General features: G+C 37.0%; 45 protein-coding genes and 5 pseudogenes (2 of these 50 running past the window's edge). 2 read left to right on the top strand and 48 right to left on the bottom strand.

All coding sequences use genetic code 11. From position 1 onward, the window contains the following. From NGI26_RS01625 to miaA, 15 genes and pseudogenes are all read right to left on the bottom strand, one after another. Positions 1-2,852, bottom strand: a pseudogene (locus tag NGI26_RS01625) (Ig-like domain-containing protein); its annotated part reaches 3,019 nt to the left of the window's first position; the annotation flags it as partial. A 242-nt stretch (positions 2,853-3,094) separates the two neighbouring features. Further along, a pseudogene (locus tag NGI26_RS09290) lies at positions 3,095-3,242 on the bottom strand (YSIRK-type signal peptide-containing protein); the annotation flags it as partial. Positions 3,243-3,688: 446 nt separating this feature from the next. Next, positions 3,689-5,437, bottom strand: a complete 1,749-nt coding sequence (locus NGI26_RS01620; protein WP_251935348.1) for a glycoside hydrolase family 13 protein — start codon at positions 5,435-5,437, stop codon at positions 3,689-3,691. A 274-nt stretch (positions 5,438-5,711) separates the two neighbouring features. Beyond that, positions 5,712-6,299 carry an SMI1/KNR4 family protein gene (locus tag NGI26_RS01615; RefSeq protein WP_251935344.1) on the bottom strand — a complete coding sequence of 196 codons (588 nt, stop codon included), beginning with the start codon at positions 6,297-6,299 and terminating at the stop codon, positions 5,712-5,714. A 44-nt stretch (positions 6,300-6,343) separates the two neighbouring features. Then, positions 6,344-7,105 (bottom strand): annotated as a pseudogene (locus NGI26_RS01610) (ankyrin repeat domain-containing protein); the annotation flags it as partial. A gap of 260 nt (positions 7,106-7,365) precedes the next feature. Beyond that, a complete protein-coding gene (locus NGI26_RS01605) occupies positions 7,366-8,151 on the bottom strand; it encodes an ABC transporter permease (protein ID WP_003013947.1) in 786 nt (261 codons plus the stop codon). A 1-nt stretch (position 8,152) separates the two neighbouring features. Continuing rightward, complete coding sequence (locus NGI26_RS01600; protein ID WP_003013825.1) at positions 8,153-8,947, bottom strand: ABC transporter permease; 795 nt, start codon at positions 8,945-8,947, stop codon at positions 8,153-8,155. Further along, positions 8,944-9,930, bottom strand: a complete 987-nt coding sequence (locus NGI26_RS01595) for an ABC transporter ATP-binding protein (RefSeq protein ID WP_003010129.1) — start codon at positions 9,928-9,930, stop codon at positions 8,944-8,946. The genes NGI26_RS01600 and NGI26_RS01595 overlap by 4 nt, the downstream gene beginning before the upstream one ends. Next, positions 9,923-10,126 (bottom strand): hypothetical protein, encoded by a 204-nt coding sequence (locus NGI26_RS01590; RefSeq protein ID WP_003010127.1) that lies wholly within the window; start codon positions 10,124-10,126, stop codon positions 9,923-9,925. The genes NGI26_RS01595 and NGI26_RS01590 overlap by 8 nt, the downstream gene beginning before the upstream one ends. A 503-nt stretch (positions 10,127-10,629) precedes the next feature. Further along, positions 10,630-10,932: pseudogene (locus tag NGI26_RS01585) on the bottom strand (ankyrin repeat domain-containing protein); the annotation flags it as partial. A 190-nt stretch (positions 10,933-11,122) separates the two neighbouring features. Next, positions 11,123-11,878 carry an SDR family NAD(P)-dependent oxidoreductase gene (locus NGI26_RS01580; RefSeq protein ID WP_251935193.1) on the bottom strand — a complete coding sequence of 252 codons (756 nt, stop codon included), beginning with the start codon at positions 11,876-11,878 and terminating at the stop codon, positions 11,123-11,125. Between the two features lie 20 nt (positions 11,879-11,898). After that, positions 11,899-12,828: a ribonuclease Z gene (rnz, locus tag NGI26_RS01575; protein WP_251935190.1), complete on the bottom strand. Its 930-nt coding sequence runs from the start codon at positions 12,826-12,828 to the stop codon at positions 11,899-11,901. Between the two features lie 14 nt (positions 12,829-12,842). Next, positions 12,843-13,466, bottom strand: a complete 624-nt coding sequence (locus NGI26_RS01570) for a cystathionine beta-lyase (RefSeq protein WP_251935187.1) — start codon at positions 13,464-13,466, stop codon at positions 12,843-12,845. Beyond that, entirely contained in the window at positions 13,459-14,697 is a 1,239-nt protein-coding gene (hflX, locus tag NGI26_RS01565) for a GTPase HflX (protein WP_251935184.1), read from the bottom strand. The genes NGI26_RS01570 and hflX overlap by 8 nt, the downstream gene beginning before the upstream one ends. Further along, positions 14,690-15,574, bottom strand: a complete 885-nt coding sequence (gene miaA / locus NGI26_RS01560) for a tRNA (adenosine(37)-N6)-dimethylallyltransferase MiaA (RefSeq protein ID WP_251935181.1) — start codon at positions 15,572-15,574, stop codon at positions 14,690-14,692. Before miaA ends, hflX begins: the two co-directional genes overlap by 8 nt. Positions 15,575-15,696: 122 nt before the next feature. Between miaA and NGI26_RS01555 the strand changes: the two genes are divergently transcribed. After that, positions 15,697-15,867, top strand: a complete 171-nt coding sequence (locus NGI26_RS01555) for a DUF3042 family protein (RefSeq protein ID WP_251935178.1) — start codon at positions 15,697-15,699, stop codon at positions 15,865-15,867. A 43-nt stretch (positions 15,868-15,910) separates the two neighbouring features. On the opposite strand, the gene NGI26_RS01550 is transcribed toward NGI26_RS01555, so the two are convergent. The 33 genes and pseudogenes from NGI26_RS01550 to NGI26_RS01390 form a co-directional block, all read right to left on the bottom strand. After that, entirely contained in the window at positions 15,911-16,750 is an 840-nt protein-coding gene (locus NGI26_RS01550) for a thymidylate synthase (protein ID WP_251935175.1), read from the bottom strand. A 98-nt stretch (positions 16,751-16,848) separates the two neighbouring features. Continuing rightward, positions 16,849-17,808 carry an ROK family glucokinase gene (locus tag NGI26_RS01545; protein WP_251935173.1) on the bottom strand — a complete coding sequence of 320 codons (960 nt, stop codon included), beginning with the start codon at positions 17,806-17,808 and terminating at the stop codon, positions 16,849-16,851. Positions 17,809-17,911: 103 nt separating this feature from the next. After that, positions 17,912-18,772, bottom strand: coding sequence for an excalibur calcium-binding domain-containing protein (locus NGI26_RS01540; RefSeq protein WP_251935170.1), 861 nt, complete (start codon positions 18,770-18,772; stop codon positions 17,912-17,914). Positions 18,773-18,821: 49 nt separating this feature from the next. Next, positions 18,822-19,439 (bottom strand): alpha/beta fold hydrolase, encoded by a 618-nt coding sequence (locus NGI26_RS01535; RefSeq protein ID WP_251935168.1) that lies wholly within the window; start codon positions 19,437-19,439, stop codon positions 18,822-18,824. Continuing rightward, positions 19,440-21,161: an aminodeoxychorismate synthase component I gene (gene pabB / locus NGI26_RS01530; RefSeq protein WP_251935165.1), complete on the bottom strand. Its 1,722-nt coding sequence runs from the start codon at positions 21,159-21,161 to the stop codon at positions 19,440-19,442. It lies immediately after the preceding gene. Positions 21,162-21,233: 72 nt separating this feature from the next. Beyond that, positions 21,234-22,349, bottom strand: coding sequence for a peptide-methionine (R)-S-oxide reductase MsrB (msrB, locus tag NGI26_RS01525; protein WP_251935162.1), 1,116 nt, complete (start codon positions 22,347-22,349; stop codon positions 21,234-21,236). 9 nt (positions 22,350-22,358) lie between these two features. Beyond that, positions 22,359-22,919: a TlpA family protein disulfide reductase gene (locus NGI26_RS01520; protein ID WP_251935159.1), complete on the bottom strand. Its 561-nt coding sequence runs from the start codon at positions 22,917-22,919 to the stop codon at positions 22,359-22,361. Between the two features lie 159 nt (positions 22,920-23,078). Next, positions 23,079-28,892 (bottom strand): ZmpA/ZmpB/ZmpC family metallo-endopeptidase, encoded by a 5,814-nt coding sequence (locus NGI26_RS01515; RefSeq protein ID WP_251935156.1) that lies wholly within the window; start codon positions 28,890-28,892, stop codon positions 23,079-23,081. A 1-nt stretch (position 28,893) separates the two neighbouring features. Continuing rightward, entirely contained in the window at positions 28,894-29,457 is a 564-nt protein-coding gene (locus NGI26_RS01510) for a TIGR01440 family protein (RefSeq protein WP_251935153.1), read from the bottom strand. Positions 29,458-29,684: 227 nt separating this feature from the next. Then, positions 29,685-30,422: an adaptor protein MecA gene (gene mecA / locus NGI26_RS01505; RefSeq protein WP_251935150.1), complete on the bottom strand. Its 738-nt coding sequence runs from the start codon at positions 30,420-30,422 to the stop codon at positions 29,685-29,687. Positions 30,423-30,688: 266 nt separating this feature from the next. After that, entirely contained in the window at positions 30,689-33,241 is a 2,553-nt protein-coding gene (locus NGI26_RS01500) for an MBL fold metallo-hydrolase (RefSeq protein ID WP_251935147.1), read from the bottom strand. Positions 33,242-33,341: 100 nt separating this feature from the next. Beyond that, positions 33,342-34,148 (bottom strand): LicD family protein, encoded by an 807-nt coding sequence (locus NGI26_RS01495; protein WP_251935144.1) that lies wholly within the window; start codon positions 34,146-34,148, stop codon positions 33,342-33,344. A 14-nt stretch (positions 34,149-34,162) separates the two neighbouring features. Next, positions 34,163-35,644 carry an oligosaccharide flippase family protein gene (locus tag NGI26_RS01490; RefSeq protein WP_251935141.1) on the bottom strand — a complete coding sequence of 494 codons (1,482 nt, stop codon included), beginning with the start codon at positions 35,642-35,644 and terminating at the stop codon, positions 34,163-34,165. 633 nt (positions 35,645-36,277) lie between these two features. Beyond that, positions 36,278-37,312 carry a teichoic acid biosynthesis protein TarQ gene (gene tarQ, locus NGI26_RS01485; RefSeq protein ID WP_251935139.1) on the bottom strand — a complete coding sequence of 345 codons (1,035 nt, stop codon included), beginning with the start codon at positions 37,310-37,312 and terminating at the stop codon, positions 36,278-36,280. Then, positions 37,312-38,766: an O-antigen polysaccharide polymerase Wzy family protein gene (locus NGI26_RS01480; RefSeq protein ID WP_251935341.1), complete on the bottom strand. Its 1,455-nt coding sequence runs from the start codon at positions 38,764-38,766 to the stop codon at positions 37,312-37,314. Before NGI26_RS01480 ends, tarQ begins: the two co-directional genes overlap by 1 nt. Positions 38,767-38,798: 32 nt before the next feature. Beyond that, a complete protein-coding gene (locus NGI26_RS01475) occupies positions 38,799-39,818 on the bottom strand; it encodes a sulfotransferase family protein (protein ID WP_251935135.1) in 1,020 nt (339 codons plus the stop codon). 12 nt (positions 39,819-39,830) lie between these two features. Beyond that, entirely contained in the window at positions 39,831-40,934 is a 1,104-nt protein-coding gene (locus tag NGI26_RS01470; RefSeq protein ID WP_251935132.1) for a glycosyltransferase, read from the bottom strand. Between the two features lie 7 nt (positions 40,935-40,941). Then, complete coding sequence (locus tag NGI26_RS01465) at positions 40,942-41,907, bottom strand: glycosyltransferase (RefSeq protein ID WP_251935129.1); 966 nt, start codon at positions 41,905-41,907, stop codon at positions 40,942-40,944. Next, entirely contained in the window at positions 41,907-43,118 is a 1,212-nt protein-coding gene (locus tag NGI26_RS01460; RefSeq protein WP_251935125.1) for a CDP-glycerol glycerophosphotransferase family protein, read from the bottom strand. The genes NGI26_RS01465 and NGI26_RS01460 overlap by 1 nt, the downstream gene beginning before the upstream one ends. 69 nt (positions 43,119-43,187) lie before the next feature. Continuing rightward, a pseudogene (locus tag NGI26_RS01455) lies at positions 43,188-43,325 on the bottom strand (LicD family protein); the annotation flags it as partial. A 142-nt stretch (positions 43,326-43,467) separates the two neighbouring features. Further along, complete coding sequence (locus NGI26_RS01450) at positions 43,468-44,805, bottom strand: LCP family protein (protein ID WP_251935123.1); 1,338 nt, start codon at positions 44,803-44,805, stop codon at positions 43,468-43,470. Beyond that, complete coding sequence (pheA, locus tag NGI26_RS01445; RefSeq protein WP_251935119.1) at positions 44,798-45,655, bottom strand: prephenate dehydratase; 858 nt, start codon at positions 45,653-45,655, stop codon at positions 44,798-44,800. The genes NGI26_RS01450 and pheA overlap by 8 nt, the downstream gene beginning before the upstream one ends. Then, positions 45,652-46,128: a shikimate kinase gene (locus tag NGI26_RS01440; RefSeq protein WP_251935116.1), complete on the bottom strand. Its 477-nt coding sequence runs from the start codon at positions 46,126-46,128 to the stop codon at positions 45,652-45,654. Before NGI26_RS01440 ends, pheA begins: the two co-directional genes overlap by 4 nt. Continuing rightward, a complete protein-coding gene (gene aroA, locus NGI26_RS01435) occupies positions 46,121-47,404 on the bottom strand; it encodes a 3-phosphoshikimate 1-carboxyvinyltransferase (RefSeq protein ID WP_251935114.1) in 1,284 nt (427 codons plus the stop codon). Before aroA ends, NGI26_RS01440 begins: the two co-directional genes overlap by 8 nt. An 89-nt stretch (positions 47,405-47,493) precedes the next feature. After that, the gene (locus tag NGI26_RS01430) at positions 47,494-47,832 is read right to left on the bottom strand and encodes a YlbF/YmcA family competence regulator (protein ID WP_251935112.1); all 339 of its coding nucleotides are present in this window, start codon (positions 47,830-47,832) and stop codon (positions 47,494-47,496) included. Positions 47,833-47,843: 11 nt separating this feature from the next. Beyond that, positions 47,844-48,947 carry a prephenate dehydrogenase gene (locus tag NGI26_RS01425; protein WP_251935108.1) on the bottom strand — a complete coding sequence of 368 codons (1,104 nt, stop codon included), beginning with the start codon at positions 48,945-48,947 and terminating at the stop codon, positions 47,844-47,846. 9 nt (positions 48,948-48,956) lie between these two features. Further along, on the bottom strand, positions 48,957-50,123 hold the full coding sequence (gene aroC / locus NGI26_RS01420; RefSeq protein ID WP_251935106.1) for a chorismate synthase: 1,167 nt from the start codon (positions 50,121-50,123) through the stop codon (positions 48,957-48,959). A 9-nt stretch (positions 50,124-50,132) separates the two neighbouring features. After that, the gene (gene aroB / locus NGI26_RS01415) at positions 50,133-51,200 is read right to left on the bottom strand and encodes a 3-dehydroquinate synthase (RefSeq protein ID WP_251935103.1); all 1,068 of its coding nucleotides are present in this window, start codon (positions 51,198-51,200) and stop codon (positions 50,133-50,135) included. A 16-nt stretch (positions 51,201-51,216) separates the two neighbouring features. Then, complete coding sequence (locus NGI26_RS01410; RefSeq protein ID WP_251935100.1) at positions 51,217-52,071, bottom strand: shikimate dehydrogenase; 855 nt, start codon at positions 52,069-52,071, stop codon at positions 51,217-51,219. After that, a complete protein-coding gene (aroD, locus tag NGI26_RS01405; RefSeq protein ID WP_251935096.1) occupies positions 52,061-52,738 on the bottom strand; it encodes a type I 3-dehydroquinate dehydratase in 678 nt (225 codons plus the stop codon). Before aroD ends, NGI26_RS01410 begins: the two co-directional genes overlap by 11 nt. Then, positions 52,735-53,898, bottom strand: a complete 1,164-nt coding sequence (locus NGI26_RS01400; protein ID WP_251935093.1) for a class I SAM-dependent rRNA methyltransferase — start codon at positions 53,896-53,898, stop codon at positions 52,735-52,737. Before NGI26_RS01400 ends, aroD begins: the two co-directional genes overlap by 4 nt. Before the next feature lie 199 nt (positions 53,899-54,097). Next, positions 54,098-55,732 carry a hypothetical protein gene (locus NGI26_RS01395; protein ID WP_251935091.1) on the bottom strand — a complete coding sequence of 545 codons (1,635 nt, stop codon included), beginning with the start codon at positions 55,730-55,732 and terminating at the stop codon, positions 54,098-54,100. Beyond that, positions 55,713-56,462: an ABC transporter ATP-binding protein gene (locus tag NGI26_RS01390; protein ID WP_251935088.1), complete on the bottom strand. Its 750-nt coding sequence runs from the start codon at positions 56,460-56,462 to the stop codon at positions 55,713-55,715. Before NGI26_RS01390 ends, NGI26_RS01395 begins: the two co-directional genes overlap by 20 nt. Before the next feature lie 173 nt (positions 56,463-56,635). On the opposite strand from NGI26_RS01390, the gene NGI26_RS01385 reads away from it, so the two are divergent. Next, a protein-coding gene (locus NGI26_RS01385) for an alpha-amylase (protein WP_251935086.1) crosses the window boundary here: on the top strand, positions 56,636-57,671 show its 5' portion. Its footprint extends 416 nt past the window's final position; only the first 1,036 of its 1,452 coding nucleotides appear in the window; its start codon is at positions 56,636-56,638; the stop codon falls past the right edge of the window.

Raw genomic sequence — 57,671 nt, 5'->3', positions numbered from 1 at the left:
AATACATAGGTAACAGATGGGTCAACCGTACTTAGATCTGTAGTTGGTGCAATTCTCTTAACTACCGGTAATTCTGTTTCGAGGGCCAAGACTTCAACACGCGCTTCTACATCACGACCGTCTGCCACACCTTTAACAGTAAAGATCCCTGATTGGTTGACATTAACTGCTGACCATTCTACTGGAAGTTTTGCACGGCTACCATCACTATAAATAAATGCTACTTTTGAAGGCATTTTCGCTTCTTGACCAATAACTGTACGTACTTTAGGCACTTCTGTTCCTAAAACTGTTTTTTCTGCTTGGTCTTTTTTACCTGTGAAGATCGTTGTTTGACCAGATTTCAAGAAATCAGAGTGGGCAGTCAAGGTGAATTTACCGGCTTGCTCCGTTGATTTGACAATCACAACACCCTTACCATTAAAGGCTTTGCGAATCCATGAACCATCTGCTTGTTCTTTGTAACGTTCACGGCTAGCTTGTTCCCCGTTGTCCACACCGACAATCTGACCTTGTCCATGTAACTGGAAGCGAACAAGGTTATTGGCAGTTGGAACTACGTTACCTTTGCTATCAACAATTTCGTAGTAGATATAAGTGAGGTCTTTTCCGTCAGCTGCAATAGCATTTTCTTCTTTGACCAAACGAACCCCTGCAGGTTCTCCAGCAGTCACAATCTTATCACGAGCAATGATATTACCAGCTTCGTCACGAGCTACTGCTTCTAAAGTACCAGCTTCAAAAGCAACCTTCCATTCAAGGTAAAGTTCATTAGGTTTAGCACCCTCTTGGTAAGTCCGTCCATCACTTGTTTGTTTTTTAGTAAATGTCTTCTTGCCTAGAGTATTACCATTCAAGAATAGTTCTACACTTGCAGCATTAGAATAGGCGCGGACTGGAATATTACCATCTGCATCCGCTACATTCTCTTTTAGAGTAGGATTTGCCCAGTTCCAATGAGGAAGCAAGTGAACCATTGGTTTCTTCTCAGCAGAAACCCATTGGCTTTGGTACAAGTAGTAGTCATGTTTTGGAATACCAGCTGTATCTACGATACCAAAGTAAGAGCTTTTAACCGGTGTGTGGTTTTGGTTGTGCCATGGAGTAGGTTCACCAATATAGTCCGTACCTGTCCAGATGAACTGACCTGCATAACCTGCATTGTCACGGTCAAAAGTCCAAGATGCTGTAGCTGTTTTACCCCAACCAACACGGTCATTTCCGTAGTCTGATTGCTCGTAATTACGGTAGGCCTGATTGCTGTGGACCAATTCACGTTCTGGACGGAAATAACTTCCACGTGTACGAGTAGCTGAGGAAGTTTCAGAACCGTAAATCAACCAATTTGGATGCTTCGCACGAAGTTTCTTGTAGTTATCTTCTGAGTAGTTAAAACCAACGGCATCAAGTTCATTGGCAATCTTTTCATGGTCACCACTACCATCACCAAAACGGAACTTATCTGCTCCCATAGTGACATAGCGTGTCTTATCAACAGCCTTGATAACTTGAACCAAGCGTTTAACTGTTGCTAGAGAACGAGGTTTTCCGTCTGCTTCACCGATTTCATTACCGATAGACCACATAACAATAGCAGGGTTGTTCTTTCCTCGTTCAACCATGGTACGAAGGTCAAAATCAGACCATTTTTCACCTTTCTTAGCGTCTGGGTGAGTAGCATCTTTGTCAAAGAAGCGACCGTAGTCATACTGTTTCTTACCACCATACCAAGTATCAAAGGCTTCTTCTTGGACCAACAAACCAAGCTCAGCAGCAATCTGTAAAGTCTGCTCACTAGCTGGGTTGTGGGTTGTACGAATAGAGTTCACACCCATATCCTTCATCTGTTTAAGACGACGGTATTCTGCTTTATAGTTTTCTTCAGCTCCTAGAGCTCCATGGTCATGGTGAAGAGAAACCCCGTGGAATTTAATGCGTTCACCATTCAAAGAGAAGCCTTCATTTGGTGTCCAGTTGTAATAACGGTAACCAAACAAATCTTTCTTAGCATCGACCAACTGGCCATCACGATAGACACGAGTCACCAATTCATAAAGGGCCGGTTTATCATTGAGGACTGTCCAAAGTTTTGGTTTGTCAACTTGCAAAATAGCATTTAAACTTGTTGATTCATGTGCTTTCAAGGTACGGCTCGCTGTACGAACCAATCCAGTAACAGCCTGACCACCTCGTTCAATGATTTGATACTCAGCAAGAATTTCATGATCTTTATCGTCAGTATTGACAATCTTACTTGTTACATGAGTATCTACCTTGCCCTTCTGTTGTTTTTCAAGGTCTGGCGTTAAGATCGTTATTCCATTTTTCTCAGCATGGACCTTATCTGTGACTTGAAGGGTAACATCACGGTAAATTCCGCTTCCTGAGTACCAACGGCTACTTGGTTGTTTGTTGATTGCATGTACTGCTACGACATTTTCGCGACCGTCTTTATGGAGATAGTCAGTGATGTCATATGAGAATTGGTTGTAACCATTTGGATAGTGACCAACTAGCTGGCCATTTACATAAACCTGAGAATCCATGTAAACACCATCAAAGGTGATGCGAACATTTTTATTAAGGTCTTCCTCGTCTAGCTTAAAGGTCTTACGATACCATGCGTCACCACCATTTAGTTGGCCACCTTCGTTTTGGGCAGGTGAGTCATGGTCAAAGTCATTGTAAATACTCCAGTCATGAGGAAGGTCTAATTTCTTCCAACTAGAAACATCGGTATCTGGCTTGACTGCATCTTTAGCATTGGCATTGAGCTTGAAATGCCAGTTTTGGTTGAATTCTACTTTTCTATCCTCAATCAACTGTTTAACCTCATCATTAGTTGCAGGTTTAAGCTCAGGTTTTTCAGTCTGAGCAGATTGGTCTTGAGTAAGAGCTGGGGCCTGCTTTTCTGAAGCTGAAATCTCTTTTTTATCGGAAGTAGATGGAATTTCTTCTTTTTTCTCTACTTCATGCTCAGTTCCAACTACTTCACTAGTAACAGGTTCTGTTGGTACAGCTTGTTCTGAAACTTTTGCTTCCGTAACTTGGTCTTTAGGTGTTTCTTTCTCCACATTTTCTGTAGCTACAGCGACTGGTGTCTCATCGGCAGAAACAGAATTTACAGTAGCTAGATTTGCTCCTAATAAAACAGAGCATGTCCCGATAAGTACCGAGCATGTCCCTACCGTAAATTTACGGATGCTATAGATACTTTTGCGATTCCAATAGTCTTTTCCCATAGGATTCTCCTTATTAAGTAACCGCTTCCATTTTTGTTGAAAGCGCTATACTTGTTTTGTAATGATTACTTCTATTTTATAAAATAATATAGGAAACTTCAATACTATGACTGTAAAACTCATACTTTTGATTCTTTTTTCTATAATTTGTAGAAAATTATAAAAAGCTGAATGTACATTTAATGAAAATTACAAAAGAGGCTGGGACAAAAGTCCTAGCCTCTCAATTGTCTTTGGATTGTCGAGCAAGACGCAGTGGTTGAGTGGGCTCTACTACGCTGATTTCATCAGCTTTTACAGCCCTACTCAACTGTGCGGAGGTGGGACGACGAAATTGAATTCTAACGAATTACCGATTTCTGTCCCACTCTCTCTGGCTTTTTTATGCATCTAAAATCAAATAATGACTTCTTTTTAGAACTTGATACTTGTTCAAGTTGATGGCTTTATTTCGAAACAGTAACCACAAATCCATCTGGCAAGATGACTTGCTGTCCATCTTCTTGCTCGCAGTGACTGGCTAAATCAACAGAATCTCTATCTAAAGTATATTTCTCAGAAGACTGATTAAAGATGGCTTGAACTTCTTTTCCTTCATAGCTCCATTTCAATGCTAGAACATGAGGTTTCACTTCTTGCAAGCTATATGAACCATGCTGAATCATACTTGCCGCTTCCTTACGGACTTGAATCAACTGTTTCATAAAATTTAGCATGTCATTATCCTCAGACACACGGTCCCAAGGCATGACACGACGGCAGTCAGGATCTGGTCCACCTATTAGAGCCAGCTCTGTTCCGTAATAGATACAAGGAGTCCCTTTTTGAAGGTAGAGGAAAGTTAAAGCAGCCTTGACATGCTGGATATTTCCTTTGGCAGTTGTAAGGATACGCTCTGTATCATGAGAATCTAACAGGTTAAACATTACCTCTGAGATTTGTTGCTTGTAGTACATAGACTGGCGATTGATTTCTGAAATAAACCGCTCCGTCTTTTTATGCTGACGCAAGAAATAATCCTTGATACTTTCAGAGAGTGGATAGTTCATAACTGCATGGAACTCGTCCCCTTGTAGCCAAGGCTGAGAAGTATGCCAGATTTCACCTAAAATATACAAATCAGGCTTTTTAGCTAGAACCGCCTTTCTAAAATCTTTCCAGAACTGATGGTCAATTTCATTGGCAACGTCTAAGCGCCATGCATCAATATCAAAATTCTCAATCCAGTAAGTCGCAACACTGAGAAGATAGTCCCTTACCTCCGGATTAGCTGTATTCAACTTGGGCATATAGCTAGCAAAGGCAAAGGTATGATAAGGGAGCTCTCTTGGGCTCTTAAGTTTATCCTCAGTAACTGGGAATTCTTGAATATGGAACCAATCTTTATAAGGGGACTTTTCTCCGTTCTTTAGAACATCCTGCCATTGGGCAGACTGGTAGCCAATATGATTGAAAACAGCATCTAGCATAATCTTGATGCCACGTTTGTGGGCTTCCTCGACTAAACTACGAAAGACTTCCTTATCTCCAAAATGACGGTCAATTTCAAAATAATCCGTTGTATCATACTTGTGATTGGTCGTAGCTTCAAAAATCGGGCATAGATAAAGGCCAGTGATTCCCAAATCTTTCAGATAGTCCAAATGGTCGATAATTCCCTGTAAATCTCCACCGAAAAAGTCATCTCTCTTAGGTGCAATGGTGGCATCCCACTCTCGAGCTCCATCTGGAGTCAAATGAGGATTTCCATTAGCAAAGCGTTCTGGGAAAATCTGATACCAAACGGTATTTGAGACCCAACTAGGAACCTGACACCCATCGATTTCGTGAACATAAGGAAGCTTAAAGCCATTTCCTTCAGCATCCAAGTTTTCTTGCGTATGTTCTACACAACCCTTATCTCCATAAAAGATTCCCTGACCTTCTTTATCAAGGAGTTCAAAGAGATACTGAATGCGTGCAAAATCAACAGAGACCGTGACCTGCCAATAATCAAATAGGGCATCTGAGGTTACTTTGGTCATTTCTTTCTTAGCTTCATACTTATCCTCAATGAAAATAAAAGGATCTCCATAATGCAAAATAACCATCTGGACATCATTTTTCTTGGTTCTGATTCGGATATGCAGCTGACCTTCTTTGTAAAGATAAGCATACTCTGATTCTGGTCTATGATAAATGGCTGTCAATTCCATCATTTGTCTCCTAAAATCAATAAAACGCAAACGTTTTCATGAATAATAGAACTAGTATACTATTTTAAGACTTAAATTGCAATAGTTGGTCAAATTTGACAAGAGAACAGCTCAACATAGATACTGTAGAATAGCACCTATCAATAAAAAGTTCCCAAACTCAGTCTTACAGTCTAATCAATCTGATAAAGTGTAAGTTCTTTTAATCCTCTGTCGTACAGGAAGGTTAAACAAATGTTATCTGTTTTATTTTGAACTTGGTACATTTGTCCATTCATACGATCTCATCCATTATCCCTTCAATCAGATCCCTAAGGCTCTCTGCTACATAAATCACTTGGTCAGGATCATGGATGTAGCAAATAATCTGTCCTTCCTGACCCTTCTTGTCTGGATCAAAATCCAGCATGAGATAACAAGAGTCACAATACTGGGCAAAAGGAAGCCATTTTTTATTAAAAAGATAGGGCTTAATTCTACCATCACGCATATTTTCCAGGTCTTGACTAGAAAAATAGTCGGGAAATTCTGTTAACAGAGCATCTCTATTTTGAAAGTACGTTTTACAAGTCTCAATTTCCTGCAGACTCATGAGAGAAAAAGTCAGATCTCTCTGGTCAATCACACAAGGTAAAATAGAGAGGTATTCACTCCCATTTTTATAGCTATAAAGTTCTTTGAAGTCACTAGGTAGACGAATACCAAGTCTTTCCTCAAAGCCTTGAAGCTCTTCCTCGGAAGCACCTGAAATATTCTGATAATCATCTAGGTATTCCTCTTCCACAGGATCATCCAAATCCCAGTCTTCAAAATACTCACAAATATAAGTTTCTATTTTTTTAACTTTGTCAATTAGTTGCATCATTTCACCATGATTTCTTTATTTTAATTAGCTTAAAATTACCATTACCGCTTATAACTTGTTTTTTCTAGGGAAATGGGCTCAGGATTTTGCTTAATCCAAGCAATAGCTAGCTGACACAGGCGGTCTAGGCGAGGCTCGTCATCAACATCTTTCCCATGAACTTGAGCAATAAGCTCTTTAGTCTCTGCTAATTCTTGATCTGAAAGAGGGATTCCTAGAGACATGTATTGAGGGAGAGCCTGAAGCATTTTTCTATAGTCCCTGTCCCAGTTGACCCCACCATTGCGATCCAGTTCATCTCGAACTTGACCTGGTATACGGATAACTTCTCCCTGAACAGTTTTGGCTGCTCCACTTGAAGGAATCAAGAAGGACCATAGTTGCTCATACTGTTCCTCCCAGCTACCTTCTTTTACGAGAATCGGAGAAACTCCATCGTGGGTTATTCGTTTGGCTACCGGCTTGACATCAAACAAAGCATAAAGTTTTTCTAGACCCTGATCTGCCGCTTCTAGATAGTCGGGATTGATCCCTTCTCTATGAAATTCAAAATCCTTACCAATATTTTCAACCTTTTCTTTCATAGCAGATGTTTTCTTAGCACCTGCATCCAGCAGCATAGAGGCAATTTCAGCTGTTTGGGCAATATAGATTCCTCGACAGACAGTGAGTACAGAGTCTAGTGGGGTCTGTCCCCTATCATTTTTAGGGTTAACATTTGCTCCCTTTTCTATGAGAAGTGCAACGGTCTTAGGATGAAAAAACTCTGCTGCCATATGCAAGGGTGTATTGCCATAAGTATTGGTTTGACACAGTTGGATTTCAGGTACTTTCAGTTTAGCTTTATATCAACCATCATCAAAATCCAACTATTTTCTTATTTTAAAAAATATGAATAAGTTTGATTGAATGAGGGAATTTCTTTAAATTTTTTCTTAGCACCTATAAGTTAATAATACTATTCTTTAAATTATAGTTTATAATTATCTGATGTTTCAATGACCACAAAACAAAGTACAGCGAATCACTTCCTTTAGTCAAACATATAACTGAACAACATTGTTTATCTTCCTGCACTTTCATATTTTTTCAATCCTTTTCTAAAAATTGTACGACTGATAATAATCAAAAAAACTGTAAAAACTATTTGATAGAAAAATAGGTTCAATGTATCTTTCCCTAAAAATATTAATACTGCAGGATTGGCAATTAATAAATTGGGAACAAATAACATAGTGATCAATCTGTTAATACCTGTAAAAATATTATATGGATACTTAGAAATTCCAATATAATTCAAAAATACATCTACTTTTGAAAATTTAGTTGGGAACCAAAATGAACTAATCGTTATTAGAAACCAAATTGAATAATATATAATACAACCACACATTAAAGAAAGGATATAAAATAATATTTTTAATGAATTTAAATGTACATTTAAATTTCCATAACTTATAAAAATGATCGCAAGACCAAAAAAAGTATTCACGAATTGAACTAAATTAAATGATCTAAAAATATAGAACAACTGAGTATCAAACGGCCTCAATAAAATTTGATCCAAGTTACCACTCAAAATATCTGATTCTAAAATTCCCATACTTCTAATTAACAATCCCATCATAACTCCATCTACAATAGTGTAGGAACCTACCAAAAATAAAATTTGATAATAGTCCCAACCATTAAAAGAGTCTATGTTTAAGAAAATCAATCTAAAAAATACAATAGGTAAACCAATCCACAGTATCGACGAAAATAGACCACAAAAGAAGTCAAAATGAAAATTCATATCAGATTTAAAACCAAAATGAAGTAGCCTAAAAATTACTTTTATTCTAAACATTTTATCCTCCCACATTTGAGAAGTGCTCCACTCCTTTTCTCAATATGAATCTTGATATAATATAAAAAATGATGCACCAAATCAATTGAATACAAATAATTCTCAAATAGTCTATTAATTTATATGTATCATTACTAAACATCTGAAGCGGTTCATATACTAAGTATTTAAAAGGTAATACATCTAAAAACAGACGAAAATTATTTGAAAAAAAACTTAAAGGCAATAATATTCCTGATAAAAACTGAATTACTATTTCTTTAACAGTAAGGACAAAAAATATATTTTCTAACCAAAAAGAAAGCATACCTACACAACATGATATTAAAAACCATAGAACCATAGATAGAATAATTGCAATACTTCCTAAAATAAGAATTTCAATGGTTAATAACTCATTCTTGTAATAAACACTGGAGAATAAAATGACAGGAATGATGATAAATAATAAATGAGCAAGCCTATCTCCAAGCATTTTACAAAAATAATACTTATAAAAAGTAACAGGTTTTATTAATATGCTAAAAAAATTTCCTGAATGAACATCGTCATTGATTTCCCAATCAACTGGATAAAAAACAAAATATGAAAAAATTATAGTCCCCAAATAGTATTGAACCATTGAGGTAAAATCATATCCTGCTATATTTATCTGGTTACTCTGATATATATACGTCCATAAAAATACTGATATCATAATTTGTATACTTGCCTGTAACATTAACAATAGTACACTTGATTTATAGTTCAAAATAGATCGAAATGATATCAGAATAATAGACATTTCTTTTTTCAATTGTGCTCCTTTTTTGTAAAATAGTTTTGTAAAATAATTTCTTCTAAAGAAAGATTTGATATTTCAAAATCTTCTATATCTACAAGCTTATTGATTGATTCTAATGTCTCAAAGACAAAATCTCTAGGTATTTTTAGTATACATTCCGATTTTGTTTGAGAAATGACTACTACTCCTTTAACAGAGCATAACTCTGGTACCAAATCTAATGTCATTTTTATCTTTAAATATTTAAAATCAGAAAATTTAGATAAAATAACATCCATTGACTCCTGCAAAATAATTTTTCCTTTGTCAATGACGATTAATTCGTCACAAACAGACGAAATATCATCCATATCATGACTCGTTAAAATAATAGTAGTATGACATTCTTCATTCATTTTCTTTAAAAATGTTCTGATATCTTTTTTAGACTGTATATCTAACCCTATAGTAGGCTCGTCTAAAAATAATATTTCCGGACTTGTTAAAGATGCCGCGATAAACTCCATTTTCATTTTTTGTCCAAGAGAGAGGGTCCGGACCTGCTGGTAAAGCTGATCTTTTACATTCAACAAATTGCTTAATTCCTGAATTCGTTCTTGTAAAATCGCCGGTTCTACCTCATATAAAGTACCAATCAATTGAAAATAATCCATAGCCGAAACATCTTGAAATAACTGTAATTTATTTCCTACTACTATTGAAATTTTTTTTCTAAAATTTATACTTCTTTTAAATGGAATTTCTCCATTCACTTCTAATTTTCCGGAACTAGGATAAAGAGTCCCAGTCAACATTTTAATCGTTGTGGATTTACCAGCTCCATTACTCCCAATAAAGCCAACTATACTCCCTCTCTTAATCGTAAAACTAATATCTTGAACAGCTCGAATCGTTATTTGATTACGTTTCAAAAATCTCTTGATAAATGGGAGTCTTGAATCAAAATTATAAAAATTTTTAGATAAATTCTGAGCATTAATAACTATTTCACTCATATATCTCTCCTTTCGATAAAATATATTTACTTGTACTTTTTCCATACTTTACCAAAATGCTAAAGATTGAGCTAAAATCTTCGGGATGGGTAAAATAATATTTGTCTTTAAAAAGTTTCTCAAAACCTTCAAGGCGATTATTGAAATCATTAAATTTTGTATTGTCTAGCTGGTTGAATGTCTCTTTAATATCCATAAACTTTCTCCGTGATTCTTTATTTCACTTTATAAATAGAAGAGTGTCTATATATTTATAGATCCTCAAGAACTTGCATTTTATCAAGTATAAGTAGAATAGTATGTAAGGGTTTACATGTTCATATTATATGATTATTTAAGGAATCCGTCAATTTTCCACATTATTATATGACAAAATGTATTTTTTAAAAATGCAAAAATCTATGAGCAAGATGTTTGACTTCCTTTTTTAAAGTATATATACTTATATTGACCTTAGAAAAGAAAAAATGTTTGAACAGATATTCAATAATAATTACTTTTTTTAAAATTAAAATTCGAACTTTAAATTTTTATCTTTTTTATATTATTGAGTAACCTAAATTGCCCAATTTGTAAAATTTAGCTAGACAAAAAAAGACATCCAAGAGAAATTTCTTAAATGTCTGTAAACGTTGATATAAGCGTGTTGATTAACGTTTTGATAATTGTGATGCTTTACGAGCTTTCTTAAGACCTGGTTTTTTCAACATCTGCACCCAATTCAAGCAAGAGATTTACAGTATCTCTTCCCATGGTTGCCTGACGGTACAAAGGAGTCGCTCCATAATAATCAGGGATATTGATATCCAAGCCCTGTTCGACAAGCCAGATAACCAATTCATCCGGGACTCCTCCCATATGCAGAGGTGTACATAAGCTAAATCTTCCATCATGAGCGGTTAATTCACACTTATCATATACGGCCTTTAATTGGTCAATATTGCCATCAGTTAGTAGTTCATTAAAGTCCTTGGGCAAGGTAACTCTTTTCTTTTTTGCCATTTTTTCTCCTGTATCCATCATTCTATCTTTTTGTACATAGATTGTACTCTAAGAATCTTTCTTGATCTCTTTTATTTGTATTATACCCTAAAAGCTATGAATAGGCACGAACAAGTTTGATTTTTAACTTTAAAACACTCTTCTTTCAAGAAATTAAATAAAAAAACTATTCCTTAAAGGAATAGCTTTTTTACTTATAATTAAAAGTTTCTCCTGCCAACTTATCTGCTAACTTAGGAAAGAGGGTATAAAATTTATGAGCTAAATTTAGCAAGGCTGGGAGATTGAACTCGCGTTTGTTTTTTCCTATGATCTTAACAATCTTTTGCGCGACAGCATCTGGCTCCAATAGAAAACGGTCGACCGATTTGAGGTAGGTCCCATCTGGGTCTGCCTGGTCAAAAAATCCTGTACGGATAGGTCCTGGATTTACAGTTGTCACATAGACTCCATAGGGCATGAGTTCAAGACGCAAAGCGTTTGAAAAACCGATAGCCGCAAACTTGGTCGCTGAGTATAGACTAGACTTAGCAGTAGCGATTAAACCTGCCATGCTGACGATATTGATGATGTGACCTTTTCGAGTCTCCTTCATACGAGTTCCAACCAAACGAGATAGGTTCATCAAAGCAAAGGTATTAACCTCAAACATCTGATGAATATCTTGATCAGAAATCTTGTCAAAATCTTCAAAGATCCCGTAGCCAGCGTTGTTAATCAAGACATCAATCTTGCCATAACTCTGATAAAGTTCAGCTACTAGCTCTTCTATAGCTTGACCATCGGTAATATCAATTTCAATCAATTCTGCCTGAGGATGATTTCCGTATAGTTGAGCTAATTTTTCTCTATCTCTACCAAGTAAGATGAGTTGATCATCGGGCAAGAGTTTGATCATTTCTTGGGCTAGACCACCGCTAGCACCTGTAATGAGAATGGTTCGCATGATTCTCCTTTCTCTAGAAACTAGATTTCCACTTCTTCAAGGTCTTTAACCACATGGACATTTTCAAAAATCGTTGCTGCATCTTTCTTAAGCTGGCTGATATCTTTTGAAAGGAAACGGGCGCTGATATGGTTAAGCAAGAGTCGTTTGGCTCCCGCTTCTGTTGCTACTTGTGCAGCCTGCATATTGGTTGAGTGACCGTGATTGCGGGCAATCTTCTCATCCCCTTTGCCATAAGTAGACTCATGGACCAGGACATCGGCATTGATAGCCAGACGCACACTAGCATCCGTTTTTCTAGTATCACCCAAGATAGTGATAATCTTACCTGGACGTGGTGCTGAAATATAGTCTGCAGCTTTGATCTCGGTGCCGTCCTCTAATACGACATCCTGACCGTTTTTAATTTTTCCAAAAAGCGGGCCAAATGGGACGCCAGCAGCCTTAAGTTTTTCAGCATCCAAAGTTCCATCTAAATCCTTTTGCATGACACGGTAACCAACACAGAAAATGGTGTGGTCTAACTCCTCTGCATACACAGTGAATTTATCATTTTCAAGGATTTTCCCTAGAGAATCCTGGTCAAATTCATGGAAATGAATCTTATAGGGCAGGCGTGAACCTGACACTCGTAGACTGGTCAAAACAAAAGATTTGATGCCTTGTGGGCCATAAATTTCCAAATCTGTCTGCTCTTCATTGGCTTGAAAGGCACGACTAGAGAGGAATCCAGGCAATCCGAAGATATGATCTCCGTGCAAATGGGTGATAAAGATTTTGCTGACTTTTCGTGGTCGAATTGTGGTTTCCAGAATGCGGTTTTGCGTTCCTTCTCCACAGTCAAAGAGCCAAACTTCGTTAGTCTCGTCCAAGAGTTTCAGAGCGAGACTGGAAACGTTGCGGGCTTTAGAGGGCTGGCCAGCCCCCGTTCCTAAAAATTGAATATCCATTCGATACTTTCTAATTAATCAATATATAACATAGCGGTGCGATTTTCCGAGCGATAATAAAGCTTGCCAGAAAAAGCTCTAGCTTCTTGTAGTAAATCCTCTTGGCTATATCCCTTAAGTCGCTGTCTTCCATCTGCTAAATTTTCCAGATCTGTTAAAGCTGTTAGACTTTTTACGCTAACAACTTCCTCGTCCCCGACAGACTTCAAGTAAATCTTTCCAGACTCTTCAAAGACCAACTGATGAGGAAAAATTTGTGCAATCTCAAAGAGTAATTCATCCGAGATTACCTCTTCATTTTCAGAGAAAATCCGACCAAGCCCTTCTTTCTCGTAGCAAAATCCAAAAGATTTACCAGATAGATTGAGGCGAATAAAGGGCTTGGTTTCTAGAGTAAAACTTGGCTCAGCATTGTAGAGATTCAGTTCCTGACTCAGTTCAGCAAAGTAATCAGTCGCAGCTTCAGGACTCTTTTTCTGGTAGAGTTCAGCAAAGTAGGCATTCACTACGCTGGGTGGAGGTGTAATGAGAGCTAGTTGCTCCTCTTCAGACCTACCAGCTAAAAGTTGGTCCAGATAAACCTTGTCTAGACTCGTATATCCACCAAACTTGAGAGCTAATGTTTTGATATCAGTCATAAAATTCCTCTAATCTCCATTTATTTTTCTCAGCAATGTAGCCTGTGATGACTTCACCATCATCTTGGTAGTCCCGGTCTTCTAGAATCGCAACACTTTCTAAATCATGAATCTTGTAAGACTTAGAAAAAGGCACGCGCAGGGTAAATGACTCAAAAATTTCCTTAATCTTATCCAGCAGTAAAGCCTGCAACTGTTCGCGACTATCCTTAGATTTAGCAGAAATCAATGCATAAGGCGTTTGAGTAGGCATAAAGTCCTTCACCAAATCCGCTTTATTATAAAGGGTCAAGCGAGGAATATCCTCCATGTCCAAGTCTTTCATGATGGAGAGAACCGTTTTTTCATGTTCCTCATGGTAAGGATTGCTAGCATCGATGACATGGACCAAGAGATCTACATGCTTGCTTTCTTCTAGAGTAGACTTGAAACTGGACACCAACTCTGTCGGCAAGTCTTGAATAAATCCAACGGTATCGGTTAAAGTTACTTGTAGATTGCCCCCCAGATGGATGCTTTTAGTTGTCGCATCCAGAGTCGCAAAAAGCTCATCTGCTTCGTACTGGGTCTTGCTGGTCAAAGTGTTCATAATGGTTGATTTTCCAGCATTGGTATAACCAATCAAGCCAATCTTAAAGGTACTTGACTCCAAACGTTTTTCCCGAACTGTCGCCCGATTTTTCTCAACCACCTTGAGTTGACGCTCGATGTCTGTAATCTGGTTGCGAACACTCCGACGATTCAGCTCCAGCTGGCTTTCTCCCGAACCACGGGAACCAATTCCCCCTGCCTGACGACTGAGCATAATCCCTTGACCAACCAAACGAGGCAAGAGGTACTTAAGTTGGGCCAGATGAACTTGGAGCTTCCCTTCGTGGCTTCGAGCTCTCATGGCAAAGATATCCAAAATCAACTGCATACGGTCAATAACTTTAACACCTAACACCTCCTCTAAATTGACATTTTGTCGAGGAGTCAGACGGTTATTGACAATGACCGTCGTGATTTCTTCTGCGTCCACCATTTGAGCTATTTCTTCCAACTTACCAGAACCGACAAAGGTCTTGGAATCGTATTTTTCGCGTTTTTGTCTGTAACTATCAACAACGACTGCCCCTGCTGTATTAGCTAAACTAGCCAGCTCTTCCATGGAGAGGTCAAAATTATCCATGCCCTGGAGTTCAACTCCAATCAGCAGGACTCGCTCCTCTTTTTTCTCCGTTTCAATCATTTAAAAACTCCTCAATCTGGTTTAAAATACGCTCTTTCACACCAGATTCTCCTATCTGATAAAAGGTCACCTGCATGCGATTGCGGAACCAGGTCAACTGACGCTTGGCAAATCTACGAGTCGCCTGCTTGAGACTATCCCTCGCCTCCTCCAAACTTTGCTCTCCACGAAAATAAGGAAAGAGTTCCTTATAACCTATCCCTTTAACAGCTTGAACATCTGGATAATGGTCAAACAACCACTTGGCTTCGTCTAGAAGTCCAGCTTCGAACATCAGGTCCACTCGGTGATTAATACGTTCATAGAGTTGACTACGCTCATCATCCAAGCAAATAATCAATGGTTCATATAAACTTTTTTGATTTTCCAAGTCCTGACCAAAATGGGCAATTTCCAAGGCACGCATAGCACGACGACGATTAAATTGGGGAATTTCAAGACCTGCTTGATTCACCAGATGGGCTAACTCCTCATCTGAAAAATTCTCTAAGCTAGCACGATAGGCTAAAATCTCCTCATGAGGTGTTTCCCCACCTAAATGATAGCCCTCTAGTAGACTTTGGATGTAAAGCCCTGTCCCACCAGCGATAATAGCAAGCTTACCACGACTTTGAATATCCTCAATGGCTGCCTTGGCTTCTGAAACAAAATCAAAAGCCGAGTAGGACTCGGTTACATCTCTAACGTCGATTAAATGATGAGGGACAGTTGCCTGCTCCTTTGGACTAGCCTTGGCCGTTCCAATATCTAGCCCTCGGTAAACTTGTTGGCTATCTCCACTAACTACTTCGCCATTAAATTGCTTGGCAACTTCAATAGCTAGGGCAGTCTTTCCAACTGTAGTTGGACCAACAATCACAATTATTTTGCTTTTCATCGTTTTTCCTTGAAAAATTCCCATTTTTTCGTTACTATTATTATATCACAAAAAGCACAGTCAGAAAAATGCTATCTTTCTAGCTAATTCTGCCTGATATATAAATAAAAGGAGGAAGACTAATGGCTAAAGGTTTTGCTAAAGGTCTCGTAACAGGTGTTGCAGGAACTGTTGCTGCTGTTGCAGGTGCAGTATACACATTCAAAAAACAAGTGATTGAACCAGAAGAACAAAAAGCAGCTTTCATCGAAGAAAATCGTAAAAAAGCAGCTCGCCGTCGCGTATCACGCTAATCAATAAAAAAGAAGTTGGATTTTCCAACTTCTTTTTGTGTTATTAAATAGCCAAATCAAACTTCAGCTGCGGCTTAACCGGATCATAGTCAACCAACTCAAAATCCTCTGCTTTAATATCAAAGAAGTTTGTCTTGTCTGGTACATTCAAGACCAAACGCGGTTGGCAATTTGAAGGTTCACGACGGAGCAATTCCTGAGCTTGTTCAAATTGATTATCATAGATGTGAAGGTTATTGATAAAGTAGAAGAATTTCCCAACTTTCCAACCAAAGTGTTTGGCAATCATCATTTGAAGAGCCACATACTGCATAGCATTGATGTGATGGGCTACCAGCATATCGTTAGAACGTTGGGTCAAGGTCGCATCCAGATAGATGTCCCCATCAACTCGACGTACATCAAACATGGTCTGGAAGGCACATGGAAGAAGACCATCTGTTTCCTCAAATGCCTGATAATCCCAGAGAGAGATGATATTACGACGGTTCCAAGGATTGGCTTCTAACTGCTTAAGGATTTTGTTGATAATATCATGCTTCTTAACCACAGCTCCATAGCGCTCTCCGATTGTCCCGGTATCTCCCACTTCCCAGTCATTCCAGTAGTGGACATTGTACTTGTCATTAAGAACTTCTAGACTATTAGACTGATCTTGATAAATCCAAAGAACTTCCTTGATAGCTGATTTTATAGCAATTGGACGTAGGGTTGTGATGGGAAATTCACCCTTTGACAAATCATACTCTGCAAAAGCCCCAGTCACATAATTAGAGTTGGCAACTGTTCCATCCTTATACTTGGGACGAGCTTGTTCTGAAAAGACACCATCATTAAGGATTCGCTCGATATTCTCTTTAAAAATCTTATCTGCTTTTGTCATATACTCTCACCTCAACGTTTATTCTTAACTAGTATAGCATAAAAAAAGAAAGGAGGAAAATCACTAGCTTTAAGTTAGTGTTTTTCTCCTTTTTACTTTTATTGTAAGACAAGTGATGCTGCTCCGATAACTCCAGCGTCATTTCCTAGAGTCGCAAGAGCTAGCTTAGTTGTTGTGCGAACTTGTGGGAAGGTATTTTCGTCATAGACCTTTTGTACGCCTTGGAGAAGGAATTCTCCCGCTGCTGATACCCCTCCTCCGATAACAATCGTTGAAGGGTTGAGGATTGATCCGATGTTAGCACACGCAATACCCAAGTAACGTGAGAAGTTACGGTAAACGATCAAGGCAAGGTCGTCTCCTTCTTTTGCCAAATCAAAGACAGTTTTAGCAGTTACTTCTTCGCCATCATCAATCAAGCGTTTCAAGGCCGCATCGCCTTCGTATTCATCTGCATAACGACGAGTCAAGTTGACAATCCCTGTTGCAGAAGCAACTGTCTCAAGACAGCCTTTTTTACCACAGGTACATGCGATTGGTTGGTCAAAGTCAACAGTGATATGGCCAAGCTCACCTGCTGCACCAGCAACACCGTGAAGTAATTTACCTTCTGCGACAATACCGCCACCAACACCTGTACCAAGTGTCATAAAGACAACATCTGGTTGGTTATCACCAGCACCCATCCAGCGCTCACCAAGAGCAGCTACGTTGGCATCATTATCGATGAAGAATGGAATACCCAATGCTTTTTCCATTTTCTCTTTGATCGGTTGAAGAGTTTTCCAGTTGAGGTTATAGGCTCCGATAACAGTTCCATTTTCACGGTCAACCACACCAGGTGAACCCATGCCAATCCCTTGGAAATCCGCCGCAGACAATCCAAGCAATTCAAAACGATGTTGAATAGATGCAATCATATCGTCTACGATATGGCTTCCCTCATCCAAAATGTTAGTCTTGATAGACCATTTTTCTTGGATTTCTCCTTCTTGAGTTAAAATTGCGAACTTGACAGATGTTCCACCAAGGTCAATCCCAATAATCTTTTGACTCATTTTTTTCTCCTTATCTTTAATTGAAAATGCTTACAGTACTAGTATACCAAAATCCGCCTATCTATGCAAAGGTTTGCATTAACTTTCCAGATTTTTTTCTATTCTATGGTTTCCACAAACCAGAAGCATCTACATAATAGCGTCCACCATCCACTCGCTCATTTTTTGCCATTTTGCCGTCTGATTTGAGATAGTAGTTTCCTTGCCAAGCATTACGAGCATAAGAACCATCTGATTTTAAGTAGTACCAAGATTGGTAAGAAGAATCATAAACCCACTCACTCTTAGCCATCTTACCATTTGACTTGAGGTAGTATGCACCTTGCCAAGTATTACGCGCATAAGAACCATCTGATTTGAGATAATACCAGGCTTTGTAGTAAGAATCATAAATCCATTCACCCTGAGCCATCTTACCATCTGATTTGAGATAGTAACTTCCTTGCCAAGTATCGCGTGCATAAGAACCATCTGATTTGAGATAATACCAAGCTTGGTAATAGTTATCATATACCCACTCATTCTCAGCCATTCTTCCATCTGATTTGAGGTAGTATGCACCTTGCCAAGTATTCGTTACTGGTTTCCCATTTTCAGAAAAATAGTACCAAGATCCATTCTGACGAACCCACCCACTTACAGCTGGTACACTAGGAGTAGGTTCTGCACTATTTGGTGCTACGCTGTCAGGTGATACACTGTTGTTATCTTGAGATGCCCCCGTCTTTTTCTCTTTTAGCACTCCCTTTGGTGCATTCTTAGATTCACAGGCTATCCCATCATGATCCCTATCTAGAGCAGCAGAATAACCTGGTTCTCCCTTATGAATATCTGCATAACCATTCTCCCAAGCTTCCTTACAGCTTGAAAAATGGATACTTTCATCTGCCACAACTGGATGTAAAAACAAAGCTAGAGCAGGTAAAGAAGCTAGGCCTAGTTTTAATAAATGACGTTTGTTCATGATCTTCTCCTAAAATTATAATATCAACTTCCATATTATTTTATCAAACTTATTTCTGCAATTCAAGAAAACTTCTAGTTATTTCTGCAAACTCTTTTGGTTTTGCCCTATTCAAAATATGAGGGCCGTCAGGGATAATCTGGAACTGGGAATTTGGCATCAGTTTTTGAATAGCTTTCATTGAACTGAGATTAGGCTTATCCTGACTACCACAAATTAACAAGCTTGGATATGGACAATTTCGTGCAATCTCTCTTAAATCAAGTGTTTTTAATTCCTCAGAAACTCCAACCATAAGAGCCTTATCTGCTCCCTGTTTCTCAAATATCCTTTTGGGAAGCAATTTAAATATCAGCAACTGAATATAAAAAGGAATGTTACCCGCTAGTTTCAGTGGACAGCCTGACAAAACCAAGGCCTTAAGATTTGATATATCAGAACTTGAAAGCTCCAGTGCAAGGGCAGCACCTAAGGACAAACCGATTAGGACAAAAGGTTCCGTTTCCACTGTTAAGCGCTGATAAATGCGCTCCTTAGCTTCTTGGTAGGTAGTAACTCCGGAGGGAAATAACTCTAGGGCTTCAGAAGGATAATCTGCAAGAAAATTCTGAACTTCTTTCCAACTATCTGCTGACTGACCTAGGCCATGTAAAAATATTAATTTCATTTAGTCCTCCCTTACTGACAACTCATACAAGCCCCTAACTACATTGCAGCCATAGATGACTTCTGCCTGTTTCAAATCTTCTATAGTCAAGATTTTTTCTTCTACCTGCTTGCTCTCAAGCAAGTGTTGACGATAAATCCCAGGTAAAATGCCAAGAGTGCTAGGTGGGGTATAGAGTTTGCCATCCATTTTTAAGACCAGATTCCCAATAGAGGTTTCAAGCAAGTTCCCATCAGCAGTGTGATAGATGATTTCCTGATTTCCCACTGTCAAATGTGGGCGGTGTGTCGTCTTAAAGTAGGTAAAGGCCTGCTCCAAATCCGCTTCTTGCAGACAAAGTTGGGCATGACAGAAGCTAGAGCTAAGTGGAGTTAATACTTGTCGTTCGATTTCAATCTCTCCAAATTTGCTGAGACTGATTCGCATCCGGTAATCCTGACTTAGGTCACAAGCTTGGCATTCCTTCTCTATCTTTTGTCTCAGAACTTCTTGGTCAAATGAAAAGGCAAAATAACGACTAGCTTTTTGTAATCTTTCTAGATGTTGATTCTCAAAGAGCAATTTTTTCTGGCTGATTTTCCCAGTCGTAATCAATTGAAAACGAGGCTGTTTTCGGTAAAGAACCGCTGCTTTTTGCTGGACTTCACGGTATTCTGCTTCCCAAGTACTATCCCAAGTGATGCCTCCACCGACTCCATAGATGGCTTGTCCTCGATGCAGTTGAATGGTTCGAATAGCCACATTGAAAATCCGTCGTCCATTTGGAAGTAAGAGGCCAACAGTTCCACAGTAAACTCCTCTAGCTTGTGGTTCCAGGTCCTTGATAATTTCCATGGTCGCTATCTTGGGAGCTCCTGTGATGGAGCCACATGGAAAGAGTGAACGGAAGATTTCTACTAGATCAACATCCGGTCGTAACTGACTCTTGATGGTCGAAGTCATCTGCCAAACTGTAGAATACTGCTCTACTTGGCACAAACGCTCCACATGCTCACTACCCACCTCAGACAGACGATTCATGTCATTGCGCAAAAGGTCCACTATCATCATGTTTTCTGAACGATTTTTGGGATCCTGCTCCAACCAGGTTGCCTCTTGCAAATCTTCAGCATCAGTCAAACCCCGTTTAGTTGTTCCCTTCATAGGTCGAGTCGTCAACTCACGACCATTTTGCTCAAAAAAGAGTTCTGGGCTCATGGAAATCACTGCCATGTCGTCATGTTCAACATAGGCATTGTATCCCGCCTCCTGCTCCACCACCATGCGATTGTAGATAGCAAAAGGATTGGCAGACAACTCCTGCTTGAGTTGGACCGTATAATTGACCTGATAAGTATCTCCTTGTCGTAAATGATGGTGAATCTGATCAATCGCCCTTTCATAGTCCTCAGCAGATGTTACTTCCTGCCAGTTTGATGGCAAATCTACCTCCTCATAAGTCAGAGGAATGCTAGAGGTTTCAACACTTTCATGAACGGTGAAGTAAAGCAAATACTCACCTAACAAGGGACCCTCGTGAACCACTAACTTCTCCTCAAAAGCAGGTGCTGCTTCATAACTAACATAACCAACTACATAATAGCCTTGCTCTTGGTAGTTTTCAACTTGTGCTAACAAGTCTGCCACTTCTGCTAAATCACTGGTTTTTAACTCTTTAATAGGCTGGGTAAATACATATCTCTCGCCCAAAGCCCTAAAATCAATCACTGTTTTTCTATGCATATCCTAAGTATACCATAAAAGCCAGACCCCAAACAGAAGATTTGGCCTTTTAACTTACATGGTTGAGACAACTTACTCAACATAATCTAACAAATAACCGTAACCCTTTTCTTCCATTTGGTCTTTGGGAATAAAGCGGATAGAAAGACTATTGATACAGTAGCGTAAGCCCCCCTTGTCCTGTGGACCGTCCGTAAAGACATGGCCAAGGTGAGAATTTCCAACTCGGCTTCTCACTTCCATACGTGTCATATTGTAAGACTTATCTTCTTTGTAGGTGGCAACATCTGGACTGATTGGCTGGGTAAAACTAGGCCAGCCACAACCAGACTCAAACTTATCCTTTGATGAAAAGAGGGGTTCGCCAGTTGCCACATCCACATAGATACCAGATTCAAATTTATCCCAGTAGCGATTTGAAAAAGCTCGTTCCGTTTGATTTTTCTGAGTAACTGCATACTCCTCAGCTGACAAGGTCTTTTTCAATTCTTCATCACTTGGTTTTGGATATTTGCTGGCATCAATGACGGGATAGGCCGCCTGATTGACATTGATATGGCAGTAGCCATTTGGATTTTTCTTGAGATAGTCTTGGTGGTAATCTTCAGCCACCACAAAATTCTTCAAGGACTCCTTTTCAACTGCTAGAGGTTGATCGTATTTCTTAGCCACCTCATCAAAGACTTGGTTGATTACCTCCAAATCCTTGTCATCTGTGTAATAAATACCTGTACGGTACTGGGTCCCCACATCATTTCCTTGTTTATTTTTGCTGGTTGGATTGATAATGCGGAAATAATGGAGCAGGATTTCTTTTAAAGAAATTTGATTGGCATCATAAGTCACATGAACAGTTTCAGCATGCCCCGTTTGGCCAATCAATTCATACTGGGTTGTTTCTCCTCTACCATTCGCATAACCAGAAACAGCATCTGTCACACCCGCTACTCGAGAAAAATATTCTTCAACTCCCCAGAAACAGCCTCCCGCTAGATAGATTTCATGTAGGTCAGCATCTTTATCTGGCTCTGTTTTTTTCTTAGCACCTTGACCTTGGCTAACAGCTGCTTTCTCAATTTGAGAGGTATCGGAGTAGCTAGCGCTTCTTTTTTCCAAAAGAAATAAAATTCCGATGATGATGCAAATGAACACTCCAATTAAGAGTATTGTTTTTAATTTATCATTCATAATAAGCCTCTAATTCATAGTCTTTAAATTCTCTAAAGTAGTTTCCTTGTCCATAAAGCCTGGTTGAGTCTTCACCAATTTGCCTTCTTTATCAATAAATGCCTGAGTCGGATAAGAACGAACTCCGTAACTCGCTAAAAGTTGTCCCGAAGGGTCTAGCAATACTGGTAAAGCTTTATAGTCCAAACCCTGATACCATTTTTTAAAGGCTTCTTCTGACTGCTCCCCTTTTTGACCCGGAGAAACAACTGTCAAAACGACAAAGTCATCGCCAGCTTCTTTTGCCAGTTCATCCGTATCAGGGAGGCTGGCTAGACAAATAGAGCACCAAGATGCCCAAAATTTGAGATAGACCTTTTTGCCTTTATAATCTGATAGGCGATACGTTTTACCATCAACTCCCGTGAGCTCAAAGTCTGGAACTTCTTCTCCTTTTTTTGCAGTTTGAGAGCTAACTTGCGCTTGTTTGTCTCCACTCTGCTTATCAGTTTGGTTTGTTGCCTGATTTTTACAAGCCGATAGACAAACCAGACTAGCGCAGACCAATACAGATGCTTGCCATTTTTTCATTTTCATCACCTTTCTCACTCACCATATGAATATAGATATTTACTTTGTAGTTCTATTATATACCTAGCATCCTAAAAATACTTGAAATCTGCTTGGAAAATTAGGCATCTTTTCTTGCACAAAAAACTCCCACCTGCTTAGCGGGTGAGAGTCAATTGATTATTTAAAGATAGAAGTTTTAAAGCTATCTGTTTGTTGAAGAAGTTTCTTGAAGAGTTTTTCTTTAAGTAATACGGTGTTATCAAATTTGACAGAACCATTACTTAGAGTGGTCTTATCTTTATCAACTGCTTCAGCAAATGCTCGTTTCAAGTCTTCATAACTATTGTATGTTTTACCATCAATTTCAATAGACTGAATTCCTTTTTTAGCGTTATTCACTACTTCTTCGAAATAAGCTTTCTTCCAATCTTCGAGATTGTTAAATTTTCCTTCAGAAATCTTGTTAATGATGAAGTCATCACCTAGAGTATCTTTACCAGCTTTTTTAGATTCAGCTTTTAGCATGTTAGAAGCATAGTTTAGGAAGCCTTTTTCGTAGCCATAGTAACCCCAGATTCTAAAAGTATTATGTTTGAATGACATAGCTCCAGGAGCACCTTCACTAGTATTTCCACCATAGATACCCGTCATCATCGGTACAGTAACGTAGGCTGAACCAAAGTCGGATGGATTATAGACTCCATTTCCAGGTCCACGATTGGTCATGAAGTTGTTGGTAATGAGGTCATTTACTGTATGCAAAGGAATAGTCTTTTCATCATCACTTAAAGGTCGAACCTTATCGAATTGATTCTTGGTGTTGTTTCCTCGGTACTGTCTGTCTACTTTCTTGAACCAAGCATTGTTTAAATCTTGATTTGCTTTATTGAGGACAGCTTCTCCTTCAAGATAATCTAGAAGCATGAGAGTGTCATTATAGCCCTTCATGTAACGATCAATTTCGTCACGTGATTTAAGGTTATTTGGATTAGTGTTATACCATTGATTTCCATCATTTGGACGTTCATAAGCCATGTTGAGACCTAGGGCTTTGTACTCACCATTTGGATTTGATACTGACGGAGTTTGTAACATTCCTTGAGCAAATGCTTCAAGATCTGTTCCTTCACGGTGTCTTGAGCCACCCAAGTAGACCATACGGTCATTTACGTGAGTCGTTTCGTGAGTGAAAGCAGAAACCCCAAAGTCACTAATCATATCTGTAACCATGAAGAAGACAGAGTCATCTTTATATGGATTTGGATAAACTCGAGCCACTGCTCCCATACGCCAGTCAGTCGCATGGTAACGGCCTGTAGGTCCGTACAATTCACGGATAGGTGCCACATCTTTACCACCATCTGTATGGCCATAACGGTCCGTGCTAATACCTTTATAGTTTTGATTATCCAAAACTGGTGTCGGTACCATGTTATTGCTCTTCAAGAGTCTGTTACGAACTTTATCGATTGATAGACGTGACCAGAAGTCTAGATAATTTTGTTGACCTTTTGCAACCTTATCAATTTCAGCTTTGAAGGCATTACGTTCTGCTTCAGTATACTTACCATATTTCTCAAATGAACTATAAGCCATTGTATTGTATGTTGAAATCAAGAACATATGGGCATCTTTTAAGTTCAAGAGTGGCAAGATCATCTTACCGTGCATATCGTTGTTTAAGCCTTCATAGGCTCTGTGTTTCTTATCAGCAAACTCAGGAGTTGTTGTTTTTGGTTCCACGATATAAACATTGTCTTTGGTTGCTTTGATAAACCAATCGTTTAGATCTTTGTCTTCTGTGAATAGACGCATATTATAGTCTAAGAAACTGTTTAACTCACCTATACCGATAACTCCACCGATAGCTTCGCGATAAGCTTCTAAAGTTCTATCACCTTTAATGTTATTTTCTTTAGAATCAATCTGAATCAAAAAGTCTAACACACTTACATTTTTACCGTAGAAGTCTGGTTTGAACAACATGAGTTGCTTGATATTGACATCATCAAACTTCACTCCGTAATAACGGTTCAGGTAAGAAAGACCAAGGAGAACTGCTGCCTTGTTATCATCAATTTTCTTGATCAAAGCACGTTTAGCAGCCTCATCTGTGTTTAATTGATGATCCTCATTTTCAACCAACTGTTTCACAAATTTAGTAAGATTATCCTTAACTTCTTTAAAGGTTTCTTCAAGATAAAGGTTCTTAATAGCATTAACTTTGTTTGGACCAGTTCTACCAAGGTGCGTGTAGATTGGGTCAGATTGTAATTCCACAGGACTCAATTTTTCAACAATAGCATTGATGAGATCACTACGGTCCTTATCAACCATGTTCGGAGTGTAAACAACTTCACCAAGTTCTGCAATACCGTACTCTTTCACTTGTTTCACTTTTGAATCTTTAGGTGAAATGGTAAAGATATCTTTTGTCTTATCTGCATAGTGGATCATAATATGATCAGCATTAGCCAATTCCGTCACAAAGGTATTGCCTTTCATGGCAGTTACAGACAATACTTCTTTAGTCAAGAGGGGACTTCCAGCAGCTAATTTATTACCTTGGTCTACAATCCACTCTTTATTATAGAAAGGTTGAAGTTTTGCAATATTACGGTAAGCTAGCTCACGAGTCGCATCATAACTATCAATTGCTTTGTACTGATCGTCTTTGTTTAGACTGTTATTAAGCTTGTCTTCAATAGGTTTGCTGCTGGTAAATTTATCAGCAGTGATTCCCATTGCTTCAATTTTCTTCTCTGCTTCTGCCAGTGAGATACTTGGAATTTTACGGGAATTGTTAAAGGATTTCTTACCTTCACTCACGCCATCAACACTATAATTACGTTTGGTTCTTGAATATGTGAAGTAGTCGTCAGCATCAATATCCGAGTGACCAAACACCATTTCACCTGTTTTGACTTTCATCATAGTGATGTTGTCTTCAATAGTACCTAAGGCCCAGTTGGTACCCAGCAATCCACCAGATTGAACAGCTTCTTTCAGTTCTATAGAACCTTTAGCAACTGAATTTCTAAGGACCCCTTCTTTACCAACCGTATAGTTATTAGCACCATTTTGCGATGAATAGACTAGACCTGCAGCTTTTGCTTTATTACCAGTGATCTCAGCATCAACGTATGCTTTCTCAACAACACCCTTCCAGTTTTCACCAAGAATACCAGCTAAATAGCCTCCTCTATTGCCAGCAGCGTGAAGTTTACCGATAAAGGCGACATTACTTACTTTTCCACTACCATCAATTTTATTGATAATACCAGCTACATCATTGTTACCGACAACACTTCCAGTTACTTTGACGTTTTCAATAGTTGCATTGTTTTTGATAACATTGGCGATTGGAGCTACTCGATCAACTCCAGGCATATCAATATTGACATTTTCCAGTAAGAGATCCTTAACAGAACCACCTTCAATGTTTCCAAATAATGGTCTAGTGATATTATGAATAGCAAATTTATTACCATCAGTGCTTCCCAATGAACCTTTAAAGGCATTGGTTACATAAGATTTGCCAGTCGGTGGTACATTATTAGCATTCATATTGCTACCAAGCTTAAAGGTACCCGTAGGATTCGCTTGCATAGCTTTTACAAGTTCATTAAAGTCGTAGTACACATCACCTTCATGAGCTTTTGGCTTAGGCAAATAGTGTACATACTCTTCAGTGAAACGATTTTCTGCAGTACGTTGAATCAAATCTGGTGCTTTTGCAGTTACCTTGTAAAGTTTATTTCCATCTACAGTAACTTCTTCGATTTTATCAACAGCTAGTTTCGTAACCTTGTTATCGTAAGTCGTAACTTTTAAGTAGTAAGGCTTAACATTCGATGGTTTCTCGGACAAGAGACTACTATCGGTCTCATTACCTTGGTCATCAACACCGATTAAGCTTGTTTCCTTAATATTTTTGACTTCAACTTTTTTAAGGTCGATTCTCAGTGGTTCTTCTTTAAGAATTTCTTCTTCGTCACCATTACCACGATCATACACCATAGTTGTCGCAAGTGTATAGTCCTTGTAATAATCTAGGTCAGCTAAAGCTGTCGCCAGATTAGACTCTGAAATAGCAAATGTCTTAATAACTTGATCGCCTTTTTTCAACACTGCTTGAATAGACTTGATAGTCACTCCATCTGGTTTTTTAAGGCTATAAGTTGCATTTGCACTTCGATTCAATTCTTCTGTATCAACTTTAGTTAATGTTAGAGTAGGTTTTTCTAATTCCTTAGTACCTTTTTTGATAATGTGGTCTTGTGCCTGTTCAACAATTTCTTCTGAAACAGTAGGTGCATCTGCAGTTTTCACACCCTTGATAGTTTTGTAGACTTTGGTAATTTTCTTCTTACCATTCTTGCCTACCTGAGCAACTGTTTCAGTTCCCTTGAGTAGACTAGAATCTTGTTCCGTTATCGTTTTAAAAGGAACTTCTTCAACAGAAACTTCTTCGGTTTGGCCTTCAATTAGTTTGGTTCCACGACTGATTTTTTCAGCTAGAGGAGCTTTAACAACTTCCGTACTAGTGCTGATAGCTTCGCCAACTTTCTCCCCATCTACAGTTTTGTAGACACGATGTATGAGTTGACTACCAGCTTCACCCTTTTGAACAACACTTTCTTCGTCTGTATAACGATTAGAATCCGATAGGTATTCTGTAGGATATGGAATTGTAATAGTTTCTGTTTCCGTCACAGTTGACTCTGTCACAGTGTATTCTGGCAAGCTCGGTTGAATGAGAGGTTCACCTTCGTGTCCTTCTTCCTGAGTCCCTTTAGCTGTTACTTCATCTGTATAGGCTGGAAGTTCCGGTTGGATTGGAGATTCGCCTACATGACCTTCTTCTTGGGTACCCTTGGCGGTTACTTCATCTGTATAGGTTGGAAGTTCCGGTTGGATTGGAGATTCGCCTACATGTCCTTCTTCTTGAGTACCTTTGGTGGTTACTTCTCCTGTATAGGCTGGTAATTCCGGTTGGATTGGAGATTCGCCTACATGTCCTTCTTCTTGGGTACCCTTGGCACTTACTTCTCCTGTATAGGCTGGTAATTCTGGTTGGATTGGAGATTCGCCTACATGTCCTTCCTCTTGGGTCCCCTTGGCTGTACTATTCTCTGGTTGGGTTGGAAGCTCTGGTTTGACAGGGGGTTCAGGCATAGGGGCTTCTTCTTGGGTCTTCTCAGTTGTTACTTCACTTGTATTAGCCGGAGGTTCTGATTGAACTAGAGATTTGCTTCCATGGGTTTCTCCCTGTGTTGCTGTAGTTGTAGTTTCTTCACTGTAGGTTGGAAGCTCTTGTTGAACAAGTGATCCGCCTTCACGAGCTTCTTCTGTCACTTTATCTGTAATCAAGTTGTTATCTTGATTATTTTCAGGCATTGAAACCTTCAAATCAGCTTCTTTGAAGTAACCAATATAGTCATATCCATCAATTTGAATAACTCCGTTGGCTAAATCTTCTTGACTACAAGCAGAGATTGTTTGGTTATAAGATAAAAGAATTTGATTTTCAAAAGCTTGAATAGTCTGAGGAATGAAGTAGCTACCTCCAAGTGCACCAATAAAAAGAATACCTGCTATCTTATTAGGTCGCTTCTTAGAGAACACTAGTACAGCTAATGAAGCTGTTGCAAAACCAAGACCAACAAGACCTAGCTCTTTACTTCCAGTATTTGGTAAATGTTGTGTATGAACTTCTTTTTTTCTATAGACAAGATAAACAACATCATCTTGTTTTAAATCAGAAGGAAGTTCCTTATGAATAAGGCCTTTTTCAGCTTCTGTCAGTTCTTGCTCTGCTAAATAACGATAGTGTACCTGATTTGGCTCACAAACTTCATTAGCTGCTACTTGATCAAGCAAGAGGTTGTTAGCACCGAAAAGTACGGCTCCGATGACAGCAGAACCGACTCCAACAGAGAACTTTCTAATAGAATATTTTATAACTTTTTCAATTTGTTTCTTTTCCATTTTACAATTTCCTAATAGAATCTTCTGGATATTGAGCACGCGCTCCTCCAATAAGCTTGGGACGACTAGCAAGTGCAGTTACATGAGCTTGACCAATCTCTTTCAAAATTGGTCGAATAGGCACCTGAACATGTTTAACATGCATACCTATAGAAGTGTCACCAATATCTAGACCTGCATCTGCTTTTATAAATTCGACTTCAACCGGATCTTTCATATACCGAAAGGCCGCTAATTGACCAGAACCTCCAGCGTGTAATGTAGGTAGTACGCTGACTATTTCCAAATGGTATTTGATGGCAACTTCTCTCTCTACTACAAGGGCTCGATTTACATGTTCACATCCTTGAACAGCAAGATAGATTCCTTTAGATGATAGGATGTCTAAAATCTTTTCGACAATTAGTTCCCCAATTTCTTGACTAGATTTTTTTCCAATATGTCCTCCTATCACTTCACTAGAAGAAAGTCCTAAAACGAAGATAGATCCTTCATGAAGACACGCTTTAGCTAGTACATCCTCAAGGATTTCCTCTACATCTCTTTGTATCCTTACTTGGTCCATAGTTCACCTCACTTACATCATTCTATCATACCGTTTTTTCAGCATTATAGCAAGATATGTGATGCAAATAAGATAACTTTCTAAAGCCTATAATGTATGCGTATTTTGACGACAATTTTTATCTCATTTCACCTTAATTCTTAAAGACTTTTCAGCTCTAATTATATCTAAAATATATGAGCAAATTAAAAAGCAGAGAACGGTAATTCTCTGCTCCTTTATTCTTATTATATCTTTTGTAGTCCTTGCACGGCATCGTGATTGATGATGACTTGACCGTATTCTTGGAGAACTGAACGGCTGATATCACTATCATCTGCAAATTCACGCATGCGAGCCAATAACCAAGCTGGATAAAGACTTGGATGACCCTCTACATCAACCAAGACTGTTAGATAGTATTGGTCATTCATTTTGTAAAGCTCTGAAGTCTCCATTTGGTAATCAACTGTTTTCGCAAAAGAAACCAAACTAGTTAAGTCGTCAAAGCGTAAGATGTAGTAGATATAAGGTTCTTTTTTTCCTTCTTCTAGCTCAGCAATTTCATCAATCGCTGCTTCTTCCTCTTTTTCAACCTGCTCTAGAGATTGGATCGCTTCAATATCTTCTTTGGTTTTCTCTGCCATGGTTTTTTCCAATGTTTTCAAAAACTCATCTGGAGACATTTTTGCCAACTCATCCATATCTGGAAGGTCTGCCAAATCCTCAAAATCCAAATTTTGGTCAATCTTAGACTTGGTTACAAAGACATCAACCTTATCAGGCTTCGGTGTCACTCGGAAGCTAAGCATTCCAGTATCCAAGAAACTGTCTGGCATCTCTAACTCATCCAGAATGGCATAGAAAAACTCTTCTGTTTTTTCCTGTGGAACGAGAAAGTCTGCGATTTCCATTCCACGATCCATCAAATCTTCTAAAGACATGGTGATTTTTAAAGTCGTATCACTGATTTGTTTCATTTTCATAGTTCGTAACCTCATACTTTCAGTTCTATCTATTATACAAGATTTAAATGATTTTATCAAAAGAATGGCGTTGGAATGTTCATTGATATCTAGTATAGAACACTAAATTATGATTTAGAACTCTTTATTATCAAAGACAAAACACTTCACTATGCACTTGATCTAGTTCGTGCAAAAATCAAACGAAATTAACAAAACACCTATAAAGCTTAGGCTTTATAGGTGTTTTTATTATAGAAAAAATTAATTAAAAATCAGTTAGAAACTTAATTATTTTCTGGGCTCGTTTGTGTTTGAGGTTCAGTAGATTGATTTTTTTCCTCAGATGTAGCAGATGAGCTTTCTGTTTGTTGAGTTCTCTCAACTTCTGTTGTTTCGAAAATGTGCCCCTGACTATTTGCCACAGTTTGTTCCTGAGTTGTTTCCTCGGTTGTAACAGTCGTCCAAATTCCATCTGCATTGAGCTTGTACCCGTCAGGACTTGTTCCATTTCTTAGGAGAGAACCATTTGTTTGGAAATAGTACCAGTTACCATTCAGTTGTTTCCAGCCAGTTTCCATGGCACCACTTGCATTGAGGTAATAGCGTGCCCCATTTATCTCTTGAAGGCCTGTTAGCATGATACCCTCTTTGTCTAGATAGTACCAAGTGTTCTTATCTTTGAACCAGCCTGTCTTCATAGCTCCACTGCTTACGAAGTAATAATAATGGTTATCGAGCCATTTCCATCCGGTCTGCATAGCTCCGCTTGCATTGAGATAATAACGGGAACCATTAATTTCTTGAAGGCCTGTTAGCATAACACCTTCTTTATCTAGATAGTACCAAGTATCCTTATCTTTGAACCAACCTGTCTTCATAGCTCCACTGCTTGCGAAGTAATAATAATGGTTATCGAGCCATTTCCATCCGGTCTGCATTGCACCACTTGCATTCAGATAATAGCGCGAACCATTTATTTCTTGGAAACCTGTTAGCATGATGCCTTCTTTATCTAGATAATACCAAGTGTCCTTATCCTTTAACCAGCCTGTCTTCATAGCTCCACTACTTGCAAAGTAATAATAATGGTTATCGAGCCATTTCCATCCGGTCTGCATAGCGCCACTTCCATTCAGATAATAGCGCGAACCATTTATCTCTTGGAAGCCTGTTAACATGCTACCTTCTTTATCTAGATAATACCAAATATCCCTATCTTTGACCCAGCCAGTTTTCATAACCCCAGAACTAGTAAAATAGTTCCAATGGCCATCAATAAAGACCCAACCGGTTTTCATGATTCCATAATTATCAAAGTAGTAGGTTTTTCCATCAATTTTTTTCAGACCAACTGAAGGAATACCATCTCCATCATAATAATACCAACTTGAACCTAGCTTTTGCCAACTAGATGCTGTCCCTAGATTCTGTAGGCTACCATTACTTGCAAAGAACATTTTCTTGCCATTAAAGACTTGTAAGCCAGTCAACATTCTTCCATCTTTGTCAAAGAGATATTTTTGCCCACCAATTTCAGCTAGTTCATTATAAAGTCTTGCTCCCGTTGAACTGATATAGTACCAAGAACCACCTTGCTTGAACCAACCCTCATACTGCATCTTACCATTGCTATTGAGGTAATACCAGTTGCCTTCAACTTTATCTTTAACATCGACTAAATGAAGCCATTTGCTTGCCTGCATTTGACCCTTTCCATTAAAGAAATAATAATCCCCATCGTCTAATCTATGCCAACCAATAGCCATCTGATTATCAGATAAACGATATTTCCAGTAGCCATCTTCCTTATACCACTTTTCAGTAACTGTCGGAATATTTGGGAAGGAATCAGAAACATTAGTAAAGCCAGTATTACTGATATTGAATACTGTCGCATCCTGAGTTTGACTAGACGCATGAACTACTTGAATATTCTTCTTTTTCAGATAGTCTCTTGTTGAAGCCAGATTTGCATCAGATGATGATGTATGTACTACCGTACTTGGTGCTAGTGAATCTAGAAATGGAAGAGTATTTGAAATTTTAGCATCATAGTGATGATTCCATTTCATCATATCTACCTTGCCAATCACAGGACCTAGCTTATCCTCTGCCCCTTCAGCATTATCTAAGTCACCACCAAGATAAATTCTTTTTCCTGCTACAGTTACTACTGCAACCAATGAATTAGAATTATCATCATAGACTTTTTTCAATTTGCCATCTGGACCATACTCATTTTTATAGTTGTAGAGCTGAATATCCATATCACCCAATTTGAAACGACTATCTTCTTCCTTTATATCTTGAACAATAGTTACTCCTTTTTCACGGGCTGTCTTAAGTGCATTATCATAATTGAAAAGGTTATCCCACAAGCGCCATTTACTGGTTATCCTTTCATCAGTATATTTTTTTAAATATAGTTTTCCGACTGGATAACGTTTAAGAACTTCATCAGCAGCACCAATATGATCACTATGAACATGAGTTCCTAAGATAAAATCAAGTTTTTTTACACCTAGGTATTTCATATGTCGGAAAAGTCTATCTTCTAAGACATACCCATTGTTTGTACTAATACCAAAACGAGCTGGATATCGTGGATTACTACCATCTGGAAAATCGTAGTCTTCTCCCATATCAATTAGAGCGTAATGTCCGTTACTTTCTAAAATAATGGCGTCACTCCCCGTTGCCCCTTTTGTATTGATGAAATGTATACGGTTTCCAGAAGCAGTTGAGATTATATTTGCTTGTACAAATTGTAATTGACTTATTGCAATAGCGAAAAGTACAAAGATTAATAGGATTAATTTTTTTTGTTTCAAATTCATCTACGAATCACACTTTCTTTCTAGTGATTTTATTTTCGATATGAGCTAGTAGCTCTATACAAGCAATGTAAATTCGAGCTCTCGTTTTTAATTAAATTTATTACTTATTTTCAATTAAGTATACATCAAATTCATGCCCAAAACTTCTCTCTTCTTCAGGTGGTAATTGCATATAATTACCATAATATTGTTTTAAAATGAAATCATAATTTTTGGGTGCGGGTAATCTAAGGTGTTCAAAATCTACAAATATTATTTCCTCAAAAATTTTTCTTTCAAATATCTCTTTCTCACCTAACTTTGAAGAAAGGAAAGCTATATATTTCCCATTTGGATTATAGTATTTTTTCGTAAGCTTTTCCATAAAAATAGCAAAAATTCTCGGTGATATTGGTAATAATACGAACCAAATAATTTGTCTTATAATATCCTTAATATAATTGTCCTTATATATAATATTCTTTCTTTTGCTTGATGCTAGTAATTTTAAACTATCCAATCTATAAAATAATTTCATAATTCTTTTGTCATTAAATGTATCCATAGGGAATATATCAATGAACACACCCGTAGGATAAGTTGTGTATACTCTTGTATTATTTATAACAGTGGATGGATCTATTATTTTTATAAAGTTATTATAATATTCTTTTTGTGTCTCTAATGAAAGTAGTTTATACTTTGAACTCTCTTTTTCAAATAACTTTATGAATTTGTTATAATTTTCACGCGTCATACTAATATCAATATCGTCATCCCAGGGTATAAAACCTTTATGCCGAATAGCCCCTATAAGAGTTCCGTAATTAAGAAAATATTCTATATCATTTTTTTTACAAAAAGCATCAATATATGATAAAATCTCCAATTCAATATTTTTAGCTTCTTCTACCGTTATTTTTTTCATTTTCTTCTCCCAAATTAACAAATTTTATTTTTGATTTTTTTAAAATGCTCAAAAACTTCTTGTAAGATAGCATCATTAGTTATATATAATAAAAACGTATAGCTTATTATTGATAGAATAATAATAATAACTACATTCACAATCAATTTCGAAGTTATTATCATTTCTGTAGGATTAATAATATTAACTATATAGTAAATTGGTATAAAGGTGAGACTAAACATAAAATAACGCATAGTGTAATGGAATATGTTTTTTAATGATATTAATTGTTTTTTTATAATAAATCTTGAATAGATTATTAATAAAATAACTTCAGAAACCATTGTAGTTATCAAGTACAATTCTGGTTTTGAAATATTGTTCATAAACAATAGACTATCTAGTAGGATGTTTATAATACCAGAAAATAAAGTGAAAATAGTTAGTTGTTTTTCGTAGCCATGAGCAAATATAATTTGAGTTCCTAAAATAATATCTAAAGATAAGAAAATTGTCCTGAAAGCAAATAGCGAAGTTAACATCCCTCCTTCAACATATTTTTCACTTCCGTATATTAGTATTGTTTCAGTTCCTATTACTGTTAATCCAAGGCTTATAGGTATAATGAAAAACATAAACATACGACTACCTCTATTTACTAAATTGTAATAAGAAGTTTTATCACCTTTTCCTAAATAATAATTCAGTCTCGGCACACTTACACTTACAACTCCCGTAATTAAACCAGCTATAACGCCAACTATTCTCTGAGCCATTGTATAATATGTAACAAATAATTCTTCACCAATTTTAACTAGGAATAATCTATCAAGGAAAGTGAAAAGCATATTTGCACTTGAAAAAATAAGCATAGCAGTAAGCGGTAGAAATAGTGGTTTAAAATCTTTGATATCTATTCTAACTAATTTTATATCTCTTTTTATCCAAAAATAACTAATCAAATAATTTATAAAAGTCGATAAACTCATGATTAGCGTATAAGGTATAATATCCTTTTCTTCTTTTACAAATATAAACATAGAAACTAGCATAATAGTTCGAATCAAAGCTGTCTTATAAAAAAGAAAATCATAATTTTCCAACGCCTCGTTCACCCACTCTATGGAAAACATTTGTGCTATTAATTGAATTCCCATTACTAAGTAAACCTTTTTAAGTACTGGGTTATTCTCAAAAAATAGAGGATAGGCAAATACATATACTACGATACATAAGCTTGTACAGACTACACAGAGAAAAAATAATTGGGAGAAGACTTTATTGACCTCGTTTTTATTATCTTTTACGTTACTTATACCTCGTAGACCATATGAATATACTCCGTATGTAGCAAAAGGTAAGAAAAATGAAAGTATGGTATCAACAGAGTTAAAGTAACCGTAATATGTTTTATCTAATACACGAGCCACATATGTACCTGTTAAAAGAGGGAATATAATATTTAGTATTCTAATCCCTAGATATGCTAAAGCATTAAGTTTAATACTTTTCATGAAAAAACAAATCCTCTCTATGAATTTCTAATTACCATTATAGCACATACAGATATAAAAAATCTTAAAAGAAGAGTTTCGTAGTTTTTTTATAAATACATACAATTGTACTATCTAATTACTTAGTAAAAGTTATCTATGGAAAGGAGACGATTAACTGTTCTAAATTTCTAGGATGTATTAACCATTATTTTAATAGTGAGGTGAGAATTATGACTACCTTAAATATATAACCTATCTACAGCGAATTTGATTTTTAATCTTAATCATTAACTCTACTACGGATTGAAAACTTTCTTGAGTGATGACTTTAAACTTAGGTAATCTATACGTTAGCATTGTAATACTAACAACTAACTTTTATCAGCAATCTAGTGAAATTGAAAATTTGCAAGTATCTGTCAATTAAAGCACTCTCAAAGTTTTTTTATAAATGAAAACAAATAACAAGATAAAATTGTAGTGCCAATATCCGATGTGCTCGTTGCACACAAAAAAGCCATCAAATGATGACTTTTCATGTAGTAGACTTCTTCTATCCACTTCAGATTTAACTTTTATTCAATCAACAACAGTTTGTAAGGATGGCTAAATTTTAAAAAATAGTATACCACTCTCTATCTTTTACACATACTATAATTTATATGTGATAACACCTAACAATTTTTTATTTAAATTTTTTATAACCTGTAAATTCTCTTCAAAGTTTTTATATTTAGTTATGCCATATTCTTCAATAAATAAAATATTATCAGATTCTAGTATTGACTTAATATCACTCATATTTCCTATTAGAATATTTTCTGGTAAAACTTTGGCATATTTTTTAGAAAATTTATCAATAACTTTTTTATTTGTTGCCAATAATAGTAAATTCTTATTTCCATTTTTATAATCTAAAATGTCTTTAAAATTCTCTTGATCATCTATTTTTACAATAAAATCTACACCATATTTTTCATAATCGCCCGCCCTATTGATAGTTGGATTGAAAATATAAACTGCTATATTAGCAAATAATACTAAAATCAAAGCACCTATTCCTAGTATAATCAAACGAATAAACAAAGTAGCTTTACTAACTCCAGATTCTCTGTCACTATTTTTAAGCTCTTTTGAATAAACTGTCTCTAATTTTTCAACTGTGACACCAGAGTATACATGTTTATATTTATCTATTAACAAATCTAATTTCTGTTCGATATTATCATTTGCTAATTTACTCTGTGTCAATATTTTTACCGTGATTCCAGCATTGTTTAATAAGGAACTCACTTCTACTTTTTTGTCCCAAAAATCAAAATTTGAATTTTTAAGAGTAATCTCACTTGTCCCTAACTCTGAAGCGATTCTTTTCATATCTTCTTCAGGTAGATCATTGAATAAATAAGCACCATTTAAATTAGATTTAATTAAATGACCATAGAAATCACTGTATCCTCCAATTGTATTATTAGATACTGTGTTCTCCTCTAACGGCGCAGTTATCTTATATGAAAGATAACTAGAATAATTACTAGTATCCTTTACAACAGACTTTGTTGTAAGCACTTTATAAGAGTATGGAACTGCTAAACATAGAAATAGAACGACTAATGAAACTAGATTTAATACTCTTTTTTTATAAATATTTGCAAATAAATCTGCAATCGAATAATTATCAAACATTATACATCTCCTTTATTGTTAATTACGTGTTTTACTTTTCTATTTATTAAACCTGCTACAAAAAATATAACAATAACTATCCCCCAATATTGCAATGTAACTAAATTAAAGAAACTCTCCGTAAAGCTCCCTCTTGGCATAAAGAACAAATTATTTAAAATTAATAATGTAATACTAAACAACAGTATCCCTGGTTTATATGAAGTTTTCATCATGAATATAAAACATATTCCCATTATAATGCTCAGCAAAAATATTCCAATCATACCATAATCAGTATATATCTCCATTATATAGCTTCCGCCTATTCCATGTCCTGCTAAATAATCCTGTCTCAAAACAATATATGAGATATTATGAGCATATCTATCACTTTCAAGAGCTAACTCGATGCTATTATTAGCACTAACAAATGGAGTCCCACCAAATAAAATTCCTAAATTTCCCCTAGTGATATACTCAATTATGGGACTAAAGGTATAATTTCTAAATTCTCGTATCGGCAAATTACTTCCGTATAAGTAGCCTCTCGCTAAAACACCAAAACTAGTCCCTTGTTTATAGATAAAATCTATCAAAAGTTCAGAAAAACTCATATTACCAATTCCTGCCCCATCACGGGCATAATTCAAAAACCCCATAACTAGCATCATGATTGGTGTACCTATATAGAGTATAGCTTTTTCTTTAATACCTATCCATACTCCTTTTTCTGTCTGATTTCTCATAAAATAATAAATAAATGAAAATATCAAACTAAGTACAAATGGATTTCTTGTTCCTATTAAAAGGTTTATTACATTACCCGTAACAAACAGGCCTAATACTATTGTAGAATGACGTTTACTTGGTTTAGTAGCTAAGTAAATACACATAGCATAAACTACAAACGTCGATAATGTATATGTAAAATAAGGCAGTTCACTTTTGAACTCTGCATAATATTCATAATATGATACATTTATTCTATACAATAACCTTTCTATTAACCTAATTAAATAGAACGGATATGAAATTAAAAATACTGTTAGAGATACCTTTCTTATACTATGTATGAATAATCTAGATTTTTGGGTTTCATATCTCTCTTTTTTATTATTTTCTTTTTTAGAAACTAATAAACCTCCTATAGTTAGCCCAATAATAGAAACAATAACCGCTATAAATGAAAATCTATAGGCATCTTCCTGATAGGTATTTATTAGTCCATATTTGAAATAATCTATTGTTGGTCTAGAGACTAAAAAAAGAAATATCGTAATGTAAAAAATAAGGTGGATTACATAATACTTTATATTGTTAAAACAATATAAAACACTACTTATAATAAGCATAACTAAAGTTATCAGTAACGTAATAATCGAGTTATTATATATATATACAATACCTAAAAAAATAGTTATAACATAGCTAAATAGCGTAATTAAATAATACACTCTTTTCCAATCTAATATCAAATACTCACCTCATCCCTTTACACGAAAATTTAAAAAACATCCCCAGTAGAAACAATACGTTTCTTAAAATTATATAGATACTCTGATAATTCTAACTCTATCACTTCTACTTCCTCCCTGTATTTATCGTCTCTATTGTAAACTTGTAAATTATTCACAGAAATAGCTGGGTTGAAATACTCAAACTTTGCTTTATGATGGATAGAATCTATACCGATGAAATTTTCTATATCTTGTTTTGTTTCCTCATAATTCAAAACTAAATCCTCAAAATTTAATCGTAATGCTAAAGTATTTGTTTTTTTCTCATTTTCTCTCATCATTTTGTAATAATTACAAAATTCCTTAACATCGGTTGGATATGGCACCTCTTGATTTCTGGGCTTCCAAAAGTATTTATTCATTATAAATACATCACGAGGATCTCTAGAAATTATTATTGGAAATAACTCTTCAATTTTATAATTATCAATTATATTAAGATTATGAGGCAATAAGAGCTGATCTAGGACTATATACTCTTCTTTATCCGAAATTTCTTTTATTACATTCAAAATAAATTTTCTACTTTTTTCATAAAAATCACGTGATGATAACATACTAATTTCTAATTGTACTTGTTTTGGCTTTGTTGTCTTTTTAAAGATAATTCTCTTTATAACCCTTATAATCCAGGCCATTTTTGTAGGTTTTTGATGATAATACCAAATCCCCTGATATTTACTCGTTATTATAGAATCCAAATAACTATCTACTATATTCATGAAATTTATAGAAATTTTATTTTTATAGTTAGCAATTCCCCAACCTTCGTAAATATACAGTTTTTTCATGAGTCTTCTAAAACTCTTTACAGCTTCATCACTTCTTATAGCATTATTATTATAAAGTAATTTATATTCTAAATCAAATAATCCATCAGGTGCATATAAAAATACATACTCAAAATCTGAATTTTTTGTGTTTATTCCTTCATATTCTTTTAATAAATCTGTCACAGCAGAAGATCCACTTCCCATATAACTCATAGGAACTATGATTTTATCCATATTTTTATCATCCTATAATTCTTTAATGATTTTTTTTATACTAGCAATTTGTTTATCTAAGGAAAATTTGTCTACATGTTTTCTACACACTTTTGATTTAATAATTCTGTTTTCCTTATTTTTACTAAGTTCTTCTACAATATAATTGGTAATTTCCTCATTGTTATCCGAAACAAAGCCACATTTTTGAGAATTATATAGTTCATTTGTTCCCCCTACAGGTGTACTAATGAATCCCTTTCCCAAAGCTAAACTTTCGACTAAAACGGTAGGAAAGCCCTCTGCTTCTGATAATAAAATAACATAAGAAGATTTTTTTATGTATGGATACGGGTTTTTAACATAGCCCAACATAAAAACATTGTTCTCTAATTTATTATCAAGTATAAATTTACTAACATATTCCTCTAAATCGCCTTTTCCTAACAAATATAATTTTTTATCGGGAATCTTTTCAACCACATTCTTAAAAACTTCTAACAGTCTCTTTATGCCTTTTGATTCTTCTATTCGTCCTATATAGATAAGACTATCCTCTTCAAATTTAATTTCCGCATTTTCAAGAGACTTAACATTTATATCATTAAAATCATATCCATTATATACTATTTCTATTTTTTTCTTATACTCAGGATAAATTTCTTTAATCGATTCTTCTGTTTTTTCTGAAATAGCTATTATTTTGTTAACAAATCTTAGTTTTTTACCTTGTCTAATCCTAGATATTTTATGATTTTTTAAATTATAAATTGTTCCATGATTCCACGATATTGTTTTCACATCATCATTAAGTAAATAAACTGGATAAAGATAATTAAAAGCAATCTCATAATCGTATTTTTTTCGAGTTATTCTATTTCTAAAAAATTTTGGAAATAATAAGAACAACTTCCATTTAATATTTTTAAAAAGACTAGTATTTTCTAAATTTTTGAATACGGGTTCTAATACATTAATATTTTCATCATCACTACATACAGCACCATGATGATTTATCTCTAAAATATCAATATCATATTCATTGCTTAATTCTTTGGAAATATTTTCCAGAATTTTTTCAGCTCCGCCCCCCATACTAAAAGACCAGGTTATAAACAAGACTTTCTTTTTACCCATATCTCACCTATTTCAAAAGTTTTTTCACTATTTTTTTTCGATTATATTTTATCAAATACATTAGTATTTTTCTCTTTAAAGGTTGACTCTTTAAATATTTATTTTTTATCCAATTTGGATATTTTTTATTTACTTTTTCAAGGTAATCTTTTAATAAGGGAGACTTTTCATCAATTCTTAAAATATTAGCGTATCCACCATATAAAATATGGTACCAGTTATAATATTCTAACTCTTCTTTATATTCCCCTGGGTAATTTTCCGCATAATATTCTTCTACACTGTTTAACATTACTTCTATATCTCTTATTTTATTAATAGCTGTTCCGCCACGCATAATAGAACCTTCAGTTAAATAGTATTTATATATACTAAAATTAAAATATTTTGCTTTAGTTATATTAGGCCAAAGTCTTGCCATGAACTCGAAATCTTCATATAAATAGCCACTTTTAAATGTTAATTTAGTTTTTCTTAAGAATTCTAAATCATATATATAATGCCATACAGCATTTGGTAAGGTAAAGAGTTTTCTTTCTTTATTCGGGTTTAGGATAGTATTTCCTTCTATCCCCATACTTATATAGTCCAACTCACTATTCTCGTATCCCACCCTATAATCAAAAATATTTACTTCTTCTAATTTTTGATTAGCTATAAATTTTAGTGCACCTTTTTCTATCTCATCATCTACATCAACAAACCATAGATAATCTCCACTTGCCTCCTCTAAAGTTACTCTTCTAACATGGGCTAATCCCCCATTTTCTTGAGATATAACTTTTAGATAGGATAATTTTTCACTATATCCCTTTAATATTGTTTCGCTACTATCCTTTGATCCATCATTTACAATTAGCAGTTCTAATTCTATTTTATCTTTCACTGACTCATACTCTTTTGCGATAGAATCTATGCAACGTGATATATATTTTTCACCGTTGTATACTGGTACACCTATAGTTAATTTCATTATTTTTTTCCTATTATTTCTTTTATAAATGAATATACTCTCTTAGAATTCTGATCATCATGTATTCTAAAAAACTTATCAATTTTTCCTTTATATTTACCTTCCAAAATCCAATTATTTTTAAATTGATTTTTTATCTCTGTTATCAATTCATCTAGGGTTTCTATAGATTTTCCAAATCCATCTTTATAGTCATAATATCCTTCTTCGTACTGGCCTTCCCTAAATTTTTTATAATCAAATTGATAAAATAATACTGGTTTTCTCATATAACAAAAATCCATAAATACACTTGAGTAATCTGTAATTAAAAAAGCAGACTCTTTTAATAGTTCTTGTATATCATATTTTTTCCAATCAGCCAATATAATATTATCAGAAGAAGTTTGAAAATCTTGTAAATTTTTTTGCATGTTTCTATGCGGATAAAAAAATAAAGTTAGGTTATTTTTTTCTAAAAAGTTTTTTAAGTCATCATTTACTAAAAACTCATTCCATTTTTTAAAGTATTCACTTTCAATAAAAACACTTCCTTCATTAAAATCATTTCTAGCTTTAGTATTTAAATTTAACCATTCTCTCCAAGTAGGCATAACAAGAATTTGATTATTATTTATAATATTACGATGAAGATTGTCAAATCTAGGAAATCCCAAATATTGTACATACCCTTTTGGATACCCGAATTTTTCTTTTATTACATTGTACTCTCTCTCAGCCCCACAAATAAAGCCACGCATTTTTGTATTTTCATAATATAACCATTTAGCATCCGAAACTGTTATTCCATGTTGTAAAAATACTTTATTGGTTTTCAATCCTAAATATACTTCCATAAGATTAAAAACAGCTGCATTAGGGTTTCCTGCTTTTTGTGTACTTACATTTACTCCCGCGCTAAGATAATAAACCCAGTGTTTAAAAGACCAATACTGGATACATTCTCCTAATGGTGTAACTTTTTTTGCATCTGGAGATTTTAAATCAATGACGTAAATTACATTTTCTTCTGGGTATTTTTCTCTAATATACTTAAAAAGCCAATAACCATTATCCCTAGCTTCTTTTTCACTTTCACATATTAAAATCAAGTTTTTATTTCTGTTTCTATAAAATAGCGAAACAAAGTACGCTAAAGGGAAAATAAATATAAGTGAAATAATATCTTTTACAGAAATTAATCTTAATTTTTCTAAAAAATTCCTATTCATCAGTGTACCTCCTCAGCTACTTTTTGTAGTTTATTAAAACATTTCAGCATATTTTTTTATATATTTTGAGATAAATCCTTTATTTCGTAAGGCTCCGATAGCTCCTCCCCCACATAAATAGCAGAGCAAGTCGTGTTCTTTACAAAAGGCGACAAAATATTCAGCCATTTCTAAGCTACGGGCTTGAATTGCCTTTAAATCACTCATCTCATTCTCATCCTCTTCTATAGAATTACATCATTTCATTATACCATAAAAATGACCAAAAAATCCATCAGATCATGTGAAAAATCAAAGCCTGAGACACCCATTTTATTAGGTGTTTCAAGCTTTGATTTTAATTTATTATTTATCTGAATCCCATCTGAGCCAGTTTATTCTGGTAAGCTTTTTGATCCACTCGGAGTGCTTGTCCTCCATAGACATCATAGTCATCTACCCAATCTCCTAGTTCCGGTACTGTAATTCTCCCAATACCGTTCTGACCTCCTTCAAGGACGGATAATCCGTTGGTTAATAAGAAGGTATAAGGAAGGTTTGTAGATGTCATGGCGAATACTTTACCAAGTGCTTCTGAACCTGTGAATAGTTTTGTAGGATCCTTAATTTGCTGTAAAACAGCTGTCATGACTTGTTGCTGTCTACGAGTACGGCCATAGTCCCCTTCATCATCATCACGGAAACGTGCATAGTTGAGAAGAGTGGATCCATTCATTTGTTGAGTTCCGGCTTTAATAGTCTGTGTTGGTGATTCTGTTTCTATCGCATGCAAGTCATCACCAACTGTCGCTTCTGTAACTGGAACTCCATTTAGAGTTGAAAATTGAGCATCAATGGTCACTCCATCAGGGAAAAGCGTGTCAATGGCAGTCGCAAAAGCTTGAAAATCTACAAGGGCATAGTATTTGATATCTAAGTCAAAATTATCTTTAAGGACCTTACGCACCATTTCAGCCCCTTGTTTTCCTTCTTGTTCACCCAATTCGTAAGCCAAATTCAACTTGTGGTCAACTTGTTTCTGACCATTGATGACTTGACTATAACCATCAATGTAAACTAGATTATCACGCATAAAGCTTACAAGCTTCAATTTTTTATCTTTACCACTTACATTGAGAACCATAATAGAATCGGTCCGTGTTTCTGCACTATTCTGACCAATACGACCGTCTGTTCCTAAAATAAGAATATTGACACCATCTCTTGTATCCTGTCCGTTAAAGACTTCAACTTGAGCGGCTTTAGCATCTTTTGATCCACTTGAGCTATTAGGATTGGCTGATTGGAAACCTTTCAGGAACATAAAAATCATTCCCATTGCTGCGCAAAGCAACAGCATTCCTAGCCAAGCAAGTATCCGTTTAAATCGAAAAACTCTTTTCTTTTTGGGCTTCTTGATTTTTTCTTTCTTAACTTTTTGCTTTGGCACATTGCGTCGAGAGCTGCGACTTCTTTTGCCATAAGTTGGAAGGCCTATATTAGATTCTTCTTGAGGGAGTTCTTCCAAATCCTTGAATACTTCCAAGTCCTCACGATAAACCTGACGAACTTCTTGTTGCGGTTTGTCCAATTTAGCTTGTAAAAAGGCAAACTCTCTCTTTTCTTTATCATTTAGATAGTGAATATTCTTCAAGAGATAGTCATAACGTAGTTTTTCATGGCGTGTCAAAGGATTCTCTCTAGTCATTCCCTCTCCTTTCCTTTCCTTTATCCTGTATGGTATAGATAGGATAAGCACCTAGTACTTTATACTGGATTCCAATCGTTTCTAATTCTTTTTGAGCAAAGTGGACCAGTTCTTTATCAGCATAGTCCACATCAATGATGAAAAAGTATTCCCCCAGTGCTGTTTTTAGAGGACGGCTTTCAATCTTAGTCAGGTCAATTCCTCGCCAAGCGAAGGTGGAAAGAGCCTTATATAATGCACCAGGTAGATTATCTGGCAAGGTCAAGGCCAGGCTCATCTTTTCCGAATTTGCATTCAAGGGGATTTGTGGTAAGTTAGGTCCCAAAACCCAAAAACGCGTGAAATTAGCTTCCATTTCTTGGATGTCTTGAGCGATTAGTTCTAATCCATATTCCTCAGCAGAACTTCTTGGGGCAATGGCTGCAAATGGTTGATCAGGATGCACAGAAACATATCGCGCAGCGTAGGCTGTACTAGCAGTGACCTCCAGTTGAGCATCTGGATAGTGTTCATCGATAAATTTCTTCCCTTGAGCCAATGCCTGCGGATGAGAAAAGATTTTTTCAATCCTAGACTGGCCTGTAACTGCCATTAGCTGTTGATGAATGGGCTGAACAATCTCTGCTACAGCCTGAATACGAGCCTGATGAAAAAGATAGTCCAAGCTTTCATGCACACTTCCCTCAATGGAGTTTTCAACCGGCACTACTGAATAATCTACCAATCCCTGTTCATAAGCCTTGATGACATCTGTAATGTTGGTAAAAGCTTGTAATTCCTCATGAGGAAAAGCCGTTTGCACCACATGGTGCGAAAAAGATCCTTTGGGACCTAGATAGGCAATTTTCATTTCAGTTCCTCTATAATTTCATCTGGGTTTAAACTTGATACATCTACAACCTGACTAGCCACTTCCTCATACCAAGCCTGCCTTTCTTTAAAAATTGCAGCTAAATCTTCCTTGCTATTCTTTAAAAATAGTGGACGTTGATTATCCTTATCGGCTGAAATTCGTTGGTAAAGGGTCTCAAAATCTGATTTGAGGTATATGTTGTCTGGATTTTGTTTGAGCAAGTCACGATTTCTTGAAGAAATAACTACGCCTCCCCCAGTTGACACGACTTGGTCCGTTTTGAGTAAGTCAGCTAAAATTTCTGATTCCACTTGACGAAAGGCTGCTTCTCCTTTTACTTTAAAAAAATCGGCTATGGACATTCCAATACGTTTCTCAATCACAGCATCCATGTCTACAAAATCAGGATCCAGCTTTCTAGCAATAGTCGTTTTCCCTGAACCCATAAATCCTAGCAAAACTTTAGCCATGAATCAAAATCTCCAAATCATCAAAGAAACTTGGATAGCTGGTGTTGATAGCTTCGGCACGATCCAATTCAACTTCTCCATCTGCAACTAAAAGAGCTGCAATGGCTGTCATCATTCCGATCCGATGGTCTCCAAAGGTATTGACTTTAGCTCCATGGAGGACAGATTTCCCTTTGATAATCATGCCGTCTGCTGTAGGAGTAATACTTGCTCCCATGCTATTTAAAGCATCTGCAACAACTTGAATGCGGTCAGTTTCTTTGACCTTGAGTTCTTCTGCATCTTTGATAACTGTTTGACCTTGAGCTTGGGTCGCAAGGAGCGCGATAATCGGCAATTCATCAATTAAACGTGGAATCAAGGCTCCACCAATTTCTGTTCCCTTCAAATCTGAAGTTTCAACAGTCAAGGTTGCAGATTTAGCAATGGGATCAATATCAGTAATCTCTAACTTACCACCCATAGCGCGGATAACATCGATAATCCCTGTACGTGTTTCGTTAATACCAACATTCTTAAGCACCACACGAGAATTTGGAACAATCAAACCTGCTACCAACCAAAAGGCTGCACTAGAAATATCTCCTGGAACTACTATCTTTTGTCCATTTAGTTTCTGTGGCCCCTGGACAGTGATTTTCTTGCCATCCACATTTAAATGGCCGCCAAATTGCTGTAGCATATCTTCTGTATGGTTACGAGTGCATTCTTTCTCGAGAATAACTGATTGACCCTGAGCCTGCAAGGCAGCAAATATCAAGGCTGACTTGACTTGGGCAGAAGCGATTGGCAATTCGTATTCAATTGGTCTTAAGTTTTTTGTTCCTTTTAAGTGTAATGGTGGCAAGTCTCGATCTGTTTGACCAGAAATGCTGACACCCATCTTTTTCAGTGGAAGGGTTACACGATCCATGGGGCGTTTAGAAAGACTATCATCTCCAAACATCTCAACTTCAAAGTCTGCACCAGCAAGGACACCTGAAATCAAACGAATAGAGGTTCCAGAATTGCCCATATCCAGAGCATTCTGAGGTACTCTCAATCCATCCATCCCAACACCTTGAATGGTAACAACGCCGTCCTTGTCCTCAATCTCTACACCGAGGTCACGAAATACTTGCATGGTTGACAAAACATCTTCACCACGCAAGATATCATAAACCTTGGTTTCGCCCTCAGCCAAGCTTCCAAAAATAATCGAGCGATGACTGATAGACTTATCCCCTGGCACGCGAATGCTACCATTTAAGTGCTTAATGTTTGTTTTTAATTTCATACTGGCCCTCATACTGACAATACTTTTTCTTATTTTATCATAAAAAGTCAGAAATTTCTTAGAAATTCCTGACTTTGTGAGGTAAATTCTTATTTTAACAATTCTGAGATTGGTTCAAATACTATTTTTTCAATATCAGATAGGTAGATAGAAAGTTGTTGTTGTTTGGCAAAGAAGGCTGACAGGAGAGGATTCCCCTGAATCTTTTTACCAAAGTCTTCCATTTTTTCTTGGAAAGAAGCATCTGGCATTTGACCAGTTTGTGCCATAACTTGGATTTCATGCTGAAAAGCAATATAATCCGCAAAAATCTTGCTAGCTTCTGTATCTGCTTGGATGGCGTCTCTAGCTTCCTTAACGGCCTTGTATTCAGGCAACTCACGTAGTCCACGACTAAGTTCATTTGCACTATCATAAATATTTGACATAATTGTCCTCCTTATTTGATGACTACTGTATAGTCCGTATTTTCTGTAATTAAGCGCTCAGCTCGTTCCATATCCTGAGCAGTTTTAAAGGAAATTTGTAGAATCCCATGAACATCTTCACGATTTTCCTCGTTGATATGGATATTAACCAAGGAAGTTCCTCGCAACAATTCCAAGATGCGTAAAATCACATCTTCTTCATCGGGAACGTCCACATAGAGGTCAAATGAGCTATCTACTCCTCCACGTTTATGGATTTCCATAGCTTGACGTTGCTCACGCGCTTGATTGAAAAAGTTCCAGATTTGGTTTTCATCACCCTTACTGATAGCTTGTCCAATCTCATCCAAACGTCTCTTGAAATCCTCGATGCGTTCAACAATGGTATCCCGATTGGATAGGAGGATAGAAGTCCACATACCTGGCTCACTTTCGGCGATCCGAGTCATATCTCGAAAACCACCTGCTGCAAAACGTCGAGCCATTTCATGTTGCTCAGCATAGTTGGCAGTTTGTTCCATCAAACCTGATGCTAAAATATGAGGAAAATGACTAATCTGTGAAGTTACTCGATCATGCTCCTTGGCATCAATTTCAATGAAACGTGCATGGAGACCAGAAAGTAGGTCCTTCATTTCCTCAAGCGTATCTGGACTAGTCAAACTCGATGGCGTAAAGATATAGTAGGCATTTTCAAAAAGATTGACATCTGCAGAGGCAGCTCCTGTCTTGTGGCTACCAGCCATAGGATGGGCCCCAACAAAGCGAATAGGCTTGCCAGCCAAATACTGCTCCGCAGCATCTACAATGGCAACCTTGGTCGAGCCAGCATCTGAAATAATAACGCCTTCTTTTAAGTTCAAACCTGCCAACTCCTGGATAAAAGCAATGGTCTGCTTGATCGGTAAGGTTAGAATGATGACATCTGCTAGAGGAGCAAAGCTGGCAAAATCATCCGTCGCACGGTCAATCATTCCCCTCTCCAAGGCGATATCTCTCGATGCTCGACTGCGATTATAACCCAAAATTTCATAATCAGGATGGTCACGCCTGATACCGAGCGCCATCGAGGCACCAATCAAGCCGAGACCTGCGATATAGATGGTTTTTGCCATAGGAACTCCTTAATAGTTCTTTGTATACTCGCGGTGTTTGGCTACTGCTTCCTTTAATTCTTCTAGATTATCGGATGAGAATTTTTCCAGAATTTCCTGCGCTAGAACTGTTGCCACAACAGCTTCCATGACCACACCTGCTGCTGGAAGAGCGGTTGGATCACTTCTCTCCACGGTTGCCTTATAAGGTTCGTGAGTCTCGATATCCACACTCATCAGAGGTTTATAAAGGGTGGGAATGGGTTTCATGGCACCACGAACAACGATTGGTTGCCCATTGGTCATACCACCTTCGAAACCACCGAGATTATTGGTCCGACGGGTATACCCATCTTCTTTAGACCAGAGAATTTCATCCATGACTTGGCTTCCTTTACGGTAACCAGCCTCAAACCCAAGACCAAATTCCACCCCTTTAAAGGCATTGATAGAAACAACAGCTTGAGCTAGTCTTGCATCTAGTTTACGATCCCATTGGACATAAGAACCAAGACCAACCGGAACACCACCGACAACTGTTTCTACAACTCCACCGATGGTATCTCCATCACGCTTAATCTGGTCAATATAGTCCTTAATCTCCTGCTCACGTTCTTGGTTGACGATGGAAACTTCCGACTGGGCAGCTCGTTTCTTAATTTCAGCGACCGTTAAGTTTTCTGGAACATCAATTTTCTTACCACCAAAGACAACAACATGGTTAGCAATTTCGATATCAAGCTCATTCAAAAGACGCTTGGCTACTGCACCAACTGCAACCCGCATCGTTGTTTCACGGGCAGATGAGCGTTCCAAAGAATTTCTCAGGTCATCAAAACGATATTTGATCCCACCAACCAAATCTGCGTGACCTGGGCGAGGATGCGTGATTTTTCGTTTACTTTTAAGCCTGTCTTCGATATCCTCGGCAGACATGATATCCAGCCATTTTTGGTGGTCTTTATTAATGACATCCATGGTAATCGGAGCCCCTGTCGTCTTCCCATGACGAATTCCAGAAGTAAAGACAACCTGATCGCTCTCAATCTTCATGCGTCCACCACGGCCATAACCGCCTTGACGGCGTTTGAGATCCTCATTGATATCCTCAGCAGTCAAAGGAAGTCCTGCTGGAATTCCTTCAATGATTGCTGTCAGACGAGGACCATGTGATTCTCCTGCAGTTAAATATCTCATAGGCTCTCCTTATTTTACCAAGTAGTCTTTCATCTCTTCTAGGGAAACAGGGTGAATGGTCGCCGAACCAAGCTCTGGCACCAAGACCAATTTCAAGGTGTTTCCACGCGCTTTTTTATCATGAGTCAAAGCCTGATAAAGCTTGTCAACATCCCAGTTTTCATAGTCAACAGGCAAACCAAATTTCTGACACATAGCTGTAATAGACTGAGTTATTCCTTCTGGCATGAGGCCCTTTTCCTCAGCAACCTTGGAAATCTGCACCATTCCCATTGCAACGGCTTCTCCATGCATGACTTTTCCATAACCGGCAGTCGCTTCAATGGCATGGCCAATAGTGTGGCCAAAATTGAGGTAAAGGCGTATACCGTTGTCCAACTCATCTTCAACCACCATCTTGCGCTTAACTTGGCAAGAATGCTCAATTAGACTCTCTGAATGTTCCAAAATGCTTTCCACAGAACCATCCATTTCAGATAATAGGTTCCAGAGCTCTGGATCTTCAATTAGACCATACTTGATGACTTCACCCATTCCTTCAATCAATTCTCTCTTACCTAAAGTCTCAAGGACAAGCGGGTCAATCAAAACACCATCCGGCTGAGCAAAAGTCCCCACCATATTTTTAGCAAAAGGGGTGTTCACTCCAGTTTTTCCGCCAATTGAAGAATCAACCTGGGCAGTTAAACTAGTTGGAATCTGAACAAAATGAATTCCTCGCATATAGGTAGAAGCTACAAAGCCAGCCAAGTCTCCGACAACTCCGCCACCGAGTGCAAGGATGCCATCACTACGAGTTAACCCTTGCTTCACTAAAAATTCATAAGCCTTTTGAACCGTGGTTAGATTTTTTCGTTCTTCACCCTCTAAAAAGTCAAAAACGGCCACTTGAAAACCAGCATCCTCCAAGCTCAATTTGACTTTTTCTGCATAGAGTGAAGCTACATGGTTATCGGTAATGATAACGACCTTTTGTGGTTGCCAAAGTTCTCGCAACCATTTTCCTGCTTGAGACAAGCATCCTTTTTCAATCTGAATATCGTAAGGATGATGTGGAAGGTCTATTCTGATTTTCATAGCAGGTCTCCTTTTTTTATTGATACTTTTGTTTTAATAAATCCCAGATGTGATCTGTTGGCATTTCCTTGCCTGTCCATAACTGAAAAGCTTCCGCAGCTTGGTAAAGCAACATGCCAAGGCCATTGATAGATTGATTTCCCTGCTTTCTTGCCCATTTCAAAAATGGGGTTTCAAAAGGTTGATAAATCACATCTGCTACCAAGAGCTTTTCTGGTAAAACGATGCTTGTCGGGATTGGTTGAGAGACTCCATCCATACCCACACTGGTCGCATTTACCAGTAAATCCGAATCAGTAATCCTTGCTTGTAGTTCAGAAACATCTTCTAAGGCACATAAATATACTCTAAATCCAGTCGCATTTTCTAGTTTTTCTAAGTAAGGTCTTGTTTTTTCCATGGATGAAGAACGAACAAAGACAGAAATCTGACTCACTCCATCCAAGATCGCCTGTGACAAAATGGCCTTGGCTGCACCGCCTGCTCCTAACAACACCATTCTTTTCTTTGAAATTTTAAAAGAAGGCAAGCTCTTAAAGAATCCCTTGCCATCTGTGTTATATCCAATTAATGTTCCTTCTCGATTCACAACTGTATTAACTGCACCAATTAAACAAGCCTCTTCGCTCAACTGGTCCAGATAAGGAATCACTTGTTCCTTGTATGGCATGGAAAGATTGATTCCATACATCTGGTAGCGACGAATATTGGCAACTGTCTCTGCTAGTTCAGTCGCATCCACTTCCCAAGCAAGATAAACACCATTGGTATCGGTTGCTTCAAAAGCGCTATTGTGAATGAAGGGAGAAATGGAGTGTTTGATAGGATTTGCGACCACAGCTGCTAAACGTGTGTAGCCATCAATCTTCATTTAGAAGCTCCCTAATTTTTTTCATGCTAGATAGTGAAATCTGTCCTGGAGCACTCGCTTCATCCAGACTTGCAAAAGTCCAACTAGATCCTGTCACATCTGAAGTAATACGAGAGACCTTGCCCACTTTTCCCATAGAAATCGTTACATATTCTTGTTCAGGATTTAGTGTTTTAAAGCCGCGTGTAAAGTTCATCAGATCCAACACATCTTGCTCTGTATTAGCCATAACAGCTATTTTCACAACTTTAGGATTTAAACTTGTTAACTCAGACAGTATTTCCATTAGATTTTCAGGTGTTTCTTGGAAGTTATGGTAGCTCAAGACGAGATTTGGAAAGTCCAGCATCTGATCAAAAACATCCTTATAGCTAAAATACTCAAAATCGATATAATCTGGTTGATAAAGCTGTGCTACTTCCTTGATCATTTGAACATATTCTTCTGAAGAGAGCTCAATTTGACCACCCTCAGCACGAGTACGTAAAGTGAAAACAAGCTCACGACCTGCAAATTTTTCAAAAATAGCTGGCGCTACCTGCAAAATAGCTTCCTTAGGTAAGAAGTCAGCTCGCCACTCAATGATATCGGCATCTTGGTAGCGCAACACATCAATAGCTTGAGCCTCTTCTATACTTCTTGGCATTACGGAAACAATTAATTTCATTTACTAACCTTCATGGTAATCACTTTGAGGTAATTACTACTTTCATCTTTTTCATTGTAGACAAAGTCTGCTGGAAGTCCATATTTTTGAAGAACCTGATAGGTTCTTCCTGCAAAACCTTTGTTGATTTGTTCTGTAAATTTTTGACGGGAAACATTGGAAGCATTGGTACTAGCAATAATGATTCCACCTGGTTTTAAAATCTCTAAGCTTTGAGTTATCAACTTGTGATAGTCCTTCGCTACAGAGAAGGTTTGTTTTTTATTTCGGGCAAAGCTAGGCGGATCCAGAACAATCACATCATAGCTCAAACCTTTACGTTTAGCATATTTGAAATACTCAAAGACATCCATGACAAGCAGTCGATGATTGTCTAGACTCAAACCGTTGGCATGAAAATGAGCTTCTGATAGTTCTCTTGACCGTTTGGCTAGGTCTACAGAGGTTGTTTCACTAGCTCCCCCCATAGCTGCAGCGACTGAGAAGGCCGCTGTATAGGAAAACATATTGAGTAAAGATTTCCCCATTGCTAAACCATCAACTAAGCTCCCACGAACTTCATGCTGATCCAAGAAAATCCCTGTCATAAGGCCGTCATTCATAAAAACTTGGTACAAGACTCCATTCTCGAGAACAGTGAAATATTCAGCTGCTTCTTGACCATAGATATGAGCAGACTCATAGTCTAAACCTTTAAAGCGAATCTTTTCATAGGCACCTAAGACTTCTGGGAATACCTGAGAGAAGGCTGCTATGATCTCTTGGCGAAGACTATAAATATAGGAGTTGTACCAAGAGAAAACAACATAATCCCCATAGAGGTCCACAGTCATTCCACCAAAACCATCGCCTTCTTGATTAAACAAACGAAAGGCAGTGGTCAACTCATCTTGATAGTAGGAAGAACGTTTGTGTTTTGCTTGCTTAAATAAACTTTCAAAGAAGGTTTGTTTAAAAGAAATGTTCTGGTTGGTTACAAACCAACCAATTCCCTTATTTTGACGAGATAGATAAGCCTTCCCTAAAAAGTCATTGCTTTGGCTGAAAAGTTCAACTTCCTGATCAGTTTCAGATAAATCTGGAAAATCAACTTCTTCCAAAAGAACCTGACCTTTGTGGAGCTTTTTTTCAACACGCCGACTGACGAATACTTTATTCATAAATACAATTATATCAAATTTGTTAAAAATTCACAAAATAGAAACAACCTTTGCTTTTTTACTCTCGTTTTAAAAAATGGTATACTAATACTAATTAAAAATTAGGAAGTAATTGTGTGAGAATCACAATAAAAGATGCTCTTCCGTCTTGGAGGAGCATTTCTTTTTATAAAATTTATCAAGCAAGCGACCAACTATCTCATCTTTTTTCTATTTCTGTCAATATGCGTGATAGATAGTAATGACAGCTAAATATAGCAAGACCAAGCAGGAGGATAAGAGCTCCTACTCCCAAGCTGATGGCAAGGATAGCGGAGAGAGACTGAACCAAGAATAAGCTACCAATTACAAGGGCCATTAGGATTGCACTATAAATAAGCAATAGAACCATTGTGACTATGCCATTTGAACGATTCACCAGGTCCGTAATACTAGTCCAATTAGTCGACAGATTTTTCACATCTTTAAAATAATGGCGACAAGCAAGGATAATACTGGCAAGAATCCATGCCGCAAGAAGGTAAATCATCGGAAGGATTGGCAAGCCTAAATAAAGGGAAAGACCAAGTAAAGTCACGATAGGTAAAAAGGACTGAACAGCAAATATAATCCAAAATTTCACTTTCACATAACGAGCAAAGTCAAAGGGCAAACTCTTCAGAAAATCAAAATTTTCCCTCTCCAGAGATAGCCCGATTGAAGGTAGACTTGTGATATTGTTATTTAAAACTGCTATAAACACTCCTACAAAAAACAAGGGTAACCAGTATGAAGGATGAATATCTGGAACTAACTGAGAATCTCGAATTTTGGAAATCAATCCGATCATCATGATATAAGGAAGAAAGGCACTTGTAAAAAGCACTGTAATGACGCCAGTCCCCTGTCCCAATAGGGAGAGGTTGTAGCGTAAAACCATGCGGAAAAATCCCTTTTTAGTCGTTGAAATCCCCTCTTTACTGCGACGTTCTTTTATGACTTTCTCCTCACTGTTAAGCAGGATAATGTCATAAAAACGAGGAAGAACCTTCTTTTTGGTCAGATAAAGTAAGAAGAGAGTTAGTCCTATCCAAGCGAGCAGACCCAGTATAGCCTCTGTCGAAAAAGGCTCCACTGCTATTTTGTAAAAGAGATGAATAGGATAAAGAAGAGGTGGAATGTCTCTAACTCTGTCAACTATATCTCCAGAAGTCGACTGTAGAAAGAAGACAAATAATAAAGGCGTGATAACCCCTATCCCAATCATCACATTCGCAAAAATAGACTGATACTTTCTAAAAACCGCAGTTTGAGCCAAGAAATGCACTGCCACTACCATCACTAGAGTCACAGAGACAAATAATAAGGCCAAGGACAGCAACATCAAGGGCAAACCCAGCCAAAGAGTAGGAGCTAGCCTAATGTAGAGGACTAGAAAATAAGCTAGGATTGGTACAATTCCAGTTAGAGCTGGCAAGAGGACAGACAGTCCTTTAGCAATTATAATCTCTGATTCTTTAAAGGCATAGGGACTATAGGAGGCCAAGTCCTTACTCTCATAAAAGACATTGTAAAATGCAGTGAAAGACGTTGAAAAGGCAAGCACCAGTAAAATAGCAACCATGGTACTAAAAAAACTTGGCATTTCCTCAAAAGGAAAACGAAAGGCTAGATTAGAAAATAAGATGAGTAGCAACAAACTAGAAGCAAGATAAGAACGCAACAATTTCCCTGATACATCAACCTTTTTATCAGGATTCTTAGCTTGCTTCTTTCGTAGGTTAGCCAAATTAGCTTCTTTAGATGAATAGAGAATATTGATATCAACTAATTTTTTAATGACCTTGAGACGCATCTGTAACCTCCTCTTTTCTACCAGCAAGGCTAAGGTAGATACTTTCCAAAGACTGATCTGGGTGGTCTTTTCTCAAGTCCTCCACGCTACCACAATAAATCAAATGCCCCTTTTTCAAAATGGCAATCCGATCACAGACTTGCTCGGCTACCTCTAAGACATGGGTCGAAAACAAAACTGTTTTACCTTTTTGTGCATGTTCCTTCATCATTTGCTTCAAATCAAAGGCAGCCTGGGGATCCAAACCAGTCAAGGGTTCGTCCAAGACCCAAATATCAGGATCAGACAAGAGTGCCCCAATAACAAAAACTTTCTGACGCATTCCGTGAGAAAGGGTTTCAATAACCTGATAACGGTTTTCAGCAAAGTCAAAAACACTCAATAGCCTAGCTAGACCAGCCTCCAAGTCAGAACTAGTCAGATCATAGGATGAAGCAATCAATTCCCAAAATTCATTGGCCGTTAAGCGTAAAAATAAGTCAGGCGAGTCTGCAACGTAACCAATCTTTCGTTTAATAGCCAAGCGATTTTCCGATAAATCTAAACCATCTACCAAGATACGACCACTGCTGGGTGAAATGATACTGACTAGGGATTTTATGGTGGTCGATTTTCCAGCACCATTATGGCCAATCAAACCCATAATCTCTCCATTTTCAATCTGCAAATTGAGATTGCTCAAAGCCTCTTTATCACCATACAACTTACTAACATTTTGAAATTCAATCATGGGCTGACTCCTATATTTATGTTTTTATATTATTATATTAGCACTTTGGTACAAAATAATCAACACTTTTGATAAAATAGTCGAAAATATTTTTTAGATTTGCGCAAACGTTTGTGCATTTGCTTGCTTTATGTTAAAATGATTGTCAATATTGTTAAGTATGAGGACTTTCTATGAAAAATCAAACCCTAATGCAGTATTTTGAGTGGTATCTCCCCCACGATGGAAAACACTGGGAACGTCTCGCTTCTGATTCTGAGAATCTTGCCGAACTAGGAATTAGCCATGTCTGGATGCCACCTGCCTTTAAAGCTACCAACGAAAAAGATGTCGGCTATGGTGTCTATGATTTATTTGACATTGGAGAATTTGACCAAAAAGGGACTGTGTCTACCAAGTACGGTTTCAAAGAAGACTATCTTCAGGCTATTCAAACACTTAAATCACATGGAATTCAACCAATGGCTGATGTCGTCTTAAATCATAAGGCAGCTGCAGACCATTTAGAATCCTTCCAGGTTATCGAAGTAGATCCTGAAGATCGTACAATCGAACTTGGAGAGCCTTTTACCATTAACGGATGGACTGGTTTCACCTTTAATGGGAGACAAAACACCTACAATGACTTCCACTGGCATTGGTACCATTTTACGGGGACTGACTATGATGCAAAACGCCGTAAATCTGGAATCTATCTGATACAAGGAGACAACAAAGGCTGGGCCCACGAAGAATTAGTGGATAATGAAAATGGTAACTATGACTACCTTATGTATGCTGATTTGGATTTCAAGCATCCAGAAGTGATACAAAATATCTACGATTGGGCAGACTGGTTTATCGAAACTACGGGTGTTACGGGTTTCCGTTTAGACGCTGTCAAGCATATTGACTCTTTCTTTATGCGCAATTTTATTCGTGATATTAAAGAAAAATATGGACAAGACTTTTATGTCTTTGGAGAATTCTGGAATCCTGATAAGGAAGCGAATCTTGATTACCTTGAAAAGATTGAAGAGCGCTTTGACCTTGTTGATGTCCGCCTTCATATGAATCTGTTTGAAGCAGGCCAGGCTGGAGCTGACTATGATTTACGAACCATTTTTGATGATAGTTTAGTTCAAATCAAACCAGATAAAGCTGTAACCTTTGTCGATAACCATGATACTCAACGTGGACAAGCTTTAGAATCTACTGTTGAAGAATGGT

The sequence above is a fragment of the Streptococcus sp. Marseille-Q0941 genome (genome assembly GCF_943736975.1).
GTDB lineage: Bacteria > Bacillota > Bacilli > Lactobacillales > Streptococcaceae > Streptococcus.
Note: the sequence above shows the minus strand (reverse complement) of the source record. Positions and strands in the feature narration are given on the sequence as shown.

Excerpts from the sequence above, each read along its gene's own strand:
- NGI26_RS01620 (WP_251935348.1), bottom strand. The coding sequence starts at position 5,437 with ATGGAATTGACAGCCATTTATCATAGACCAGAATCAGAGTATGCTTAT.
- NGI26_RS01615 (WP_251935344.1), bottom strand. The coding sequence starts at position 6,299 with ATGCAACTAATTGACAAAGTTAAAAAAATAGAAACTTATATTTGTGAG.
- NGI26_RS01605 (WP_003013947.1), bottom strand. The coding sequence starts at position 8,151 with ATGTTTAGAATAAAAGTAATTTTTAGGCTACTTCATTTTGGTTTTAAA.
- NGI26_RS01595 (WP_003010129.1), bottom strand. The coding sequence starts at position 9,930 with ATGAGTGAAATAGTTATTAATGCTCAGAATTTATCTAAAAATTTTTAT.
- NGI26_RS01590 (WP_003010127.1), bottom strand. The coding sequence starts at position 10,126 with ATGGATATTAAAGAGACATTCAACCAGCTAGACAATACAAAATTTAAT.
- NGI26_RS01580 (WP_251935193.1), bottom strand. The coding sequence starts at position 11,878 with ATGCGAACCATTCTCATTACAGGTGCTAGCGGTGGTCTAGCCCAAGAA.
- rnz (WP_251935190.1), bottom strand. The coding sequence starts at position 12,828 with ATGGATATTCAATTTTTAGGAACGGGGGCTGGCCAGCCCTCTAAAGCC.
- NGI26_RS01570 (WP_251935187.1), bottom strand. The coding sequence starts at position 13,466 with ATGACTGATATCAAAACATTAGCTCTCAAGTTTGGTGGATATACGAGT.
- hflX (WP_251935184.1), bottom strand. The coding sequence starts at position 14,697 with ATGATTGAAACGGAGAAAAAAGAGGAGCGAGTCCTGCTGATTGGAGTT.
- miaA (WP_251935181.1), bottom strand. The coding sequence starts at position 15,574 with ATGAAAAGCAAAATAATTGTGATTGTTGGTCCAACTACAGTTGGAAAG.
- NGI26_RS01555 (WP_251935178.1), top strand. The coding sequence starts at position 15,697 with ATGGCTAAAGGTTTTGCTAAAGGTCTCGTAACAGGTGTTGCAGGAACT.
- NGI26_RS01550 (WP_251935175.1), bottom strand. The coding sequence starts at position 16,750 with ATGACAAAAGCAGATAAGATTTTTAAAGAGAATATCGAGCGAATCCTT.
- NGI26_RS01545 (WP_251935173.1), bottom strand. The coding sequence starts at position 17,808 with ATGAGTCAAAAGATTATTGGGATTGACCTTGGTGGAACATCTGTCAAG.
- NGI26_RS01540 (WP_251935170.1), bottom strand. The coding sequence starts at position 18,772 with ATGAACAAACGTCATTTATTAAAACTAGGCCTAGCTTCTTTACCTGCT.
- NGI26_RS01535 (WP_251935168.1), bottom strand. The coding sequence starts at position 19,439 with ATGAAATTAATATTTTTACATGGCCTAGGTCAGTCAGCAGATAGTTGG.
- pabB (WP_251935165.1), bottom strand. The coding sequence starts at position 21,161 with ATGCATAGAAAAACAGTGATTGATTTTAGGGCTTTGGGCGAGAGATAT.
- msrB (WP_251935162.1), bottom strand. The coding sequence starts at position 22,349 with ATGAATGATAAATTAAAAACAATACTCTTAATTGGAGTGTTCATTTGC.
- NGI26_RS01520 (WP_251935159.1), bottom strand. The coding sequence starts at position 22,919 with ATGAAAAAATGGCAAGCATCTGTATTGGTCTGCGCTAGTCTGGTTTGT.
- NGI26_RS01515 (WP_251935156.1), bottom strand. The coding sequence starts at position 28,892 with ATGGAAAAGAAACAAATTGAAAAAGTTATAAAATATTCTATTAGAAAG.
- NGI26_RS01510 (WP_251935153.1), bottom strand. The coding sequence starts at position 29,457 with ATGGACCAAGTAAGGATACAAAGAGATGTAGAGGAAATCCTTGAGGAT.
- mecA (WP_251935150.1), bottom strand. The coding sequence starts at position 30,422 with ATGAAAATGAAACAAATCAGTGATACGACTTTAAAAATCACCATGTCT.
- NGI26_RS01500 (WP_251935147.1), bottom strand. The coding sequence starts at position 33,241 with ATGAATTTGAAACAAAAAAAATTAATCCTATTAATCTTTGTACTTTTC.
- NGI26_RS01495 (WP_251935144.1), bottom strand. The coding sequence starts at position 34,148 with ATGAAAAAAATAACGGTAGAAGAAGCTAAAAATATTGAATTGGAGATT.
- NGI26_RS01490 (WP_251935141.1), bottom strand. The coding sequence starts at position 35,644 with ATGAAAAGTATTAAACTTAATGCTTTAGCATATCTAGGGATTAGAATA.
- tarQ (WP_251935139.1), bottom strand. The coding sequence starts at position 37,312 with ATGTTTGATAATTATTCGATTGCAGATTTATTTGCAAATATTTATAAA.
- NGI26_RS01475 (WP_251935135.1), bottom strand. The coding sequence starts at position 39,818 with ATGGATAAAATCATAGTTCCTATGAGTTATATGGGAAGTGGATCTTCT.
- NGI26_RS01470 (WP_251935132.1), bottom strand. The coding sequence starts at position 40,934 with ATGGGTAAAAAGAAAGTCTTGTTTATAACCTGGTCTTTTAGTATGGGG.
- NGI26_RS01465 (WP_251935129.1), bottom strand. The coding sequence starts at position 41,907 with ATGAAATTAACTATAGGTGTACCAGTATACAACGGTGAAAAATATATA.
- NGI26_RS01460 (WP_251935125.1), bottom strand. The coding sequence starts at position 43,118 with ATGAATAGGAATTTTTTAGAAAAATTAAGATTAATTTCTGTAAAAGAT.
- NGI26_RS01450 (WP_251935123.1), bottom strand. The coding sequence starts at position 44,805 with ATGACTAGAGAGAATCCTTTGACACGCCATGAAAAACTACGTTATGAC.
- pheA (WP_251935119.1), bottom strand. The coding sequence starts at position 45,655 with ATGAAAATTGCCTATCTAGGTCCCAAAGGATCTTTTTCGCACCATGTG.
- NGI26_RS01440 (WP_251935116.1), bottom strand. The coding sequence starts at position 46,128 with ATGGCTAAAGTTTTGCTAGGATTTATGGGTTCAGGGAAAACGACTATT.
- aroA (WP_251935114.1), bottom strand. The coding sequence starts at position 47,404 with ATGAAATTAAAAACAAACATTAAGCACTTAAATGGTAGCATTCGCGTG.
- NGI26_RS01430 (WP_251935112.1), bottom strand. The coding sequence starts at position 47,832 with ATGTCAAATATTTATGATAGTGCAAATGAACTTAGTCGTGGACTACGT.
- NGI26_RS01425 (WP_251935108.1), bottom strand. The coding sequence starts at position 48,947 with ATGGCAAAAACCATCTATATCGCAGGTCTCGGCTTGATTGGTGCCTCG.
- aroC (WP_251935106.1), bottom strand. The coding sequence starts at position 50,123 with ATGAGATATTTAACTGCAGGAGAATCACATGGTCCTCGTCTGACAGCA.
- aroB (WP_251935103.1), bottom strand. The coding sequence starts at position 51,200 with ATGAAAATCAGAATAGACCTTCCACATCATCCTTACGATATTCAGATT.
- NGI26_RS01410 (WP_251935100.1), bottom strand. The coding sequence starts at position 52,071 with ATGAAGATTGATGGCTACACACGTTTAGCAGCTGTGGTCGCAAATCCT.
- aroD (WP_251935096.1), bottom strand. The coding sequence starts at position 52,738 with ATGAAATTAATTGTTTCCGTAATGCCAAGAAGTATAGAAGAGGCTCAA.
- NGI26_RS01400 (WP_251935093.1), bottom strand. The coding sequence starts at position 53,898 with ATGAATAAAGTATTCGTCAGTCGGCGTGTTGAAAAAAAGCTCCACAAA.
- NGI26_RS01395 (WP_251935091.1), bottom strand. The coding sequence starts at position 55,732 with ATGCGTCTCAAGGTCATTAAAAAATTAGTTGATATCAATATTCTCTAT.
- NGI26_RS01390 (WP_251935088.1), bottom strand. The coding sequence starts at position 56,462 with ATGATTGAATTTCAAAATGTTAGTAAGTTGTATGGTGATAAAGAGGCT.